The 55023-nt window shown below is 69.7% G+C and carries 57 protein-coding genes (2 of these 57 running past the window's edge); 29 read left to right on the top strand and 28 right to left on the bottom strand.

What is annotated here, in order from left to right; genetic code table 11:
* Positions 1 to 706, bottom strand: partial view of an OmpA family protein gene (locus tag FQ142_RS17290; RefSeq protein WP_149424320.1) — the 5' portion only. Its footprint begins 518 nt before the window's first position; 706 of the gene's 1224 nt are visible here — the first part of the coding sequence; its start codon is at positions 704 to 706; the stop codon falls past the left edge of the window.
* 101 nt (positions 707 to 807) lie between these two features.
* Positions 808 to 1584: an IclR family transcriptional regulator gene (locus FQ142_RS17285; RefSeq protein ID WP_262492195.1), complete on the bottom strand. Its 777-nt coding sequence runs from the start codon at positions 1582 to 1584 to the stop codon at positions 808 to 810.
* 52 nt (positions 1585 to 1636) lie between these two features.
* On the opposite strand from FQ142_RS17285, the gene hutH reads away from it, so the two are divergent.
* The 4 genes from hutH to FQ142_RS17265 are packed head-to-tail and all read left to right on the top strand — an operon-like array spanning position 1637 to position 6945.
* Positions 1637 to 3193 carry a histidine ammonia-lyase gene (gene hutH / locus FQ142_RS17280; RefSeq protein ID WP_149424319.1) on the top strand — a complete coding sequence of 519 codons (1557 nt, stop codon included), beginning with the start codon at positions 1637 to 1639 and terminating at the stop codon, positions 3191 to 3193.
* Entirely contained in the window at positions 3190 to 4842 is a 1653-nt protein-coding gene (gene hutU / locus FQ142_RS17275) for a urocanate hydratase (protein ID WP_149424318.1), read from the top strand. The genes hutH and hutU overlap by 4 nt, the downstream gene beginning before the upstream one ends.
* Positions 4839 to 6059: an imidazolonepropionase gene (hutI, locus tag FQ142_RS17270; RefSeq protein WP_149424317.1), complete on the top strand. Its 1221-nt coding sequence runs from the start codon at positions 4839 to 4841 to the stop codon at positions 6057 to 6059. Before hutU ends, hutI begins: the two co-directional genes overlap by 4 nt.
* Complete coding sequence (locus FQ142_RS17265) at positions 6040 to 6945, top strand: arginase family protein (RefSeq protein WP_149424316.1); 906 nt, start codon at positions 6040 to 6042, stop codon at positions 6943 to 6945. The genes hutI and FQ142_RS17265 overlap by 20 nt, the downstream gene beginning before the upstream one ends.
* A gap of 171 nt (positions 6946 to 7116) precedes the next feature.
* Here the strand turns inward: FQ142_RS17265 and FQ142_RS17260 are convergent, their stop codons facing one another.
* The 4 genes from FQ142_RS17260 to FQ142_RS17245 all read right to left on the bottom strand — a co-directional run bounded on the left by FQ142_RS17260 (position 7117) and on the right by FQ142_RS17245 (position 10124).
* Positions 7117 to 7521, bottom strand: a complete 405-nt coding sequence (locus tag FQ142_RS17260; RefSeq protein WP_149424315.1) for a hypothetical protein — start codon at positions 7519 to 7521, stop codon at positions 7117 to 7119.
* Complete coding sequence (locus tag FQ142_RS17255; protein ID WP_149424314.1) at positions 7518 to 8159, bottom strand: hypothetical protein; 642 nt, start codon at positions 8157 to 8159, stop codon at positions 7518 to 7520. The genes FQ142_RS17260 and FQ142_RS17255 overlap by 4 nt, the downstream gene beginning before the upstream one ends.
* Positions 8160 to 8309: 150 nt before the next feature.
* Complete coding sequence (locus tag FQ142_RS17250) at positions 8310 to 8843, bottom strand: AAA family ATPase (RefSeq protein ID WP_149424313.1); 534 nt, start codon at positions 8841 to 8843, stop codon at positions 8310 to 8312.
* 3 nt (positions 8844 to 8846) lie between these two features.
* Positions 8847 to 10124, bottom strand: coding sequence for a DUF445 domain-containing protein (locus tag FQ142_RS17245; RefSeq protein WP_149424312.1), 1278 nt, complete (start codon positions 10122 to 10124; stop codon positions 8847 to 8849).
* Between the two features lie 127 nt (positions 10125 to 10251).
* On the opposite strand from FQ142_RS17245, the gene FQ142_RS17240 reads away from it, so the two are divergent.
* Genes FQ142_RS17240 through FQ142_RS17230 form a run of 3 tightly spaced genes read left to right on the top strand, consistent with a single transcriptional unit; the run spans position 10252 to position 11243 of the window.
* On the top strand, positions 10252 to 10527 hold the full coding sequence (locus tag FQ142_RS17240) for a type II toxin-antitoxin system prevent-host-death family antitoxin (RefSeq protein ID WP_253386513.1): 276 nt from the start codon (positions 10252 to 10254) through the stop codon (positions 10525 to 10527).
* A gap of 3 nt (positions 10528 to 10530) precedes the next feature.
* Complete coding sequence (locus FQ142_RS17235) at positions 10531 to 10941, top strand: type II toxin-antitoxin system VapC family toxin (RefSeq protein WP_149424310.1); 411 nt, start codon at positions 10531 to 10533, stop codon at positions 10939 to 10941.
* A 29-nt stretch (positions 10942 to 10970) separates the two neighbouring features.
* The gene (locus tag FQ142_RS17230) at positions 10971 to 11243 is read left to right on the top strand and encodes a metal-sensitive transcriptional regulator (RefSeq protein WP_149424309.1); all 273 of its coding nucleotides are present in this window, start codon (positions 10971 to 10973) and stop codon (positions 11241 to 11243) included.
* 18 nt (positions 11244 to 11261) lie between these two features.
* Here FQ142_RS17230 and FQ142_RS17225 read toward each other — a convergent pair whose 3' ends face one another.
* Positions 11262 to 12809, bottom strand: a complete 1548-nt coding sequence (locus FQ142_RS17225; RefSeq protein ID WP_149424308.1) for an amino acid permease — start codon at positions 12807 to 12809, stop codon at positions 11262 to 11264.
* A 156-nt stretch (positions 12810 to 12965) separates the two neighbouring features.
* Here FQ142_RS17225 and FQ142_RS17220 point away from each other — a divergent pair, with 156 nt between their 5' ends.
* From FQ142_RS17220 to FQ142_RS17200, 5 genes are read left to right on the top strand one after another with little or no spacing between them, the layout of a single operon-like run.
* Positions 12966 to 14321 (top strand): glutamine synthetase family protein, encoded by a 1356-nt coding sequence (locus tag FQ142_RS17220; protein ID WP_149424307.1) that lies wholly within the window; start codon positions 12966 to 12968, stop codon positions 14319 to 14321.
* Entirely contained in the window at positions 14302 to 15054 is a 753-nt protein-coding gene (locus tag FQ142_RS17215) for a gamma-glutamyl-gamma-aminobutyrate hydrolase family protein (protein WP_149424306.1), read from the top strand. Before FQ142_RS17220 ends, FQ142_RS17215 begins: the two co-directional genes overlap by 20 nt.
* The gene (locus FQ142_RS17210; protein WP_149424305.1) at positions 15051 to 16409 is read left to right on the top strand and encodes an aldehyde dehydrogenase family protein; all 1359 of its coding nucleotides are present in this window, start codon (positions 15051 to 15053) and stop codon (positions 16407 to 16409) included. The genes FQ142_RS17215 and FQ142_RS17210 overlap by 4 nt, the downstream gene beginning before the upstream one ends.
* 48 nt (positions 16410 to 16457) lie before the next feature.
* A complete protein-coding gene (locus FQ142_RS17205) occupies positions 16458 to 17237 on the top strand; it encodes a 3-oxoacyl-ACP reductase (RefSeq protein ID WP_149424304.1) in 780 nt (259 codons plus the stop codon).
* 34 nt (positions 17238 to 17271) lie between these two features.
* On the top strand, positions 17272 to 18000 hold the full coding sequence (locus FQ142_RS17200; RefSeq protein ID WP_056420643.1) for a FadR/GntR family transcriptional regulator: 729 nt from the start codon (positions 17272 to 17274) through the stop codon (positions 17998 to 18000).
* Positions 18001 to 18021: 21 nt separating this feature from the next.
* Here the strand turns inward: FQ142_RS17200 and FQ142_RS17195 are convergent, their stop codons facing one another.
* Positions 18022 to 19410, bottom strand: a complete 1389-nt coding sequence (locus FQ142_RS17195; protein ID WP_149424303.1) for an aspartate aminotransferase family protein — start codon at positions 19408 to 19410, stop codon at positions 18022 to 18024.
* A gap of 25 nt (positions 19411 to 19435) precedes the next feature.
* Positions 19436 to 20920: a CoA-acylating methylmalonate-semialdehyde dehydrogenase gene (locus FQ142_RS17190; RefSeq protein WP_149424302.1), complete on the bottom strand. Its 1485-nt coding sequence runs from the start codon at positions 20918 to 20920 to the stop codon at positions 19436 to 19438.
* Positions 20921 to 21021: 101 nt separating this feature from the next.
* Between FQ142_RS17190 and FQ142_RS17185 the strand changes: the two genes are divergently transcribed.
* Positions 21022 to 22563, top strand: coding sequence for a PucR family transcriptional regulator (locus FQ142_RS17185; protein WP_149424301.1), 1542 nt, complete (start codon positions 21022 to 21024; stop codon positions 22561 to 22563).
* 115 nt (positions 22564 to 22678) lie between these two features.
* On the opposite strand, the gene FQ142_RS17180 is transcribed toward FQ142_RS17185, so the two are convergent.
* The 5 genes from FQ142_RS17180 to FQ142_RS17160 all read right to left on the bottom strand — a co-directional run bounded on the left by FQ142_RS17180 (position 22679) and on the right by FQ142_RS17160 (position 27735).
* Positions 22679 to 24073: an aspartate aminotransferase family protein gene (locus tag FQ142_RS17180; RefSeq protein WP_149424300.1), complete on the bottom strand. Its 1395-nt coding sequence runs from the start codon at positions 24071 to 24073 to the stop codon at positions 22679 to 22681.
* Positions 24070 to 24537, bottom strand: coding sequence for an Lrp/AsnC family transcriptional regulator (locus FQ142_RS17175; RefSeq protein WP_149424299.1), 468 nt, complete (start codon positions 24535 to 24537; stop codon positions 24070 to 24072). The genes FQ142_RS17180 and FQ142_RS17175 overlap by 4 nt, the downstream gene beginning before the upstream one ends.
* Before the next feature lie 80 nt (positions 24538 to 24617).
* Positions 24618 to 25778: an acyl-CoA dehydrogenase family protein gene (locus FQ142_RS17170; protein WP_149424298.1), complete on the bottom strand. Its 1161-nt coding sequence runs from the start codon at positions 25776 to 25778 to the stop codon at positions 24618 to 24620.
* Entirely contained in the window at positions 25775 to 26533 is a 759-nt protein-coding gene (locus tag FQ142_RS17165) for an alpha/beta fold hydrolase (RefSeq protein ID WP_149424297.1), read from the bottom strand. The genes FQ142_RS17170 and FQ142_RS17165 overlap by 4 nt, the downstream gene beginning before the upstream one ends.
* A gap of 38 nt (positions 26534 to 26571) precedes the next feature.
* Positions 26572 to 27735 (bottom strand): MFS transporter, encoded by a 1164-nt coding sequence (locus tag FQ142_RS17160; RefSeq protein ID WP_149424296.1) that lies wholly within the window; start codon positions 27733 to 27735, stop codon positions 26572 to 26574.
* Between the two features lie 434 nt (positions 27736 to 28169).
* On the opposite strand from FQ142_RS17160, the gene nrdH reads away from it, so the two are divergent.
* From nrdH to nrdF, 4 genes are read left to right on the top strand one after another with little or no spacing between them, the layout of a single operon-like run.
* Entirely contained in the window at positions 28170 to 28403 is a 234-nt protein-coding gene (nrdH, locus tag FQ142_RS17155; RefSeq protein WP_045253199.1) for a glutaredoxin-like protein NrdH, read from the top strand.
* 6 nt (positions 28404 to 28409) lie between these two features.
* Complete coding sequence (gene nrdI, locus FQ142_RS17150; protein WP_056420671.1) at positions 28410 to 28859, top strand: class Ib ribonucleoside-diphosphate reductase assembly flavoprotein NrdI; 450 nt, start codon at positions 28410 to 28412, stop codon at positions 28857 to 28859.
* A 20-nt stretch (positions 28860 to 28879) separates the two neighbouring features.
* Positions 28880 to 31000 carry a class 1b ribonucleoside-diphosphate reductase subunit alpha gene (gene nrdE / locus FQ142_RS17145; protein ID WP_045253250.1) on the top strand — a complete coding sequence of 707 codons (2121 nt, stop codon included), beginning with the start codon at positions 28880 to 28882 and terminating at the stop codon, positions 30998 to 31000.
* Positions 31001 to 31031: 31 nt separating this feature from the next.
* On the top strand, positions 31032 to 32012 hold the full coding sequence (gene nrdF, locus FQ142_RS17140; protein ID WP_045253201.1) for a class 1b ribonucleoside-diphosphate reductase subunit beta: 981 nt from the start codon (positions 31032 to 31034) through the stop codon (positions 32010 to 32012).
* A gap of 80 nt (positions 32013 to 32092) precedes the next feature.
* On the opposite strand, the gene pgi is transcribed toward nrdF, so the two are convergent.
* On the bottom strand, positions 32093 to 33772 hold the full coding sequence (gene pgi / locus FQ142_RS17135; RefSeq protein WP_149424295.1) for a glucose-6-phosphate isomerase: 1680 nt from the start codon (positions 33770 to 33772) through the stop codon (positions 32093 to 32095).
* 72 nt (positions 33773 to 33844) lie between these two features.
* On the opposite strand from pgi, the gene FQ142_RS17130 reads away from it, so the two are divergent.
* Positions 33845 to 34915: a hypothetical protein gene (locus FQ142_RS17130; RefSeq protein WP_149424294.1), complete on the top strand. Its 1071-nt coding sequence runs from the start codon at positions 33845 to 33847 to the stop codon at positions 34913 to 34915.
* 47 nt (positions 34916 to 34962) lie between these two features.
* Positions 34963 to 35295 carry a hypothetical protein gene (locus FQ142_RS17125; RefSeq protein WP_149424293.1) on the top strand — a complete coding sequence of 111 codons (333 nt, stop codon included), beginning with the start codon at positions 34963 to 34965 and terminating at the stop codon, positions 35293 to 35295.
* 32 nt (positions 35296 to 35327) lie between these two features.
* Here FQ142_RS17125 and FQ142_RS17120 read toward each other — a convergent pair whose 3' ends face one another.
* Positions 35328 to 35939, bottom strand: a complete 612-nt coding sequence (locus FQ142_RS17120; protein WP_149424292.1) for a flavodoxin family protein — start codon at positions 35937 to 35939, stop codon at positions 35328 to 35330.
* Positions 35940 to 36045: 106 nt separating this feature from the next.
* On the opposite strand from FQ142_RS17120, the gene FQ142_RS17115 reads away from it, so the two are divergent.
* The gene (locus tag FQ142_RS17115) at positions 36046 to 36249 is read left to right on the top strand and encodes a hypothetical protein (protein ID WP_045253213.1); all 204 of its coding nucleotides are present in this window, start codon (positions 36046 to 36048) and stop codon (positions 36247 to 36249) included.
* Between the two features lie 15 nt (positions 36250 to 36264).
* On the opposite strand, the gene FQ142_RS17110 is transcribed toward FQ142_RS17115, so the two are convergent.
* Genes FQ142_RS17110 through FQ142_RS17100 form a run of 3 tightly spaced genes read right to left on the bottom strand, consistent with a single transcriptional unit; the run spans position 36265 to position 37754 of the window.
* Positions 36265 to 36867: a GNAT family N-acetyltransferase gene (locus tag FQ142_RS17110; protein WP_149424291.1), complete on the bottom strand. Its 603-nt coding sequence runs from the start codon at positions 36865 to 36867 to the stop codon at positions 36265 to 36267.
* A gap of 35 nt (positions 36868 to 36902) precedes the next feature.
* Positions 36903 to 37343, bottom strand: coding sequence for an ImmA/IrrE family metallo-endopeptidase (locus FQ142_RS17105; RefSeq protein ID WP_149424290.1), 441 nt, complete (start codon positions 37341 to 37343; stop codon positions 36903 to 36905).
* A gap of 33 nt (positions 37344 to 37376) precedes the next feature.
* On the bottom strand, positions 37377 to 37754 hold the full coding sequence (locus FQ142_RS17100) for an XRE family transcriptional regulator (RefSeq protein ID WP_235564200.1): 378 nt from the start codon (positions 37752 to 37754) through the stop codon (positions 37377 to 37379).
* 130 nt (positions 37755 to 37884) lie between these two features.
* Here FQ142_RS17100 and FQ142_RS17095 point away from each other — a divergent pair, with 130 nt between their 5' ends.
* Genes FQ142_RS17095 through FQ142_RS17085 form a run of 3 tightly spaced genes read left to right on the top strand, consistent with a single transcriptional unit; the run spans position 37885 to position 39440 of the window.
* On the top strand, positions 37885 to 38067 hold the full coding sequence (locus FQ142_RS17095; RefSeq protein WP_149424289.1) for a hypothetical protein: 183 nt from the start codon (positions 37885 to 37887) through the stop codon (positions 38065 to 38067).
* A gap of 9 nt (positions 38068 to 38076) precedes the next feature.
* Positions 38077 to 39006, top strand: coding sequence for an aldo/keto reductase family oxidoreductase (locus FQ142_RS17090; RefSeq protein ID WP_149424288.1), 930 nt, complete (start codon positions 38077 to 38079; stop codon positions 39004 to 39006).
* A gap of 38 nt (positions 39007 to 39044) precedes the next feature.
* Positions 39045 to 39440, top strand: coding sequence for a PLDc N-terminal domain-containing protein (locus FQ142_RS17085; protein ID WP_149424287.1), 396 nt, complete (start codon positions 39045 to 39047; stop codon positions 39438 to 39440).
* Positions 39441 to 39450: 10 nt separating this feature from the next.
* On the opposite strand, the gene FQ142_RS17080 is transcribed toward FQ142_RS17085, so the two are convergent.
* From FQ142_RS17080 to FQ142_RS17050, 7 genes are read right to left on the bottom strand one after another with little or no spacing between them, the layout of a single operon-like run.
* Positions 39451 to 40440 carry an epimerase gene (locus tag FQ142_RS17080; RefSeq protein WP_262492194.1) on the bottom strand — a complete coding sequence of 330 codons (990 nt, stop codon included), beginning with the start codon at positions 40438 to 40440 and terminating at the stop codon, positions 39451 to 39453.
* Complete coding sequence (locus FQ142_RS17075) at positions 40437 to 41066, bottom strand: DUF4166 domain-containing protein (protein WP_056420700.1); 630 nt, start codon at positions 41064 to 41066, stop codon at positions 40437 to 40439. The genes FQ142_RS17080 and FQ142_RS17075 overlap by 4 nt, the downstream gene beginning before the upstream one ends.
* 9 nt (positions 41067 to 41075) lie before the next feature.
* The gene (locus FQ142_RS17070) at positions 41076 to 42140 is read right to left on the bottom strand and encodes an NYN domain-containing protein (RefSeq protein ID WP_149424286.1); all 1065 of its coding nucleotides are present in this window, start codon (positions 42138 to 42140) and stop codon (positions 41076 to 41078) included.
* On the bottom strand, positions 42133 to 43128 hold the full coding sequence (locus FQ142_RS17065) for a Gfo/Idh/MocA family protein (RefSeq protein ID WP_149424285.1): 996 nt from the start codon (positions 43126 to 43128) through the stop codon (positions 42133 to 42135). The genes FQ142_RS17070 and FQ142_RS17065 overlap by 8 nt, the downstream gene beginning before the upstream one ends.
* A 38-nt stretch (positions 43129 to 43166) precedes the next feature.
* Positions 43167 to 44222 (bottom strand): LLM class flavin-dependent oxidoreductase, encoded by a 1056-nt coding sequence (locus FQ142_RS17060; RefSeq protein WP_262492193.1) that lies wholly within the window; start codon positions 44220 to 44222, stop codon positions 43167 to 43169.
* 13 nt (positions 44223 to 44235) lie between these two features.
* Positions 44236 to 45528: an O-acetylhomoserine aminocarboxypropyltransferase/cysteine synthase family protein gene (locus FQ142_RS17055; RefSeq protein WP_149424284.1), complete on the bottom strand. Its 1293-nt coding sequence runs from the start codon at positions 45526 to 45528 to the stop codon at positions 44236 to 44238.
* Positions 45525 to 46217: an alpha/beta hydrolase gene (locus FQ142_RS17050; RefSeq protein WP_188042464.1), complete on the bottom strand. Its 693-nt coding sequence runs from the start codon at positions 46215 to 46217 to the stop codon at positions 45525 to 45527. The genes FQ142_RS17055 and FQ142_RS17050 overlap by 4 nt, the downstream gene beginning before the upstream one ends.
* A gap of 121 nt (positions 46218 to 46338) precedes the next feature.
* Between FQ142_RS17050 and FQ142_RS17045 the strand changes: the two genes are divergently transcribed.
* From FQ142_RS17045 to FQ142_RS17020, 6 genes are read left to right on the top strand one after another with little or no spacing between them, the layout of a single operon-like run.
* Positions 46339 to 47859 (top strand): ABC transporter substrate-binding protein, encoded by a 1521-nt coding sequence (locus FQ142_RS17045; protein WP_149424283.1) that lies wholly within the window; start codon positions 46339 to 46341, stop codon positions 47857 to 47859.
* Positions 47860 to 47866: 7 nt separating this feature from the next.
* On the top strand, positions 47867 to 48922 hold the full coding sequence (locus FQ142_RS17040; RefSeq protein ID WP_149424282.1) for an ABC transporter permease: 1056 nt from the start codon (positions 47867 to 47869) through the stop codon (positions 48920 to 48922).
* A complete protein-coding gene (locus FQ142_RS17035) occupies positions 48919 to 49770 on the top strand; it encodes an ABC transporter permease (protein ID WP_149424281.1) in 852 nt (283 codons plus the stop codon). Before FQ142_RS17040 ends, FQ142_RS17035 begins: the two co-directional genes overlap by 4 nt.
* On the top strand, positions 49763 to 50626 hold the full coding sequence (locus FQ142_RS17030; protein ID WP_149424280.1) for an ABC transporter ATP-binding protein: 864 nt from the start codon (positions 49763 to 49765) through the stop codon (positions 50624 to 50626). The genes FQ142_RS17035 and FQ142_RS17030 overlap by 8 nt, the downstream gene beginning before the upstream one ends.
* Positions 50623 to 51438, top strand: a complete 816-nt coding sequence (locus tag FQ142_RS17025; protein WP_149424279.1) for an ABC transporter ATP-binding protein — start codon at positions 50623 to 50625, stop codon at positions 51436 to 51438. Before FQ142_RS17030 ends, FQ142_RS17025 begins: the two co-directional genes overlap by 4 nt.
* Before the next feature lie 4 nt (positions 51439 to 51442).
* A complete protein-coding gene (locus FQ142_RS17020; RefSeq protein WP_149424278.1) occupies positions 51443 to 52588 on the top strand; it encodes an LLM class flavin-dependent oxidoreductase in 1146 nt (381 codons plus the stop codon).
* A 9-nt stretch (positions 52589 to 52597) separates the two neighbouring features.
* Here the strand turns inward: FQ142_RS17020 and FQ142_RS17015 are convergent, their stop codons facing one another.
* Together FQ142_RS17015 and hrpA are read right to left on the bottom strand one after the other, a co-directional pair.
* Complete coding sequence (locus tag FQ142_RS17015; RefSeq protein ID WP_149424277.1) at positions 52598 to 53542, bottom strand: zinc-binding alcohol dehydrogenase family protein; 945 nt, start codon at positions 53540 to 53542, stop codon at positions 52598 to 52600.
* 9 nt (positions 53543 to 53551) lie between these two features.
* Positions 53552 to 55023, bottom strand: the 3' end of a protein-coding gene (gene hrpA, locus FQ142_RS17010) for an ATP-dependent RNA helicase HrpA (RefSeq protein WP_149424276.1). The gene runs 2434 nt beyond the window's last position; 1472 of the gene's 3906 nt are visible here — the last part of the coding sequence; the start codon falls outside the window, past its right edge; it ends in the stop codon at positions 53552 to 53554.

Here is a 55023-nt window from a genome sequence, read left to right as displayed (position 1 = left end):
ATCCGTCACCGAAGTTCTGGATGGTGGTCTCGCCGTCGGTGTAATTCCCGGATCCGTCGCCGAAGTTCTGGATGGTGGTCTCGCCGTCGGTGTAGTTCCCCGAGCCGTCGCCGAAGATCTGCACGGTCTTCGATGCATCCGTGTAGTTTCCCGCACCGTCGCCGAAGTTCTGGATCGTGACGATGCCGTCGGTGTAGGTACCCGCGCCGTCGCCGAAGTTCTGGATCGTCACGCCGTTGATCGTGGAGGTGCCCGACCCGTCGCCGAAGTTCTGCACGGAGCCGTCGGGTCCCGTGAAGGTCCCGGAGCCGTCGCCGTAGAGATACGCGGTGCCGTTGCCCGAGATCACGGTGCCGTCGGCGTCGCAGTGGGCCGGCGTCGCGACGACGCCCGGGACGCCGGCGAGAGCCGCGTTGACCTCGATCGTGAAGGCCGACGCCGAGGAGTCGAGCAGCGACAGATCGGGGAGCACGAACAGGGGGACCGGCGGGAACTGCCCCACGTCGTACCCGGAGACGGTGAGCGCGGACGGGCCGGTGCTCGTGGGCGCCGGCGTGGATGCGGCGGGCGCGGCCGTCGACGGCGCCGGCGTGCCGGAGGGCTCCGCAGCGCATCCGGAGAGGATCAGAGCGGCCGCACTTCCGAGCGCGAGACCGAGGGCGAGGCCACGGCGGATGCGGTGCGGAGCGCAGGGTGTCGAGGTCATGCTTCGAGAGTAGTCAGCGGATGTCGCGGCCGTGTCGCGCCGATGTCGCAACTCTGCGACACGGAGAGGCTCTGCGACACGGGCGGACTCTGCCCCTGTGCTCATCGGGTCAGACGCCCTTCGAGGACGGATGCCGTCGCGCGCACCGCCGCGGCCAGCGTGCTCTCATCGAGGTCGCCGCCTGCCCAAGTGACCGCGACGGCGGCGACGGGCCATCCGGAGCGGTCGCCCACGACCGCTCCCACACTGCGGAGGCCGTCGGCGACCTCGCTGTCCTCCGTCGCATATCCGCGTGCGCGCACGGTGCGCAGCAGTTCCCGGAGTGCCCGGGGCGTGCGCGGTCCGAGGCCCGTCCGGTCGGGGAAGGCGGTGGCGCTCGGGTACAGTGCACGCACCTGCTCGCGGGGGAGGGCGGCGAGCATGGCGCGGCCCGACGCCGTGAGGTGGGCGGGAAGACGCACGCCGACGTCGGTGACGAGAGCCTGACGACGCGGTGCTCTCTCCTCCACGATGTAGAGGACGTCGCCGCCGCTCATGACCGCGAGGTGCGCGCTCTCGCCGAGACGGTCCGACAGGGCGGCGATGAGGGGACGGCCGAGGCGGGCGAGCGGCTGCTGACGGGCGAAGCCCCCCGCGAGCTCGAAGGCCGAGGTGCCCAGACACCAGCGCCGATCCTCCTTCAGGTGCAGGACGAAGCCGTGCGCGGCCAGGGTGGTGAGCAGGTGGTAGACGGTCGACCGGGGGAGCGCGAGTTCGCGGGCGATCGCCGAGGCGGCGACAGGGGCAGGACGTCCGGCCAGATGGCGCAGGATGCGCAGGGTGTTGTCCGCCGCCGGCACCTGGCGGGCGGCATCCGAGTTGTCTGGGATCACAGACAAAGGATGTCATGATCGGGTATCGCATGCACCGTCGCCGGTGTGGAATCGAGATATGAGTGAACTGACCCCTGCACGAGACGGCGATGCGATCCTCGTCGGCGATGCGCCCCTCAGCCGCGCCGACGTCGTCTCGGTCGCCCGGCACGGCGCGCCCGTCGCGCTCAGCCCCGCCGCCCTCGATCGGGTGGCCGACACCCGCGGTGTGATCGACGCGTTGGCCGCCGATCCGCATCCGCATTACGGCGTCTCGACCGGTTTCGGGGCGCTCGCGACCACGTTCATCGCTCCCGACCGGCGACTGCAGCTGCAGGCGAGCCTGATCCGCTCGCACGCCGCGGGCACAGGTGCAGAGGTGGAGCGCGAGGTCGTCCGCGGCCTGCAGCTGCTGCGCCTGCAGACGCTGGCCTCGGGGCGCACCGGCGTGCGACCGGTGGTCGTCGAGACCTACGCGGCACTCCTCAACGAGGGGATCACCCCCGTCGTGCGCGAGTACGGGTCGCTCGGATGCTCGGGCGATCTCGCCCCGCTCGCCCACATCGCGCTCGCGACGATGGGGGAGGGAGAGGTGCGGGACGCGGCGGGAGCGCTCGTCCCCGCGGCCGATGCGCTCGCCGCCGCCGGGATCACTCCTCTCACGCTCGTCGAGAAGGAGGGGCTGGCGCTCATCAACGGCACCGACGGCATGCTCGGGATGCTGGTGCTCGCGCTCCACGATCTCGAGACGCTGCTGCTGACCGCCGACATGGCGGCGGCGATGTCGGTGGAGTCGCAGCTGGGCACGGATGCGGTCTTCGCGGCCGACCTCATGGCACTGCGCCCGCAGCGGGGTCAGGCGGAATCGGCCGAGAACCTGCGGTCGTTCCTCGGCGACTCGCCCCTCGTGCACAGCCACAAGGGCCCGGAGGACGGACGCGTGCAGGACGCCTACTCGCTGCGCTGCTCACCGCAGGTGCACGGTACCGCCCGCGATACGGTGGGCTACGCCTCGATGATCGCCGACCGCGAGCTGTCGAGCGTGATCGACAATCCCGTGATCACCCTCGACGGTCGCATCGAGTCGAACGGCAACTTCCACGGTGCACCCGTGGCGGCCGTCCTCGACTTCCTCGCGATCTCCGTCGCCGACGTCGCCTCGGTCTCGGAGCGACGTACGGACCGCGCTCTCGATCCCGCCCGCAATCACGGTCTGCCGCCGTTCCTCGCCGATGAGGTCGGCGTGGACTCCGGTCTGATGATCGCGCAGTATGCGGCGGCCGGCATCGTCTCCGAGCTCAAGCGTCTCGCCGTCCCGGCATCCGTCGACTCCATCCCGTCGTCGGCGATGCAGGAGGATCACGTCTCGATGGGATGGGCGGCCGCCCGCAAACTGCGCCGTGCCGTCGACGGACTGGGTCGCGTGCTCGCGATCGAGATCCTCACCGGAGCGCGCGCTCTCGACCTCCGCGCGCCGCTGCAGGCGGGACCGGCGACCGGCGCCGTGCGCGACCTCGTGCGCACGGTCGCCGCAGGTCCCGGCCCCGATCGATACCTCTCACCCGACATGGAGTCCGTGACCGCGCTCGTGCAGTCCGGCGCCGTCGCCCGCATCGCGAAGGAGCACGCGAAATGACCACGACCCACAGGAACATCCGCGCCGCGCGCGGCAACCAGCGCACCGCCAAGAGCTGGGGTGCGGAAGCCGCCAAGCGCATGCTCATGAACAACCTCGACCCCGAGGTCGCCGAGCATCCCGACGAGCTCGTCGTGTACGGCGGGACGGGCAAGGCCGCGCGCAGCTGGGAGGCGTACGACGCGATCGTGCGCACGCTCGACGAGCTGGAGCCGGATGAGACCCTGCTCGTGCAGTCCGGCAAGCCCGTCGGCGTCTTCCGCACGCACGAGTGGGCGCCCCGGGTTCTCATCGCGAACTCCAATCTCGTCGGGGACTGGGCGACGTGGCCCGAGTTCCGCAAGCTCGAAGAGCTCGGTCTCATCATGTACGGCCAGATGACCGCGGGATCGTGGATCTACATCGGCACCCAGGGGATCCTGCAGGGGACCTATGAGACCTTCTCGGCGGTCGCCCGTTCCCTCGGCCGTGACTCGCTGAAGGGCACGTTGACCCTGACCGGGGGCGCCGGAGGCATGGGCGGTGCGCAGCCGCTCGCCGTCACCCTCAACGACGGCGTCGTCCTCATCGTCGATGTCGACGAGTCCCGCCTCGCGCGGCGTGTGGAGCACGGCTACCTCGACGAGTACACGACGGATCTCGACGCCGCGGTGGCTCGGGTCGTCGCCGCGAAGGACGCCGGGGAGGCGCTCTCCGTGGGTGTCGTGGGCAACGCGGCCGAGGTCTTCCCCGAGTTGCTGCATCGCGGGGTGCCGATCGACATCGTCACCGACCAGACGAGCGCGCACGACCCGCTCGCCTACCTGCCGGTGGGCACCTCGGTCGCGGACTGGAAGGCTGAGGCCGAGCGGGACGCGGAGGAGTTCACCCGCCGCTCGCGCCAGTCGATGGCCCAGCACGTCGCGGCGATGGTCGCGTTCCAGGATGCGGGGGCCGCGGTGTTCGACTACGGCAACTCGATCCGCGCCGAGGCGCAGCTCGGCGGGTTCGACCGCGCGTTCGACTTCCCCGGTTTCGTGCCGGCCTACATCCGTCCGCAGTTCGAGGAGGGGCGCGGGCCCTTCCGCTGGGCGGCGCTCTCGGGCGACCCCGAGGACATCTACAAGACCGACCGTGCCATCGCCGAGCTCTTCCCCGACGACACGGCGCTGCATCGGTGGCTGGAGAAGGCGGGCGAGAAGGTGCATTTCGAGGGCCTGCCCGCACGGATCTGCTGGCTCGGCTACAAGGAGCGCCACCTCGCCGGACTCAAGTTCAACGAGATGGTCGCCTCGGGGGAGCTCTCGGCGCCCATCGTGATCGGGCGCGATCATCTCGACTCCGGATCCGTCGCCTCGCCGTACCGTGAGACCGAGTCCATGAAGGACGGGTCCGATGCGATCGCCGACTGGCCGCTGCTGAACGCACTGCTCAACACCGCGTCCGGGGCCTCGTGGGTGTCGCTGCACCACGGCGGCGGTGTGGGGATCGGACGCTCGATCCACGCCGGCCAGGTGTCGGTGGCCGACGGGTCCGCGCTCGCCGCGGAGAAGCTGGAGCGGGTGCTGACCAACGACCCGGGAACCGGTGTCATGCGGCACGTCGACGCCGGCTACGAGCACGCACGTGATGTCGCCCGTGAGCGCGGGCTGAACGTGCCGATGCTGTGAGCACCTCGCTGATCACGAACATCGGCGAGCTGACGACCAACGTCGGCTCGCCGGACGGCGACCGCGTCGGCACGAGTCTCGATGCGGCCGTGCTGATCGACGGCGGACGGATCGCCTGGGTCGGATCGGCGGATGCCGCACCCGGGGCCGACGAGATCGTCGACGCCGGTGGCCGCGCGGTCATCCCCGGCTTCGTCGACAGTCACAGCCACCTCGTGTTCGGGGGCGATCGGGCCGCCGAGTTCGAGGCGCGGATGGCCGGGCAGAAGTATGCCGCGGGCGGCATCCGCTCCACGGTCGCCGCGACGAGAGCGGCGAGCGACGACGAGCTCCGCGCCCGTCTGCACGGTTTCGTCGACGAGCTTCTCGCGCAGGGCACGACGACCATCGAGGTCAAGAGCGGCTACGGGCTGAGCGTCGCGGACGAGGAGCGTCTCGTCCGGCTCGCCGCCGAGGTCACCCCCGAGGTCACTTTTCTCGGAGCGCACGTGGTGCCCGCGGAGTACGCCGACCGCGCCGACGAGTACGTCGATCTGGTGACGGGGTCGATGCTCGACGCCTGCGCGCCGCACTCGAGGTGGATCGACGTGTTCTGCGAGACCGGCGCGTTCTCGGTCGCGCAGTCGCGGCGCGTGCTCGAGGCGGGCATCGCGAAGGGCCTCATGCCACGAGTGCACGCCAGCCAGCTCGGCCCGGGCGACGGCGTGCGCCTCGCCGTCGAGCTCGGCGCGGCGTCGATCGATCACGGCACCTACCTGACCGACGACGACATCGCCGCGCTCGCCGCCTCCGACACGGTGCTCACGCTGCTGCCCGGGGTCGAGTTCTCGACGCGCCAGCCGTACCCGGACGCCCGTCGGCTGATCGATGCGGGTGTCACCGTGGCCCTCGCGTGCGACACGAACCCGGGCTCGAGCTTCACCTCGTCGATGCCTTTCTGCATCGCGATTGCAGTGCGCGACATGGGCATGACACCTGCCGAGGCGGTGTGGGCGGCGACAGTCGGGGGAGCGCGGGCTCTGCGTCGCGACGACGTCGGCGCGATCACGCCGGGCGCACGGGCAGACCTCGTGCTGCTGGGCGCGCCCACACGCATCCACCTGGCATACCGACCTGGCGTCCCGCTGGTCGATCGGGTGTGGAAGGACGGTGCTGCGGTCTACGCGGCATCCGGAATCGCACGAGGAACGGATACCCATGGCTCTCTCGCACGATGACCTGTGGCCGCGTGCCGGATCCTGGCCGGCCTTCTCGGCCGGTGCCTGCGCGGATGCCGTGCTCGTCGGTGTTCCCACCTGGCGCACCTCGCTCTCGCCGACCGGCGCGCACGCGACCCCCGCGGCGATCCGTGACGCGCTGACCCGGTACAGTGCCACGCTCATGGGGCCGCCCGTCGTCGACCTCGCTGGGGCGCTGCGCGTGCTCGACGCCGGTGATGTCGTCGAGCCGGACGGCGACGCGGGGATCGCTGCGAGCGTCGCGCGCGTGCACGAACTCGCGGACTCCGCCCGTCTCGTGATCGCTCTCGGCGGCGACAACGCTCTGACCTATCCGGTCGCACGGGGCGCACGGGCCACCGGGCTGATCACGATCGATGCCCATTACGACCTGCGCGACGGGGTGTCGAACGGGTCGCCGGTGCGGCGCCTGGTGGAGGACGCCCCGGACGGCGAGCGGATCGACCCGACGAGGATCGTCCAGATCGGGATCGCGGACTTCGCGAACTCCGCGGCCTACGCCGCACGAGCCGCCGAGTGGGGCATCCGCGTGATCACGCTCGACGAGGTGCGGCGCCGGGGCATCGACGATGTGGTCGCCGAAGCGACGAGCATCGCAGGAAGCGGCGCGGACGCCCGCATCCATCTCGATGTCGACGTCGACGCGGCCGACCGCGCCGCGGCACCGGGGTGCCCCGCGAGCGTGCCCGGGGGCTTCGCGGCGTGGGAGCTGCGCGCGCTGGTCCGCTCGATCGTCGCGGATCGGCGCGTCGTCAGTGCCGACATCGCCGAGGTCGACGCGACCGCCGACACCGACGACATGCGCACGGTCAGACTCGCGGCCCTCTGCGTGCTCGAGATGCTCGCGGGCCTCGCCGCGCGCTGACGGCCTCTCTCCGCTCAGCAGCAGGAGTCCGGCTCCCGCGCCGAGCAGACCGGCGAGAGCCACGAGCAGCCACAGCACCCGGCGCGTCCAGGAGCGCGGGGCGAACTGGTCTGCGTAGGGTGTCGAGGCCCATGGTGCCCGTCTGCGGACCATTCAGAAGGACGGCACGGCTCAGAAGAACAGCATGGCCTTGTACGCGATGATCGACGACACCACAGCGAGAACGATGATGAGCCCCGTCGCAGCCAGCGGCACCACCCAGACCTTCGGGCGTCGGCGCAGCAGGATGATGAGCACCATGCTCGCGAGCTGGATGAGCCCGGCCGCGATCATGAAACCTTGAAAGTTGTAGCCGAGGAGGTCCCAGTCGCAGTTCGGCGCGCAAGCCGGGGTCGAGATCCCGAGGAATCCCACCCAGAACACCGCTGCCATCGCGGCGAGGAGTTGAAGGCTCCACGCGACGAGGCTCGCCCAGTACTCGGGGGCCGGTCGAGGCCGGAGTCCGAGGCCGATGGCGGTTGCGATCCCGAGTGCCAGCAGGGCGATCAGCGCGGCCGCACCGAAGAGCGCGTTCATCGGCCGGTTCTCCCACGTGGCGTCCCAGGTCGTCGAGGCCGACGCAGCCCCGGACCCGCGGTGGTCTCGACGGCGATCGCGCGGATGGTCGCCGCGGCGAGCAGCCCCACAGCCGGGATGATGTTGAGGCTCAGCCCTGGCTGCAGAACAGCCGCGACGATCAGCAGAATCGTCGCCACGATCCCCAGAATCCACGAGAGCGGCCCCGTCGGCACAAGGCTCAACAGGCCCAAGGCGACGCCGAGCACGCTGACGAGCGCTGCAGGGCCGACCGCCTCCAGCCAGTACTCGGCGCCCGTCATGGGTGCGTATTGATCCTGAACATTCCTCGCCGACCCCAACCAGGTCAGCCCGAGGACCCACGCGGCGGACACGGCTGCGAGAATCACGAGCGCCGGACGCGCCTGTCGAGAGGGGCGGACGAGCAGAGCGATGAGGCAACCGGAGAGCACGACAGTGAGCCATCCGATGGCGAGGATGCCTGCGATGCCGAGGTACCCGATCCCGTCGCTGCAGGTCCAGATGCCCGCTCCCTCGGAGCCCGGGGGCTGCATCCCGCAGTTGTGGTGCAACCTGTCCCGCACGAGATCCAGGGCGGAGCCGGCGAGGACGAAGGCGATGATGCCGCTGGCCAGCACAGCGAGTCCTGCGACGACTCGCTGCCGAGTACCCCGACGCGCTCGCCGGCGATCTGGACGGGGGGATGCGACATCGGCGGCCATAGGTGAGGACCCTAGCAACGGCACCTGATGCGCGTCTGGCGCTGTGATCCTCGTGTTCGCCCGGTCTCAGAGGCCGGCGGCGTGCTCCAGCTGTGCGAGCCTCTCGTCCGGGGTCCCCGTGAGCGTCACGATCGGCGGCGCATCACCGGCGCGTTCGAGGTCGTCGAGCGCGTCGAGAAGCGCGCTCTCCATCGCCTCTCGGAGCTCCGGGTCCTCGTCATCGGGAACATCGATCGGGTGCCGCGCATCCAGTGGCAGGACGGCGATCAGATCGATGCGCGCCATCGAAGACTCGACCAGCTCCTGCGCTCGCGAGAGCAGGGCGCCGTCGCCGCGTCCCAGCATCTCGAGCGCGGTGAGGTAGGCGAGGAAGTCGACGGGCCCGCGTTCGGAGATGACAGAACCCTCGCGCGCCGACTCGCGCAGTCGTGAGATCGAGACGCGGAGCTGCGCGACGAAGCTGGCCGCACTGCTCGGTGCGTCCGACTCGATGTCGTCGAACGGGTCGCCGAGCACCGTGAACTCGGGATGCGCGGCGTGGAAGTCGGAGACCAGCGTGCTCTTGCCGCTCGCATGGGTGCCCGACACGACGATGTGCACGCCTCAGACCCCGGGGATCAGCAGATGTGCGATCGCGAAGATCGCGAGGCCCGCGAGGGCGCCGACGAAGGTGCCGTTCAGGCGGATGTACTGCAGGTCACGGCCGACCATGAGCTCGATCTTCTCGGTGGTCTCGACCGGGTCCCAGCGCTCGACGGTGTCGGTGATGATCGAGGCGATGTCGTGGCGGTAGCGGTCGACGAGGAACACCGCGGCGTCCGACACCCAGGTGTCGACACGGTGCTGCAGCGCGGCATCCGTCGTCAGCCTGTCGCCGACCTCCTGCAGAGCCTGCGCCGCACGCACGCGCAGGCCGCTCTCGGGGTCGGCGAGAGCGGTGAGCAGTCCGTTCTTCGCGGTGTTCCACGCCTCGGCGGCGAGGGCGCCGACTCGGGGACTGTCGAACAGCGACGACTTCGCGTTCTCGAGCTTCTCGCGCGTCGCCGGGTCGTTCTGCAGGCTGTCGGCGAGGCGCGCGAGGTACCCGTCGACGGCGATGCGCGCCGGATGCGTCGGGTCGGCCTGCACCGCGCGGACGAACTTGACCGCCTCGTTGTAGGCGGTGTCGTCGACGAATCGATGCGCGAGCTTCGGCACCCAGCCGGGCAGGCGGCGGGAGATGAGTCCCGAGAACGACTCTGCGTTGGCGTCCAGCCACCGGGCGATGCTGTCGGCCGCGAGATCGACGGCGCCGTGGTGGGCATCGGCCTCGACGATCTTCTCGAGCCAGGCGCCGGCCGGCGGACCCCACTCGGGTGAGACCAGGTGCTCGCGGGCGAGGTCGGTGATGAGGTCGCGCACGTCGTCGTCGCTGAGCGCGTTGAGCACGGCCGTCGCGATCGTCGCGCCCTCGGCCGCCACCCGCTCGGCGTGGGCGGGGTCGCGCAGCCACTCGCCTCCGCGTTTCGCGATCTCGGTGCTCGCGAGCTTGGTGCGCACCACGCTGCCCTCGAGGAAGTTGGTCTCGACGAACTCGCCGAGCGTGCGTCCGATCTCGTCCTTGCGGCTGGGGATGATCGCGGTGTGCGGAATCGGCAGGCCGAGCGGACGGCGGAACAGCGCGGTCACAGCGAACCAGTCGGCGAGGGCACCGACCATTCCGCCCTCCGCAGCGGCCCGCACATAGCCCAGCCACGGCTGCCGCTCCTGCAGCGCGAACGCGATCACGAACACGACCGCCATGAAGATCAGCGCGCCGAGGGCCACGGCCTTCATGCGGCGCAGGGCGCGCAGGCGTTCCTGATCTGCAGGCGACAGGAGGGCCATCGGGGTTCGCGGCATGACGTCATCCTTTCACGCGGGCAGTGGCGAGAGCCCGGGCTCTCGGAATCCGCGCTCCGTCATGCCGGACCTCGGGCGCTGTGTAGTACCATCACTACATTCCGAATCGAGGTGCATCGTGTTCACCATGACCGCTCGTGAGTTCAACCAGTCCGTGGCGCGGGCGCAGCGCGTCGCCGATGATCAGCCCGTGATGATCACGAAGCGCGGCGAGCCCGCGTACGTGCTGCTCTCGATCGACGAATACGACCGGCTCGCCCCGGCCCGGCCCCGGTCGATTCTCGAATTCCTCGCGATGCCGGCGGAAGACCTCGCAGGCGACGACGGCGAGTTCGATCGCATCATCGACGAGGTCGTCGCCGACAGGAAGAAGGACCTCGGTCGTCCTCCGATCGAGTTCTGACCGATGTACCTGATCGACACGAACACGTTCTCCGAGGCGAGGCGCGCAACAGGCCTCGGCGCCGCCGCGCGCTCCTGGATGGAGAGCGGTGTACCGGAGTCGATCCATATGAGCGCGATCACGGACTACGAGCTGGAGCTCGGCGTCCTCGCACTTCAGCGTCGCGATCCGCGTCAGGCGCTCGCTCTGCGACGGTGGCTGGACACGCTCCGCGTCGGGCTCGGCTCCCGCATCCTTCCCGTCTCGCCGGAGATCGCGCGCACGTGCGCCGCTCTCAACGTGCCGGATCGTCGTCCGTGGGCAGACGCGCTCATCGCCGCCACAGCTCTGCACCACGGGCTGACGCTCGTCACCCGCAATGAGAAGGACTTCGTCATCCCCGGCCTCGCCGTCGTCAATCCGTTCTCGGGCTGACGACGGTCGGGGCCGAGTACCCTCGAAGCGTGATCGAAGACATCAAGAAGCGCGCGCTGCATCGCACCAGCATCCTCGAGGGGCAGATGCGCGGAGTCGCGCGGATGATCGAGAGCGAGGAGTACTGCATGGACATCATCACGCAGTCCCGCGCGATCCAGCGGTCCCTCGAATCCCTGAATCGACTGCTGCTCGAGAATCACCTGCGCACGCACGTCACGCACATGTTCGAGGCGGGCGGGGAGGAGCGCGACAAGGCGGTCGACGAACTGCTCAAGGCGTTCGACTTCGACCGCAGGTAGCGGCCTCCCCGGCCCCGCTCACGTGCGGCCGTCGAACACCTCGCCCTCCATGGCGTCGTAGCCCTCGGACTGCGGGTCGCCGTGCGACCCGCCCGACAGGGCGTACTCCTCTTCCGGCGAGAGCACCAGGCGGTGCCGGAAGAACAGGCCGAACCCGAGCAGGATGATCGCGTAGACGATCGCGATCGCGATGATCGCGGGGCCGAAGGTGGGGTTCAGCAGGAAGCCGACGAAGATCAGAGCGGCGATCACGAGGGCGATGACCGCACCCGGGATCCCCCACGGGCTGATGTAGGGGCGGTCGACGTTCGGGAACTTCTTGCGCAGGATGATGAACGACACCAGCTGGAGTCCGTAGGCGACGACCGCGCCCCACACGGCGATGTTCAGCACGATCGCACCGGCCACCGTTCCGGCGCCCTCCGAGTCGACAGCGGTGAGCACGTCGAGCACGATCAGGGCGACGAAGCCGATCGCTGCGCCGACGGTGAGCGCGACCCACGGAGTCTGGCGCTTACCGGTGAGTGAGAGGAAGCGCGGGTAGTACCCGGCCCGGGACAGCGAGTACATGTTGCGCCCGTATGCGAACATGATGCCCTGCAGCGAGGCCAGCAGGCCGATCAGAGCGAAGAGTGCGAGCACGGCGGCGAGCTGATCGCCCACGATCGCGCGGAAGCCGTCGAGCAGGGGCTCGCCCGCCGTTCCGGTCGCCTCGGCGCCGATCACTCCGGTGTTGAGGAACAGCACCAGCAGTCCGGTGACGATGAGGGTGCCGCGGGCCCAGAAACCCGCCTTCGGGATGTCCCGGGTGGGGTTATGCGACTCCTCCGCGGCGAGCGGCAGCTCCTCGATGCCGAGGAAGAACCACATCGCGAACGGCAGCGCGAACAGGATCGGCAGGACGCCGTGCGGGAGGAACGCGGTCTGGCCCTCGTCGGGGACGATGTCCCACAGGGCATCCCACGAGAACGCCCCCGAGAACAGGGCCATGGCGGAGAAGACGAGGATGATGCCGATCGAGATCACCGAGACGACGATCGCGAACCGGAAGGAGATCGCGGCGCCCGCGGAGTTCAGCGCGATGAAGACCACGAAGAGGATGAGGTACCAGACCCAGCCGGGGAGTTCGAGTCCCAGCAGCTCGCTGGTGATGCCGTTCGCATACGACGCCGAGAAGTAGACGATCACCGCCGTGGTGGCGACGTACTCGATGGTCTCGGCCGCACCGGTGACGAGGCCGCCCCAGGGGCCCATGGCCGAGCGGGCGAACGAGTAGGCGCCGCCGGTGTGCGGCATCGCCGCCGCCATCTCGCCGATCGCGAAGATCATTCCGTAGTACATCGCGACGAGGATGGCGAAGGCGATGAGCATCCCGCCGAAGCCCGCGAAGTCGATGCCGAAGTTCCACCCGGAGAAGTCTCCCGAGATCACGGCGGCGACGGCGAGTCCCCATAGCCCCCAGACGCCGGCGGAGCGCTTCAGGGTGCGCTTCTCGAAATAGTCGCTCCCGGCCCGTGTATAGGTCGCTCCGGCAACCTTGCGAGATTCACTGCTGTGCTCAGACATCCGCTCTCCGTTCGCATGCATGCAGGCGCCGGGTGCACCTTGCGGACGATTGTGACAGTCAATGGTGGTTTCGTCTACCTTTAGACCGAGAGTTGATCTACTCTGAGGGCGAAGCCGGTCGGCCGACCGCTTCACCGCACGAGAACGGAGCGTCAGATGTCGGGCAACCTGAGCATCGAACAGCTGGATGCCGGCATCGCCGCCGGCGAGATCGACACGGTGATCGTGGCCTTCGCCGACGCCCAGGGGCGACTGGTCGGCAAGCGAGTGTCGGCGCGGCTGTTCCAGGACGACATCCTGTCGCACGGTGCGGAGGCCTGCGACTACCTGCTCTCGGTCGATGTCGACATGAACACGGTCGAGGGCTATGCGATGTCGGGCTGGGACCGCGGGTACGGCGACATGGTCCTCAAGCCCGACGTCGAGACGATGCGCGACATCCCGTGGCTGGCCGGCACGGCGCTCGTCATGGCCGACCTGGTCTGGCAGAACGGCGAGCCGGTCGGCCCTTCTCCCCGTGCGATCCTCGACCGCCAGCGCGACCGCCTCGCCGAGCGCGGCTGGACGGCGTACGCGGGCACCGAGCTGGAGTTCATCGTCTTCGACGACACCTATCGCGAGGCCTGGGCGCGCAGGTACGAGGGGCTGACTCCCGCGACCGACTACAACGTCGACTACAACCTGCTCGCCTCCACACGCATGGAGCCCCTGCTGCGTGACATCCGCAACAGCATGGACGCGGCGGGGCTGTACTGCGAGGGGGTCAAGGGCGAGTGCAACTTCGGACAACAGGAGATCGCGTTCCGCTACGCGGAGGTGCGCGAGACCGCCGACCAGCACGCGATCTACAAGAACGGTGCGAAGGAGATCGCCGAGCAGCACGGCAAGGCGCTCACCTTCATGGCGAAGTTCAACGAGCGCGAAGGCAACAGCTGCCACATCCATCTGTCGCTGCGCGACGAGTCGGGTGCCCCGGTGATGGCCGGCGACGGCGAGCACGGGTTCAGCCCGGTCATGGAGCACTGGATCGCCGGCATCCTGGCCACGCTCCGCGAGTTCACGCTGTTGTTCGCCCCGAACATCAACTCCTACAAGCGTTTCGCCAAGGGCAGCTTCGCCCCGACGGGCGTGGCATGGGGCATCGACAACCGCACCTGCGCGCTGCGCGTGGTCGGCTCCGGCTCGGGACTCCGGGTCGAGAACCGCGTGCCGGGCGGAGACGTGAACCCCTACCTCGCCATCTCGGCGATCATCGCAGGCGGGCTGCACGGCATCGAGAACGAGCTGCCCCTGCCGGAGCGGTTCACCGGCAACGCCTACGAGGATGCGGTCGATCACCTGCCCACGACGCTACGTGAAGCCGCGAGGCTTTTCAGCGAGTCGACGATCGCACGGCAGGCGTTCGGCGACGATGTCGTCGAGCACTACCTGAACCAGGCGCGCATCGAGGTCGAGGCCTACGACGCGGCCGTCACCGACTGGGAGCGCATCCGTGGCTTCGAGCGCCTCTGACCCCGGGCCGCTGATCGGCGTCACCACCTATCTGGAGAGGGCGCAGCAGGGGGTGTGGGATGTGCGTGCGGCGTTCCTCCCCGAGCAGTACCTCACGAGCGTGACCTCCTCCGGCGGCATCGCTCTCCTCCTCCCTCCGCAGGATCCGGATGCCGCGGACGCGGCGATCTCCGGCATGGACGGTCTCGTGCTCTCGGGCGGAGCGGACGTCGCCCCCGAGCTGTACGGGGAGGACCGGCATCCGCTCACCGACCACGCCCGCGTCGACCGCGACGCGTGGGAGCTCGCGCTGTTCCGCGCCGCCGAGCGGCGGGGCATCCCGGTGCTGGCGATCTGCCGCGGTCTGCAGCTCGTGAACGTCGCGCGAGGCGGCAGCCTCCAGCAGCACCTGCCCGAATCGCTCGGTACCGAGAAGTACCGCATCGGCGGCGGCGTCTTCGCCGAGAACGACGTGAGGGTCTCGAACGAGACGCCACTCGCAGAGATCATCGGCGAGACCGAGATGCGCGTGCACAGCTACCACCACCAGGGAGTGGACCGTCTCGGCGACGGGCTCGTGGCGGCCGCACACTCCGACGACGGACTCGTGCAGGCGTTCGTCGACACGTCGGCCGGACACATCGTCGGCGTCCAATGGCACCCGGAGGAGAACGCCGAGGACCGACGTCTCTTCACCGATCTCGTCTCACAGGCCCGTGCGTTCGCCGCGCGGCGGAAGGAGGACGCCCGATGAGCGCGTTCACAGTCATCAACCCCTCGACCGGAACGGCGATCCGCGACGTCGCGCGCGCCGACATCGGCGAGACGGATGCCGCGATCGCCCGAGCCGTCGCGGCGCAGCGCCGGTGGGCCGCCCTCGCCCCCGTCGCCCGCGCCGATGCGCTGCGCGCATTCGCACGCACGGTCGAGGGGGCAGTCGAGGAGCTCGCACAGCTCGAGGTGCTGAACTCCGGGCATCCGATCGGCTCCGCGCGCTGGGAGGCGGGTCACGTCGCCCAGGTGCTCAACTACTATTCCGCCGACCCCGAGCGTCTCTCGGGGCGGCAGATCCCGGTGGCCGGCGGGCTCGACGTCACCTTCCACGACCCGTACGGCGTGGTGGGGGTCATCGTCCCGTGGAACTTCCCCATGACGATCGCCGCGTGGGCGTTCGCGCCCGCGCTCGCCGCGGGCAACGCCGTGGTGCTCAAGCCCGCAGAGCTCACGCCGCTGACTGCGATCCGACTCGGAGAGCTCGCCCTCGAAGCGGGCCTGCCCGAGGGGCTGTTCGAGGTCGTCACCGGTTCGGGGTCGGTCGTCGGACAGCGGCTCGTCGAGCACCCCCATGTCCGCAAGATCGTGTTCACCGGGTCGACCGAGGTCGGCATCGAGGTCGCCGCCGGGTGCGCGCGGGCGCTCAAGCCGGTGACTCTCGAGCTCGGCGGCAAGAGCGCGAACATCGTGTTCGACGACGCCGACCTCGAGAAGGCGGCCGCGGCCGTGCCGGGTTCGGTGTTCGACAACGCGGGCCAGGACTGCTGCGCCCGCAGCCGGTTGCTCGTGCAGCGTTCGGTGTACGACCGGTTCCTCGAGCTGCTCGAACCGGCGGTCGCCGCCTGGCGGGTCGGCGACCCGTCACGCAGCGACACCGACATGGGTCCGCTCATCTCGGCTGCGCATCGCGACACCGTGGCGGGGTTCCTCGACGGCGCGGACATCGCCTTCCGCGGCAGCGCACCTGAGGGCGACGGCTTCTGGTTCGCCCCGGCCGTGGTGCTCGCCGATCCGGACGACCGGATCGCCCAGCAGGAGGTCTTCGGGCCTGTGGTCGCCGTGATGCCGTTCGACGACGAGGCCGACGCGATCCGGCTCGCCAACGACACCGTCTACGGTCTCGCGGGCTCACTCTGGACCGAGAACCTGGGCCGCGGGGTGCGGGTGTCTCGCGCGGTGCAGAGCGGCGTGCTCTCGGTCAATTCGCACTCCTCGGTGCGGTACGCGACGCCGTTCGGCGGCATGAAGGCCTCGGGCCTCGGGCGAGAGCTCGGACCGGATGCCGCCGAGCACTTCACCGAGACCAAGAACGTCTTCTTCGCGACCGACGACTGATCACGCACACAGATTCCCGCATCCCCACCCTGCAACGGAGAAACACACATGAGCATCGATCTGACCCAGCGACTCAAGGACCGCGTCGCCATCATCACGGGAGGGGCGAGCGGGATCGGCTTCGCCACCGCCCAGCGCTTCGCGGCCGAGGGGGCGTTCGTCGTCATCGCCGACGTCGATCCCGCCACGGGAGAAGCGGCCGCAGCCGACGTGGGCGGCGTGTTCCGCCCGGTCGACGTCGCCGACGAGGAGAAGGTCAACACGCTGTTCGACGGCGTGGCCGCCGAGTTCGGTCGCATCGACATCGCGTTCAACAACGCGGGGATCTCGCCGGCGGACGACGACTCGATCGAGACGACCGAGCTGCCGGCCTGGGACCGGGTGCAGGACGTCAACCTCAAGAGCGTGTACCTCTGCAGTCGGGCGGCACTCCGCCACATGGTGCCCGCGGGCCGAGGGTCGATCATCAACACCGCCTCGTTCGTCGCCCTGCTCGGATCGGCCACCTCGCAGATCAGCTACACGGCGTCGAAGGGCGGCGTGCTCGCGATGTCGCGCGAGCTCGGCGTGCAGTTCGCCCGTCAGGGAGTGCGCGTGAACGCCCTGTGCCCCGGGCCCGTGAACACCCCGCTGCTGCAGGAGCTCTTCGCGAAGGACCCCGAGCGCGCGCAGCGACGCCTCGTGCATGTGCCGATGGGACGCTTCGCGGAGCCGTCCGAGCTCGCGGCGGCCGTGGCCTTCCTCGCCTCGGACGACTCGTCGTTCATCACCGCCAGCGCCTTCGTCGTCGACGGCGGCATCACCAACGCCTACGTCACCCCGCTGTGAAGCGGGATCATGTCGCTGTGACAGGGTGAAGGACATGAGCGAGCACCTTCCCGACGGCGATCTCGTCGAGGTGCGCCGCGCCGTCTACCGGCCGCTGCGACGGGGCAATGCGCTCGAGGACGCGGTCGCTCGCCTCGTCCAGACGATCCGCCTCGGCGTGGTCGCGCCGGGGGAGTCGCTGCCGCCGGAGCGCGAGCTCGCGGCATCCTTCGGCGTCAGCCGCGACACCGTCCGTGAAGCGATCCGCGAACTCGCCGACACCGGGTACCTGGTGCCCAAGAGGGGGCGGTACGGCGGCACGTTCGTCGCCGACCCGCTGCCCCATCCCTCGGATGCCGGCGCCGTGACCGCCACCGAGGTCGACGACGTGCTGGGCCTTCGACGTGTCCTCGAGACCGGCGCAGCCCGTGCGGCTGCCGGACGGTCATTGGATGCCGCGACCCGCGCCGACCTGTGGGCGCGCCATGAGGCGGCCCTGCCGGCCGGTCCCGAGGAGTACCGGCGCCTCGACACCCTGCTGCACCTCGCGATCGCCGAGGCCGCCGGCATCCCCTCCCTCGTCGCGCTGGTCGCCGAGAACCGGGCCGACGTCAACGCCTGGCTCGACACCTTCCCTCTGATGCCCCGCAACATCCAGCACTCGGGAGAGCAGCACGAGCAGATCGTCTCGGCCATCCTCGCCGGACGGCCCGACGCCGCGGAGGCGGCGATGCGCGATCACCTCGCCGGCTCCGAGTCGCTGCTGCGCGGCTTCCTGGTCTGAACCCGCGCCGCCGAGCTCGGATCAGCTGCGGGCGTGCTCGTCGGCGACCGACAGCGCCTCGTCGAGAACCGCCAGACCGCGCACCAGGTCGTCCTCCTCGATCACGAGGGGAGGCGCCACATGCATGCGGTTGAAGTGCGTGAACGGCCAGACGCCGGCCTTCTTCGCCGCCGCGGCAAAGGCGCCCATGGGAGCCGCATCCGCTCCGCTCGCGTTGAACGGCACGAGCGGCTCGCGGGTCTCCTTGTCGCGCACCAGCTCCACCGCCCAGAACAGCCCGCGGCCGCGCACCTCGCCGACGCTCGGATGGGTGTCGACCCAGTGGCGCAGGGTCGGCTCGACGATGCGTGTGCCGAGGTCGCGTACCCGCTCGAGGATGCCGTCGCGGCGGAACACCTCGAACGTCGCGACACCCGCGGCGCACGCGAGCGGGTGGCCCGAGTAGGTCAGCCCGCCGGCGAAGGGCGTGGTGTCGAACGCCTTGGCGATGCGCTCCGAGATCACGACGCCGCCGAGCGGCACGTAGCCCGAGTTCACGCCCTTGGCGAAGGTGATCAGGTCGGGGCGGCCGCCGTAGGCGTCGATGCCGAACCACTCGCCGAGCCGACCGAAGCCGACCATGACCTCGTCCGCGATGTAGACGATGCCGTAGCGATCGCACAGCTCGCGCACGCCTTGCAGGTAACCGGGCGGCGGCACCAGCACACCGTTCGTGCCGACGACGGTCTCGATGATGATCGCGGCGATCGTCGCGGGGCCTTCGAGCTGGATCGTCTGCTCGAGGTGGGCGAGTGCGCGCTCGGACTCCTGCTCGGGCGTCTCGGCGTGGAACGGCGAGCGGTAGAGGTACGGCCCGAAGAAGCGCACGGCTCCCGAGTCGGGCGTGCCGTTGGCCCACCGGCGGGGGTCGCCCGTGAGCGAGATCGCCGTCGACGTGGAGCCGTGATAGCTGCGGTACATCGACAGCACCTTGTGGCGACCGGTCGACTGACGCGCCATGCGCACCGCGTACTCGTTGGCCTCGGCGCCGCCGTTCGTGAAGAAGACCTTTTCGAAGCCCTCGGGGGCGACCTCGACGATGAGCCGGGCGAGCTCGCCCCGCACGTCGTTCGCCATCGCCGGCTGGATGGTCGACAGGCGACCGGCCTGCTGCTGGATCGCTGCGACCAGATCGGGATGCTGGTGCCCGAGGTTCAGGTTCACCAGCTGGCTCGAGAAGTCGAGGTAGGCGTTGCCGGCGTAGTCCCAGAACGTCGAGCCCTCGCCCGCCGCGACGGGCAGCGGATCGATCAGGCCCTGGGCGCTCCAGGAGTGGAAGACGTGGCCGCGGTCATCCGCTCTCACCTGCGCCTCGGCCTCGGATGCCGGCAGGGGGTGCGATGCGCCGTGGCGATCGGTGTAGTTCGTCATGTCTCGTGTCTCAGCTCTCAGAGTCTCAGTGGTTGCTCGGGAAGCCCAGGTCGATCTGCGAGGGCGTGTGGTCGGGCCAGCGGGTGGTGACCACCTTCGACCGAGTGTAGAAGTGCACCGACTCGGGACCGTAGATGTGCGAGTCGCCGAACAGCGAGTCCTTCCAGCCGCCGAACGAGTAGGCGCCGATCGGCACGGGGATCGGTACGTTGACGCCGACCATACCGACCTCGATGTCGAACTCGTACTGACGGGCGGTGCCGCCGTCTCGCGTGAAGATCGCCGTGCCGTTTCCGTAGGCGTTCGCGTTGACGAGCTCGACGGCCTCGGCGTAGGTCTCGACGCGGACCACCGAGAGCACCGGACCGAAGATCTCGTCGTCGTAGACCTTCATTCCCGGAGCGACCTGGTCGATCAGGCTGACTCCGATGAAGAAGCCCTCCGAGTCGAACTGCGTCGTCGTGCCGTCGACCACGACCGTCGCGCCCTCGGCCTCGGCACCCGTCACGTACGACGCGACGCGGTCGCGGTGCTCGCGCGTGATGAGCGGACCCATCTCGCTCGCGGCATCCGTGCCCGCGCCGATCGTCAGACCCTCGATGCGCGAGGCGATCGCGGTGACCAGATCGTCGGCGATGTCGCCGACCGCGACGAGCACCGAGACGGCCATGCAGCGCTCGCCGGCCGAGCCGTAGGCGGCCGAGATCGCGGCATCCGCTGCGGCGTCGATGTCGGCATCCGGCATCACGACCATGTGGTTCTTCGCGCCGCCGAGTGCCTGCACGCGCTTGCCCGCAGTCGAGGCCCGCTGGTAGATCGAGCGGGCGATGGGGGTCGAGCCCACGAAGCTGATCGCATTCACGCGCGGCGACTCGATCAGCGCGTCGACGGCCTCCTTGTCGCCGTGCACCACGTTCAGCACGCCGTCGGGAAGACCCGCCTCCTGGAAGAGCTTCGCGAGCCAGACCGAGGCCGACGGATCCTTCTCGCTGGGCTTGAGCACCACCGTGTTGCCGCATGCGATGGCCGAGGCGACCATCCACAGGGGCACCATCACGGGGAAGTTGAACGGCGTGATCGCGGCGACGACGCCGACCGGCTGCTTGACCGAGTGCACGTCGACCCCACGCGAGACCTGCTCGCTGCGCTCGCCCTTCAGCAGATGCACGAGACCGGCGGCGAACTCGACGTTCTCGATGCCGCGTGAGACCTCGCCCGCGGCATCCGAGAGCACCTTGCCGTGCTCTGAGGTGACGATCGCCGCGAGCTCGGGGGTGCGCTCCTTGAGCAGCTGGCGCAGACGGAAGAACACATCGGCGCGCTTGATGAGGCTGGTCTCGCGCCACGCGGGTGCCGCGGCTGCGGCGGCGGCGATCGCGGAGTCGACCTCGGCGGTCGACGCGAAGGCGACCTGCTTCGACACCTGACCGGTGGCGGGATCGAAGACCTGGCCGGTGCGAGCCGCCTCGGCGGTCTCCACTCCGTTGATGACGTGACGGACGATATCCACGATGTTCCTCCGAGGGCTGATGAAGACGGTGTCGAACACTCTGACCGGGGTTCGATAGGCTTGTTCTTCTCCATGATCACAGAGCGAGCAAGGGGATCGCGATGTCAGACCGTCAGGACTTTCGCTCCATTCGTACAGATCGTCCGACGCGCGACGACGCGCTGCTCACCGTGGCGGATGTGCTCGCCGAGCCCGTGCTGCAGGCCGGCGCTCCCGAGGTGATCGTCGGCGGCGCAGCTCTCGATGCCGCCGTGCGCTGGGTGCACGTGTCCGACAGTGTCGGCGTCGCCCGCCTGCTCGACGGCGGGGAGCTGCTGCTCAGCACCGGGGCGGGCTGGCCGACCGCTCCCGAGGAGCTGCGGGACTTCGCCATCGGGCTGTGTCAGGCCGGGATCGCGGGAGTCGTGGTCGAACTCGGCTCCGGACAGGCACGCATCCCGGAGGCCGTCGTCGAGGTGTGCGCGGAGCGGGGGCTCGCTCTGATCGCGCTGACCAGCGAGGTCAAGTTCGTCGCCGTCACGGAGACCGTGCACCGGGCGCTGATCGCCGCGCAGACCATGGCGCTGCGCGAACGCCAGCGCCTGCACGAGCTCTTCACGGCGCTGAGCCTGCGGGGAGCCCCGGCCGACGTCGTGGTCGCCGAGACGGCGCGCGCGCTCGGAGCTCCGGTCGTTCTCGAGAACCTGGCGCGCGAGGTGATCGCCCACGAGACCCTGCGGACGCCGGTCGCCGAAGCGCTGACGCAGCTCCGCGTCGCGGATCGCGTGCCGGTGCAGGCGCGCGGCGTGCGGTGGGGGACCCTGCTCGCGCTGCCAGGACCCGCGCATCCGGCCGGGCGTCTCACCGTGCTCGAGCAGGGAGCCACGGCCCTCGCCTTCGGATGCCTCGCGGACGGTGGCGATTCCGAGTGGTCGCTGCTCGCCCAGCGCGGCCTCATCGACGATCTGCTCGGCGCGCGCTTCGCGAGTCCGGATGACATCGAGGCCCGCCTCGCGACCAGCGGGATCATGCTCACGGAGCGGCACTGCCACGGGATCGTGGCGCGCGGTACAGAACCTGCGGTGCAGCTCGCGTATCGCGCAGCGCAGGCCGGGGTCGCGGTGGTCGCCGCACCGGTGGATGGCGACGATGTCGCACTGCTGTCGCTGCCGGCATCCGTTCCGCTGACGGATGCGCTCGTCGCCGGCCTCGTCGGTCCCGACCGCACGGTCTTCGTCGGTCCCGCGGCGGATGACGTCGTGGGGCTGCTCGCGTCGGTGCGGGCTGCGCGTGATCTCGCCGCGAGCGACCGTTCGGATGCCGGCCCGCGCGTGCGGCGGGTGGACGACCGCCCGCTGGAGCGTTTCGTCGCGTCGCTCCGCGACGACCACCGCTTGCTGGCGCACAGCGAGCGGATGCTGGCGCCTGTCGTGGCGTACGATCGCGAGCGCCGCGGCGATCTGCTCGACGTGCTGGCCGCCCTCGTCGCCCACCCCGGCAACCGTTCCGCGGCGGCTGCGGCGAGTCACCTGTCGCGATCGGTCTTCTACCAGCGGCTCACTCTGATCGGTGATCTGCTGGGCGCCGACCTCGACGACGGCGAGACGATCGCGGCGCTCCACCTGGCTCTTCTGGCGCGCCGCCGCACCTCACGGCCAGCCTGACACCCCCGGCCCCGTCCGTTCCGGGGGCCGACACGCCAGATGTCGATCCGATCCGGCAGGTTCGGCCGCTATGTGGCGTGTCGGCCCCCGGACTGTAGGGCCGACGCCACCAGGTCTAGAGAACCGACTGGGCCTCCGAGAGCACGCCGCGCAGGATCTGCGCGATCTCACGGAATTCGGCCGGGCCGATCGTCAGCGGTGGAGCCAGCTGGATCACGGGATCTCCGCGGTCGTCGGCACGGCAGTAGAGCCCGGCCTCGAACAGGGCGGGGGAGAGGAAGCCTCGCAGCAGCCGCTCGGACTCGTCGTCGTCGAACGTCTCCCTGGTGCCCTTGTCCTTCACCAGCTCGATGCCGAAGAAGTACCCGTCGCCGCGCACGTCGCCGACGATGGGCAGGTCGAGCAGGGTCTCGAGCTCGGCACGGAAGAGCGGGGAGTTCTCACGTACATGCGCGTTCAGGCCCTCCTCGTCGAAGATCGCGAGGTTCTCCAGAGCCACGGCGGCAGAGACGGGGTGGCCTCCGAAGGTGTAGCCGTGCGGGAACGACACATCGCCCGTCGAGAACGGCTCGTAGATCCGGTCGCTGATCACCGTGGCGCCGATGGGGGAGTATCCGCTCGTCATGCCCTTGGCGCACGTGATCATGTCGGGCACATAGCCCAGGCCCGTGCACGCGAAGGTGTGGCCGAGGCGTCCGAACGCGCAGATGACCTCGTCGGAGACCAGGAGCACGTCGTGCCGGTCACAGATCTCGCGCACCCTGGCGAAGTAGCCGGGAGGGGGCGGGAAGCATCCGCCCGAGTTCTGCACCGGCTCGAGGAAGACGGCGGCGACGGTGTCGGCACCCTCGAACAGGATCATCTCCTCGATGCGATCGGCGGCCCAGCGGCCGAAGGCCTCGAGATCGTCGCTCGGGCCGCCCATCTCGGCCGCCCGGTAGAAGTTGGTGTTCGGCACGCGGAAACCGCCGGGGGTCACGGGTTCGAACATCGACTTCATCGCCGGGATGCCGGTGATCGCGAGGGCGCCCTGCGGGGTGCCGTGGTACGCGACCGATCGCGAGATCACCTTGTGCTTGGTGGGCTTGCCCATCAGCTTCCAGTAGTGCTTCGCGAGCTTGAACGCCGTCTCGACCGCCTCGCCGCCGCCGGTCGAGAAGAACACGCGGTTGAGGTCGCCCGGCGCCTCGTCGGCCAGTCGGTCGGCGAGTTCGATGGCCGCGGGGTGCGCGTACGACCAGAGCGGGAAGAAGGACAGCTCGGATGCCTGCGCCGCCGCGGCCTCCGCCAGACGGCGTCGCCCGTGGCCCGCGTTCACCACGAACAGGCCCGCGAGCCCGTCGAAGTACTCCTTGCCCTTCGAGTCCCAGATGCGGTGCCCGTCGCCCTTGACGATGATCGGCACTCCGCTCTTCTCCATCGTCGACTGACGGGTGAAGTGCATCCAGAGATGATCCTTGGCCATGGCCTGGAGTTCGGCCTCGGACGGAGTCGTGCGGTGCGTGCTCACCTGGTCCCCCAGTTGTAGAGCTGCTTCTGCAGCTTGGCGTAGATGAAGGTCTCGGTCGACAGCACTCCGTCGATCGGGCGGATGTGGTCGTTGATCATCGCGAGGAGGTCCTCGTCGTCCTCGCACACGACCTCGGCGAGGATGTCGAAGGAGCCGACCGTGATGACGACGTAGTCGATGGCCGCGATCTCGGCGATCTGCTCCGCGACGACGCGGGTGTCGCCGGAGACGCGGATGCCGATCATGGCCTGACGCGGGAAGCCCAGCTGCATCGGGTCGGTGACGGCCACGATCTGCATCACCCCGGACTCGGTCAGGCGCTGCACGCGCTGGCGCACCGCCGCCTCGCTCAGGCCGACCTCGCGGCCGATGTCGGAGTACGAGCGCCGCCCGTCCTCCTGGAGCAGCTCGATGATCGTCTTCGCGACGCCATCCAGCGGAGGGTGCTTCTTCGAGTGCGGCATGATGCGATCTTCGCACTCGAGGCCGCGCTCTTCAACTGATTCCGCAGAGCAAATGGCTTCTCGGTCGTGAAATCGGAAGCTCAGCTCTCCAGCGGACCCAGCCAGGCGCTCGCGGCGGTCGCGTGCGCGGATTCGGGGTCGGAGGGGTGGAAGGCTCCCGCCAGGACGTCGCGGTAGAGCCGCGAGAGCTCGTTCGCGGAGAAGTACGACCCGCCGCCCGCGACGAGCATGGCCTGGTCGACGACGTGCTTCGCCATGGTGATCGCGCGATGCTTGACCCCGGACAGCAGGACGAACCAGCGGGCGCCGTTGTCGACGCGCTCGTCGACGTCGCGGGCGAGCGCGGCGATCTGAGGGGGGAGCGCGTCGTAGGCGAGTCCCATGTCGGCGATGCGCCAGCGGATGTCGGGGTCCTGACTGTATGCCGCGCCCGTCTTCTTGGACCGGCGCGACGAGGCGGTGCGCACGGCGAGATCGAGCGCGCGACGCGCGATGCCGGTGTACACCGAGGCGAGCAGGATCTCGAACACCGAGAAGATGCCGAACACGATCGGGTCGGGTGAGGGTCCGACATCGATGCGGCGGACGACGTGCGCGGCATCCGCGACGGCACCGCTCAGGCGGGTCGTCCGGCTCTGCGTCGCGCGCATGCCGAGGGTGTCCCAGTCGTCGCTCGTCGTGATCGCGTCGGTGCGCTCGACGAACGCGAACACCAGCTTCGGGGCATCGGGACTCGTCGTGTCGAGGCCGTGCAGTCCGAGCTTCGTCCAGACCGGCGCGAGCGAGGTGAAGATCTTCGTGCCGGTGAAGGCGTAGCCGCCGTCGCTCGTCGGCACCGCCTCGGTGTCGCTGCCGAAGAGCACGAGGTCGTTGCCCGCTTCGCTGATGCCGAAGGCGAACACCTCGCCGGCGACGGCGCCGTCCTGCACGAACTCCAAACCGGGGACGCCCCGGTCGGAGAACACCTTGGCGACCCCGGTCCAGACCAGGTGCATGTTGATCGCGAGCGCCGTCGCCGGCGCCGCCGTGGCGAGGCGCTGCTGCAGTATCGCCGCCTGAGCCAGGCTCAGCCCCGCGCCGCCGCGCTCGGCGGGAACGAGGATCGACAGGTATCCCGCGGCGCGCAGCTCCTCGAGATCCTGCTCGGGGAAGGTGTTGTCGCGGTCATGGATCGGCGCCCGCTCGCGGATCCGCTCGAGCAGGTCGTCCGGCAGGTGCAGGGTCGGGTCGAACGGGTTCACGAGAGAGCCTCCTCGAGCTGGCGGAGCGTCTCCTCCGGTCTGTCGCGGTGCAGGGAGTGCCCTGCACCGGCGACCACCGACATGGTGATGAGCGGATTGGCGTCGAGCACGGCGACCGCGACGTCTCCGGTGAAGATGCTGTAGACGGCGGGGTCCGCGCCGATCACGTGCGTGGGCACCGTGAGTCGCGCGGCGTCGGCCGTGACATCCCAGGGCGTGTTCTGCACGCTCGTCTGCTCGACGGCCCACGCGCTCGCTCGACGCACCGCGTCGACCTTGAGCTCGGCGTCCTGCGGATGCCACTGCGGATGCTCCTGCCGCACCAGCTCGACCCTGTTGTCGGCGAAGGCGCGCTCCTGGCTCCGGCGCACGATGGCGGCATCCCGTCCGTCGATGAGGATCGCCGGATCCCACAGCACGAGTCTGCGGGTCCAGGCGGGGGCGGATGCCGCGGCGACCGTGCTCGCGGCACCGCCGAGGGAGTGGCCGACCACCGCATCCCAGGAGCCGCCGTCGTCGGGGAGGGTCGCGGCGAGGTCAGCCGCGTACGCCGCGACGGAGTAGTCGAGAGCTCGCGGTGCATCGCCGTGGCCGCGCAGGTCGATCGCCGTCGCATGCCATCCGCTCTCGGCGAGCGCGGCGCCCACCCGCCACATGAGAGCGCCGGACGAGCCCAGTCCGTGCACGAGGAGGATGCGGCGATCCGATGCGGGATCGCCCCAGCTGATGCGGGGGAGGGTGAGCGGTGCGGCCATGCCCTCAGCCTACGACCGGGATACCGCGCGGCGGCGGGTCAGGACGGCGTGACCTCGACCGGCTCGGTGTCGGGGTGCGGGCTCGCGTCCCGACCGCGCAGATCGGGGAAGGACCTGACGAACACGATGGAGACGGCCAGCCCTGCCGCGGCGAACAGCGTGGCCGCGAGATACGCGCCACGGGGGTCCGTCGCGTCGACGAGGAACCCGGCCACGGCCGAGCCCGCCGCGGCGCCGATGAGCTGCCCGGTGCCCGCCCAGCCGAACGCCTCGGCGGTCTCGCTGAACTTCACGCTCGCAGTGGTGATCGCGAACAGCACGGCGAGCGCCGGGGCGATGCCGATGCCGGCGAGCACCAGGGTGCCGCCCAGCCAGAACACGTCGAGCGAGACCATCGTCAGTGCGAGGCCGACCGTGACGATCGCGAGGCGGCGTGCCATCGCCCACGGCCCGATCGGGATGTGCCCGAACGAGAGTCCGCCGGCGAGGCTGCCGACCGAGAAGACGGCGAGCACGAGCCCCGCGGCGAGGCTGCCGTGCTCGAAGGTCGCGACGACCCCGACCTCGACCGCCGAGCAGGCGCCGATCAGGAGGAAGCCGATCACCGTCGCGAGGAGCACCGGCGGCTTCAGCACGACCTTGCCGAAGGCGTTGCGACTGCGCGGGATGCGCACGCGGCCGACTTCGGGGGAGAGGATGAACCAGGCTCCGCCGCCCACGAGCACGACCACGACGAGGAGCAGTCCCTCCGAGGTGCCGACCTGCGTCGAGACCAGGGTGATCACGACCGGGGCGAGGACCCAGATGATCTCCTGCAGCGAGGCGTCGAGGGAGAACAGCGGGGTGAGCTGCTTGGCGTTCACGAGCTTCGGGTAGATGGTGCGCACCGCAGACTGCACCGGTGGCGTCGAGAGACCGGCGATCATGCCGAGCACCATGTAGCCGGGGACGTTCAGAGGGAGGAGCGCGAGGCCCAGCACCGCGATCGCACAGACGGTGAGGGTGAGGGTGAGCACGCGGCGCATCCCCCACACGCCCATCCACCTGCTGGTGATGGGCCCGGCGACGGCCTGTCCCACGCTGGTGGCGGCGAGCACGAGGCCGGCGGATCCGTAGGAGCCCGTCTGCTGCTCGACGTGCAGGAGGATCGCGAGCGATGTCATGCCGTTCGGGAACCGCGCGGTCAGCTGTGCAGCGATCATGCGCGCCACTCCGGGCGTGCGAAGAAGGTCCCGATATCCCGCCACGGGTCAACGTTACCGGGCGCGACGGACGGTCGGCGAAGCGGCTCCTCGCCGACACGCCGCGACACGCCGAGACGACGATTCCACAGAAACTCGGATGTCCGAGGCCCCTCGTAACCTGCCCCCTGTGGATAGATCTCTCACAGGTGCTTCCCAGCCGCGATTTCATGCGGTTCGGCGACGTCGTCGGAGGGGCCGCGCCTGTGGAAGAAACGGTGGAGAACCTGTGTTGTATCAGTGGAGAGCGGTGGAAAACTACACGGATGTAACTACTACCCCTAGTGGTCACTCTGAATGTCCGTACCTATATGTAGTATTGAGATCCCGGTGAGGGTCTGCCGGAAAAACACCCGATGAACAACCGGGCCAGAGATTTGAGGGGAAGCGAAAAGATGTCGATCACGGTCTACACGAAGCCGTCCTGCGTTCAGTGCAACGCCACCTACCGGGCGCTCGACGCCAAGGGCATCGAGTACGAGATCCTCGACCTGTCGGAGGATCCGGCAGCTCTCGAGCAGGTCAAGTCGCTCGGCTACATGCAGGCACCCGTCGTCGTCACCGACGAGGGTCACTGGTCGGGCTTCCGCCCCGACAAGATCGACGAGCTCGCCTCGCGTCTGGCCTGATCCGCCATGAGCGCCGTCGCGACCGCTGCGCCGCTCCTGGTCTACTTCTCGAGCGCGTCGGGCAACACCGCCCGCTTCGTCGAGAAGCTCGGGCTCCCGGCCCGCCGCATCCCCCTTCTCCGGCAGCAGGAAGATCTTGTCGTCGACGAGCCCTTCGTGCTGATCACTCCCACCTACGGCGGGGGTGAGGGACGCGGCGTCGAGCGAGGTGCCGTGCCCAAACAGGTGATCCGGTTCCTCAACGACGAGCGCAACCGGCGCCACATCCGCGGAGTGATCTCTGCGGGCAACACCAACTTCGGCGAGTCGTTCTGTCTCGCCGGGGACATCATCAGCCGCAAGTGCCACGTGCCTCACTTGTATCGGCTGGAGATCTTCGGCACACAAGATGACGTGGATCGCGTGAGCGACGGATTGGAACATCAGTGGACAGCACAGTTGACGAGCAGGCAGTGACCGAGACGGTCGCCTTCAAGATGAACCCCAGCTACGAGGGGCTCGACTATCACGCGCTCAACGCGATGCTGAACCTGTACGACGCGAACGGCAAGATCCAGTTCGACGCCGACAAGCGGGCTGCGCGCGAGTACTTCCTGCAGCACGTCAATCAGAACACCGTGTTCTTCCACTCCCTCAAGGAGCGTCTCGACTACCTGGTCGAGAAGGAGTACTACGAGCCGGCCGTCATCGAGCAGTACTCGATGGAGTTCATCCAGAAGCTCAACGATCTCGCCTACGGCAAGAAGTTCCGCTTCGAGACCTTCCTCGGCGCCTTCAAGTACTACACGAGCTACACGCTCAAGACGTTCGACGGCAAGCGCTACCTCGAGCGCTTCGAGGATCGCGTCGTGATGACGGCCCTCGGTCTCGCCGGCGGCGACGAGAAGCTCGCGGTCGACCTCGTCGAGGAGATCATCTCCGGCCGCTTCCAGCCCGCGACCCCGACCTTCCTCAACTCGGGCAAGGCGCAGCGCGGCGAGCTCGTCAGCTGCTTCCTGCTGCGCATCGAAGACAACATGGAGTCGATCGCCCGCGGCATCAACTCCGCCCTCCAGCTCTCGAAGCGCGGCGGCGGCGTGGCACTGCTGCTCTCGAACATCCGCGAGGCCGGCGCGCCGATCAAGCAGATCGAGAACCAGTCCTCGGGCATCATCCCCGTGATGAAGCTGCTCGAAGACAGCTTCAGCTACGCCAACCAGCTCGGTGCCCGTCAGGGCGCCGGTGCGGTGTACCTCAACGCGCACCACCCCGACATCATGCGCTTCCTCGACACGAAGCGCGAGAACGCCGACGAGAAGATCCGCATCAAGACGCTGTCGCTCGGCGTCGTCGTCCCCGACATCACGTTCGAGCTCGCCAAGAACGGCGAGGACATGTACCTCTTCTCGCCGTACGACGTCGAGAAGGTCTACGGCGTTCCCTTCGGCGACATCTCGGTGACCGAGAAGTACCGCGAGATGGTCGACGACCCTCGTATCAAGAAGACGAAGATCAACGCGCGCGAGTTCTTCCAGACGATCGCCGAGATCCAGTTCGAGTCGGGCTACCCGTACATCATGTTCGAGGACACGGTGAACAAGGCGAACCCGATCAAGGGCCGCATCAACATGTCCAACCTCTGCAGCGAGATCCTGCAGGTGAACACGCCGACCACGTACAACGACGACCTGTCGTACGACCAGATCGGCAAGGACATCTCCTGCAACCTGGGCTCGATGAACATCGCGCTGTCGATGGATGCCGACGACCTCGGCCAGACCGTCGAGACCGCGATCCGTGCGCTGAGCGCGGTCAGCGACCAGAGCCACATCCGCTCGGTCCGCTCGATCGAAGACGGCAACGACCGCTCGCACGCGATCGGTCTGGGGCAGATGAACCTGCACGGCTACCTCGCTCGCGAGCACGTCTACTACGGCTCCGAAGAGGGCATCGACTTCACGAACATCTACTTCTACACGGTGCTGTTCCACGCGCTGCGCGCCTCGAACAACCTCGCCATCGAGCGCAAGCAGGCCTTCGACGGCTTCGAGGACTCGACCTACGCGTCGGGGGAGTTCTTCGACAAGTACATCGATCGCGCCTGGGTTCCCGAGACCGACAAGGTCAAGGAGCTCTTCGCCGGCAAGCACATCCCGACGCAGGCCGACTGGGTGGCGCTGAAGTCGTCGATCCAGGAGCACGGCATCTACAACCAGAACCTGCAGGCGGTGCCGCCGACCGGCTCGATCTCGTACATCAACAACTCCACGTCGTCGATCCACCCGATCGCGTCGAAGATCGAGATCCGCAAGGAAGGCAAGCTCGGTCGCGTCTACTACCCGGCCGCGTTCATGACGAACGACAACCTGGAGTACTACCAGGACGCGTACGAGATCGGCTACGAGAAGGTCATCGACACGTACGCCGCGGCCACGCAGCACGTCGACCAGGGCCTGTCGCTGACGCTGTTCTTCAAGGACACCGCCACGACGCGTGACATCAACAAGGCGCAGATCTACGCATGGCGCAAGGGCATCAAGACGATCTACTACATCCGTCTGCGTCAGATGGCGCTCGAGGGCACCGACATGACCGAGTGCGTCTCGTGCATGCTCTGATCGCCCCCTGAACACGAGAAACGACGAGGACATGACCCCCCACCCCCCGATCAAGCTGGTCGACAGCGTGCAGGCGATCAACTGGAACCGCATCATCGACGACAAGGACCTCGAGGTCTGGAACCGTCTGGTGAACAACTTCTGGCTGCCCGAGAAGGTGCCGCTGTCGAACGACATCCAGTCGTGGAACACGCTGACCCCCGACGAGCAGCTGCTCACGATGCGCGTGTTCACCGGCCTCACGCTGCTCGACACGATCCAGGGAACCGTCGGTGCCGTCTCGCTGATCCCCGATGCGATCACCCCGCATGAGGAGGCCGTGTACACGAACATCGCCTTCATGGAGTCGGTGCACGCGAAGAGCTACTCCTCGATCTTCTCGACGCTCGCGTCGACCAAGGAGATCGATGAGGCGTTCCGCTGGTCGACCGAGAATCCGAACCTTCAGAAGAAGGCTCAGATCATCATGGACTACTACCAGGGCGACGACCCGCTCAAGCGCAAGATCGCCTCGACGCTGCTCGAGTCGTTCCTGTTCTACTCGGGCTTCTACCTGCCGATCTACTGGTCGTCGAAGGCGAAGCTGACGAACACGGCCGACCTGATCCGTCTCATCATCCGCGATGAGGCCGTGCACGGGTACTACATCGGGTACAAGTTCCAGAAGGGCCTCGAGAACGAGACCGAGGAGCGCCGTCAGGAGCTGAAGGACTACACCTTCAACCTGCTGTTCGAGCTCTACGACAACGAGGTGCAGTACACGCAAGACCTCTACGACGGCGTCGGTCTGACCGAAGACGTCAAGAAGTTCCTGCACTACAACGCCAACAAGGCGCTGATGAACCTCGGCTATGAGGCGATGTTCCCCTCGACCGTGACGAACGTGAACCCGGCGATCCTGTCGGCGCTCTCGCCGAACGCCGACGAGAACCACGACTTCTTCAGCGGTTCGGGCTCGTCCTACGTCATCGGCAAGGCCGAGGCCACGGAAGACGACGACTGGGACTTCTGAGTCCCGTCGAACCGAGACGCCGAGAGTACGACGAAGGGGCGGATGCTGCGGCATCCGCCCCTTCGTCGTTGCTGCGCCCCCTACGTCCGGTTCGCGCGGTAGTACTCCAGCAGCGCCCTGGTCGACGCGTCCTGGGCGTCGATCGCCGCGGCGTCGCCGCCGATCGCGGGCGCGATCTGCATGGCGAGCTGCTTGCCGAGTTCGACACCCCACTGGTCGAACGAGTTGATGCCCCAGATCGTGCCCTGCGTGAACGTGATGTGCTCGTAGAGGGCGATCAGCTGGCCGAGCACCTGGGGCGTCAGCGCCGGCGCGAAGATCGACGTCGTCGGGCGGTTGCCGGCGAAGGTGCGTGCGGCGACCAGCGCACCGGTGGTGCCCTCCGCCTCGACCTCCTCCGCCGTCTTGCCGAAAGCGAGCGCCTTGGTCTGGGCGAGGAAGTTCGCGAGGAACAGCTCGTGCACATCCTGGTCGCCGTCGCTCGAGGGATACGCCGGGTTCACGAACGCGATGAAGTCGGCGGGGATGAGCCGGGTGCCCTGGTGGATCAGCTGGTAGAACGCGTGCTGTCCGTTGGTGCCGGGCTCGCCCCAGAAGACCTCGCCCGTGTCGGTCGTCACCGGGGTGCCGTCCCAGCGCACGGACTTTCCGTTGGACTCCATCGTGAGCTGCTGCAGGTACGCGGGGAAGCGGTTCAGCTGCTGCGCATAGGGGAGCACCGCGTGCGACTGTGCCCCGTGGAAGTTCACATACCAGACGTTCAGCAGGCCCATCAGGATCGGGACGTTGCGCTCGAGCGGCGTGGTGCGCACATGCTCGTCGACCGCATGGAATCCGGCGAGCAGGTCGCGGAAGACATCGGGCCCCAGCGCGACGGCGAGCGACAGGCCGATCGCCGAGTCGACGGAGTAGCGGCCGCCGACCCAGTCCCAGAACCCGAAGGCGTTGGTGGGGTCGATGCCGAACTCGGCCACCTTGTCGAGGGCGGTCGACACGGCGACGAAGTGATGCGCGACGGCGTCGGCGCGGGCCTCGTCGTCATCGGCGATGGACGCGGATGCCGTGAGCCCCGCCCACAGCCAGTCGCGCGCGAGCCGGGCGTTGGTCAGCGTCTCCAGGGTGGTGAACGTCTTCGACGCGACGATGAAGAGCGTCGTCTCGGGGTCGAGATCGGCGGTCTTCTGGGCGAGGTCCGTGGGGTCGATGTTCGACACGAACCTGGCCTCGATCCCGGCATCCGCATAGGGCTTCAACGCCTCGTAGACCATGACGGGTCCGAGGTCCGAACCGCCGATGCCGATGTTCACGACGTGGGTGACCCGCTTGCCGGTGATCCCGAGCCACTCGCCCTCGCGCACCCGTGTGGCGAACGCGCTCAGCGCCTCGAGCACGGACTGCACGTCGGCATCCACATCCTGGCCGTCGACGGTGAGCTCCGGGGAGGCTCCGGCCGGTCGCCGGAGCGCGGTGTGCAGCACCGCGCGGTCCTCGGAGGTGTTGAGGTGCGCACCCGCGAGCATCGCGGCGAACCGTTCGGCGACGCCCGTCTGCTCGGCCAGACGGAGCAGGGCCGCGAGGACGTCGTCATCCACGAGGTTCTTCGACAGGTCGACGTGGAGATCGGCGAGCGGGAACGAGAGGCGCTCGGCGCGGGCCGCATCGGCGGCGAACCAGCCGCGCAGGTCGGGGCTGACCGACTCGCGCAGCGCGGCGAGGTCGGACCAGGCGGGAGTGTGTGTCGGATCAACGGGAGCGGTCATGGATCAACGGTACTGCCGTGCGGAGGGTTGCGCGCCCGTCGTGACGACCGCCCTCGTTCTAGGATGACTGCGATGACCGATACGGCCCCCGAGACCGCAGCCGACCGGCGGATCAGAGCCACTGTCACCCGCCGGTTCGTGCGCGACCCCTTCGTGATCGGCGTCGTCCTGCTCGTCGCTGCGATCGCCTGGACCCTCGCCGGCGGCGACCTCGACTTCTTCCCCTTCTTGCTGATGCTGCTGGGGGGCTTCGGCATCGCGTTCTCGTTCGTGAACGCCACGATGGAGATGCGCCCCGCGCGCATCGGCGTCATCCTGCACGTCATCGTCGCCGCGGTGCTCACCGCGACGATGCTCGTCGTGATCGAGTTCGACGGGGCCGAGCTCCTCGCCGATCTGCCGGAGCCCGCGCGCGCGATCGCCCTCGTGCTGCAGATCGCCGCGGGCCCCGCGACGGGATGGATCTGGCTCGGACTGCTCTCGCGCGTGACCGACCTGTTCCGGCATCGCGACACGGCGAAGCGGCCGGCCCCCACCCCGCCGGCCTGGCAGCGGGAGGACACCGCCGACGGATCTCGCGTCGAGTTCCCGGCCGTGCCGCTGCGGATGCGAGCGCTGACGATCTCCATCGTCCTCATCGTCGTGGTCGTGGGGCTCGCGGGGGCCGCTCTGCTGATCGCCCTCGACGGCGCCGGCATGCTCCTCGGCCCGAGGATCGCGATCATCGTGGTGGGGGCGGGCCTGGCGCTTCCGGTGTACCTCGTCCTGCTGGCGGTCATCCGGCGCCGCACTCTCCCGTGCTCCGTCGCGTTCGGTGACGACGAGCTGCGGATCCGAGTGGGCGCCGCGACGCACCGCATCCCGTTCGATGAGCTCGAGACGCTCGTCTGGCGGACGCGCAGCGACTACGCGAGGGTCGAAGTGCGGGGGACCGGAACGAAGGGGGCCGGAACCGAGGGGACCGGGGCGGAGGGAGCCGCCGTGGATCTCTCGCTGATCGCCGGCCTCGCGAAAGCCCCCGCCGGGCGTACCTCTGAGCTCCCCGCGGTGCCGCGACGCGTCTTCCGCAGGCTCGAGCTCGCGGGCATGACCGTGCAGCGCACGCGTCGTGACGAGGTCGTTACCTTCCGGCGGGGTGTCTGAGCGATGTCATGTCCGCGCCGAGGCGCGCGTGGAGGTACGGTTTTCACATGGGAAGACTGCGGTACGACGGCATCTCAGAGCCGATCCTCATCGACGATGGGACGCTCGCGCATCTGAAGGTCATCGTGGGGACCAAGCTGCGTCGTCAAGAGAGCTTCATGATGAGCTGGCGCCCGCGCGAGGGCGGTGACCCAGGACGGGTGACCGTGTGGGTCCACCCCGCGATCCCGCTGCAGTTCCTCTATACCAGCGCCGAGCCCCAGCACGTCGAGAAGCAGCGCATCGAAGCCATGATGCGCTCTCTCAACGCGACCGGCGAGCTCGTCATCGACGACTTCATCGAGTTCGGCAAGAACGAGGGCAGCCTCGTCGAGGAATGAGCTCGGCGGTGTGAGCTACTCCTCGACGTGAGCTACTCGGCGGGGTAGCCCTCGCCCGCCAGCAGTCGCGCGAGATGCGCGGCGTTGCGGGCTGCGGTGGCCGTCGTCTGGGCGACCTTCTCGGGGGTCTCCTCGAGATCCTTGTAGTCGACGGTGTGCATGGCCTCGCCGTTCCAGTACACCGACCCCTGCGCCGGCACGGAGTATCCGATGTCGTTCAGGGACTGGAATAGGATGGCGGCGATGTGGTGCGCGCCGTCCTCGTTGCCGACGATGCCGGCGATCGCGACCTTGTCGAAGAGGATCGGGCGTCCCGCGTCGTCGGTCTCGCTCAGCTCCGCATCCAGTCGCTCGAGCACACGCTGGGCGACGCTGGAGTGCTGTCCCATCCAGGTGGGGGTGAGGAAGACGAGGATGTCGGCGGCGTGGACCTTCTCGCGCAGCTGCGGCCACCCGTCGCCCGCACCCATGTCCGCCTCCACTCCGGGGCTGATCGTGTGGTCGACGGCGCGGACGAGCTCGCCCGAGACGCCGTGCTCGCCGAGGGCCGCGAGGATCTGCTCGCCGAGCAGGTCGCTGCTCGACTCGGCAGGGGAGGGCTTGAGAGTGCAGGAGATGGCCAGGGCTGTCAGTGGAGTGCTCATACCCCGCACGAAACCACCATCGTCGCGCCGGGCACAGGGGGTTCCGTGCCCGGGGTGTGTGCGCTAGACGGTATCGTGGAACACGGCCGCTACGACAGGAGATCCCGTGATCCTCAGCTTCATCTTCTTCATGATCCTCTTCCTCGGAGGCATCTGGCTCATGGGGCTCGCTCAGTCGCTCGAGGACTTCCAGGCGATCGTGTTCATCGGCGGCCTGCTCATCACCAGCCTGTCGCTGGCGTTCATGATGCGCGCGGGAGGGTCCGCCACCCGCCGCAAGGACAACTGGTCGGGCAACGCCACCGAGTAGTGGGTCGCGGCGCACTCAGCCGCGCTTCGCGAGTCTCGCCTCGAGGTTGGCCCTCACCGCCGGCCATTCCGGCTCGATGATCGAGAATTCCACGCTGTCGCGCAGCGCGCCGTTGCGGTAGCGGCTCATCGCCCGCATCACGCCGTCTTGCTTCGCGCCCAGACGCTCGATCGCGGCGCGGGACTGAAAGTTCACCCACTGGGTCGTCAGCCCGACACGGAACACGCCGAGCTCCTCGAACGCGTGCCGCAGCAGCAGCAGCTTGGATTCCGCATTCGTGCCGGTTCCGTGCGCGGACGGCCGGTTCCACGTGTAGCCGATGTGCAGCCGGGGCGCGTCATCGTCGAGGTCGTAGTACGAGGTGAGCCCCAGCACTCGTCCGTCGGCGTCGAACGCCGTGAACGGGATCATCCCGCCGCTCTCGATCAGGCCGATGCGGCGCTCGATCTCGGCGGCGAGGCCCTCGGGCGACGGCACAGAGGTGTACCAGGCGTTCTTCCACAGATCGCCCTCGAGCAGCGCCTCGAGCAGGCCGTCATGGTGCGACGGCTCGAGTGGACGCAGCTCGACGAGGCGTCCGGTGAGGGTGACCGGGGCGGGGGAGGTACGAAAAGTCATGGGGCCATTCAATCAGCGCCGCGGGTGACGCGCGGTCACGCGCTCAGAGCCCGTTCGTCCCACTGCCCGTTGCCCATCCTCGCGCCGACGTAGGTGGTGTCGCCGATGCGCAGGAGGAGGCGCCGGTACGCGGCCACGATCTCGACGGTCACTCCCAGCTCGAAGGCCATGCTCGCCAGGTGCGTGCCGCGCAGTCGCTCGGCCTCTGCATACGCGGGAGCGGTGATGAGCAGTCGAGCTGCCCATTCGTCGGCGCGACGCTCCTGACGCGCGCGCAGCTCGGCGTCCGCCGTCGGCGTATGCCCGAGCACGGCGTGTGCCAGCTCATGCGCGAGCACGCTGCACGTCGCTCGCGCGGTGAGCCCCGGTGCCACGCGGATCGTCGCGGTCGTCGGCTCGTAGCCGCCGTAGGAGCGGCCCGGGCCCTCGACGAAGTGCAGTCCGTTGTCCTCGAGCAGGCGGAGGAGGTGCTCCATGGGTCCTCCTCGTCGCCGGTCGCCGGTCGCGGGTCAGTCGTACAGGTCGTCGGTGTCGTCGTCGTGGGTCACGGGGGAGTCGAACGCGACTTCGGAGTCATCTTCTCGTCGACCGCGGACATCGGTGCGCGGGCGCAGAGGCGTGATGGTGGCACCCCTGCGTGCGGCCTCGGCGCGCAGCCGCTCCTCGGCGCGGCGGAGGATGAGATGGGGCTCGAGGTCGACGGCCGCGCAGACCGCGTAGACGATCGGAACCGGGATCGCGCGCTTGCCGGTGACGTAGTTGTCGAGCGCGCTGCGGGCGATGCCGATCTCCCGCGACATCGCGGCGATGCTGCTGCCGGCAGCGGCGATCTCGCCCCGGAGCTGTCGGCCGACTGCTGCGTTGAACTGCTCGCCCGGTGTCTTCACGTGAGTCACGATAGCACTGCGACGAAGCCAGTATGCTGTCATACCGGTGCGAGCATGGCTTGCTCGGCGTCATGTGCGGCGATAGTGTCTACGGGTGACGACAGATGTGAGACGAATGGTCGCATCCAGGGTGAGCGATGAACTGGTCGCGTCCGGCAGGACACCGCAGTGGCTCGCAGAGCAGGCAGGGATCAGCGCGAAGGCTCTTCGGAGCAAGCTCGCGATGCGGGCCGACTTCACGGTCGTCGACCTCGCCGACATCGCGCATGCGCTGGGCATCCCGGTGAGTGAACTCGTGCCACCGGAGCGCTAGCGTGGGCGTATGAAGACCATCCCCTTCGGATCCACCACCGCCCCCGCCGTCGTCGCCGGAATGATGCGGATCGACGACAAGGACCACGCGCACATCCGCGAACTGTACGACAGTGCTCGCACAGCCGGCATCGACTTCTTCGACCACGCCGACATCTACGGCGGCGCGATGCACGTCTGCGAGGGGCGCTTCGCCGACGCGCTCGGCCTCTCCGCGAGCGAGCGCGACGAGATCGTGCTGCAGACCAAGTGCGGCATCAACCCGGCCGAGGGATCGTTCGACTTCTCGTACGAGCACATCATCCGGCAGGTGGAGGGATCGCTCGCGGCGCTGCGCACCGATCGTCTCGATGTGCTGCTCCTGCACCGTCCTGACGCGTTGGTCGAGCCCGAAGAGGTCGCCAGGGCGTTCGACGAGCTCGAGGCCGCGGGCAAGGTCAGGGCGTTCGGCGTCTCGAATCACACCCCGCGTCAGATCGACCTGCTGCGCACGGCGGTGACCCAGCCGCTGATCGCGAATCAGCTGCAGCTCTCGATCACGCACGCGCCGATCATCGCCCAGCCGATCGCTGCGAACATGTCGGGAGAGGATCAGAGCATCGTCCGCGACGGCGGAGGGATCGTCGAGTACTGCCGCATCAACGGCATCACGATCCAGGCATGGTCGCCGTTCCAGGGCGGGTTCTTCACGGGCGTGTTCCTCGGCGACCCGAACTACGCGGAGCTGAACGCCGTGATCGATCGTCTCGCCGCGTCGTACCGCGTCGAGCCGATCGCGATCGCGACGGCCTGGATCACGCGGCACCCCGCGAAGATGCAGGTGGTCCTCGGCACCACGACGCCCGACCGTGTGCGAGATGCCGCGGCCGGCGCCGACATCGACCTCACTCGCGCCGAATGGTACGAGCTGTTCCGTGCGGCCGGGCACCTGCTGCCCTAGTCCGAGCGCCGCACGCGCGCGTCGTCTACCCTGAACTCATGCCGTTCCTGTTCACGATCCTCGTCATCGCCCTGATGGTCGGCGCGCTCGTCGACATCATCAAGCGCGACGACTCGCAGGTCAGGTATCTGCCGAAGATGGCGTGGATCATCATCGTGATCCTGCTGCCGCTGATCGGGAGCCTGCTGTGGTTCGCGATCGGGCGGGAGTACTCGGAGGCAGGTCTGCGCATCCCCCGAGTGCGTCCGGCGGCCCGGCCGGCGAGCAGGCGGCCGGATCCGGCTCCCGCGATGCCGGTGGACACGCGGAGCACGGAGCAGCAGATCGCGGACCTGGATCGTGAGATCGAGGAATGGCGCCTGCGGCGGGAGATCGAGAGGCGCCGTCGAGAGGACGGCGACCCCGCTGCAGGGTCTGGCGCCGCGCAGAGCTAGGTCGGAACGGTCAGGCGGCGGGCTGCGCGAGGTCGAACGATTCCCGGACGGCGTCGTCCAGCGACGGGTACGCGAACTCGAAACCCGCGAGCGTGAGCGTCTCGGGGATCACCCACCGGCTCTTCAGGATCAGCTCGGTCTCGGTGCGGATGCCGATCGCGCCGAGTTCCAGCATCCAGCGCCGCAGGGGAGGACCGAACCGGACGCCGAGCACGCGACGAACGGTCGCCATGAACTCGGCGTCGTCCGACGGGTTCGGAGAGGCCGCGTTGACCGGCCCCTCGAGGGAGGGCGTGACCTCGAGGAAGTCGATGATGCGTGCGACGTCCTCGACGTGCACCCAGCTGAACCGCTGCTCGCCACGACGCGCGCCGGGGCGGTGCCCGGTGCCGGCCGCCCGCCGCGCGGGGCCGATCGGCCAGGGGCCGTCGTGATGTGCGCCGCCCAGGCCGAGGCGGGCGAGGGTCCGGAGCGGACCGAGCACCCCTCCGTGGCCGAGCACGATCGCGCTGCGCAGTGCGACCCTCCGGGTCTGCGGGAGGTCCTCGGCGAACAGCGCGCGCTCCCAGGCCTTGGCGACCTCGACAGAGAACCCGGCGCCGAGGTCGCCCGACGACTCCGTCATCGGACGATCCTCCGCATGGCGGTAGATCGTCGCGGTCGAGGAGTTCACCCACAGCGGCGGCGGATTCGACGCCCTCGCGATGGCGGAGCCGAGCGACGACGTGGTGTCGAGGCGCGAGCGGAAGATCGCGGCGCGGTTCGCGGGCGTGTAGCGGCAGTTCACGCTCTTGCCCGCGAGACCGATCACGAGGGAGGAGCCGTCGACGGCACGGTCGATCGCGTGCTGGTCGCCCCACGCGATGTCGGCGCCCGATCGCGAGATCGTGATCACCTCGCGCCCGGCGGCGCGCAGACGGGGGATCAGATAGCTCCCCATGAAGCCCGTGGAGCCGCCGACCACGACGGGCCCGGCGGGCAGGGGAGCGGCATCGGTCACGGAGTCTCGCTCTCGATCGTGTAGGTGAAGAAACCGGTGTACTCGTAGACGCGACCGAGCAGCGGGGCGTCGATCGTCATGTTCACGTGGTGGCGCTCGCGCTCGGCGTCCCAGCGCTCCACCAGCCGGATCCGCGGGCGGAGGAACCGGGGTGCCGCGAGGCGCAGACGACCGAGGCGCAGTCCGACGCGCCGGATCGTGAGCACGACCGCCTCGTCGCGCACATCGATGTCGAACGTCGTGACGACGGTCCGATGCGGACCGATCTCGTTGCGCAGGATGCGGTTCGCGCCGAGGACGACGACGTCGGGCATGACCCAGGTGCGCCCTGGGAGCTCGAAGTGCCGGACGGCGACGGCCGTGCCGTCGACCGTGCGGTTCTCGATGCGGAAGGGGACGTCGCGCTCCCAGCCCGCGAACGCGACACCGAGGGCCTCGGCGATGCGGAAGACGGGCCACAGCCAGCGGTGGCGGGAGCCCGCGCTGGTGAACACACCCGTGCCGACTCCGACCTGACCGTCGGGGATGGTGCGGAAGTACCACGCCGTCTTCGGATGCAGTTCCGAGATGCGCGCGCCCAGTGCGCGCTCGTACGGCGAGAGGGTGGTCGTGTCCGCAGCCGTCATCGTCTCACCTCACGACGAGGAGTCGCGGAGTCTGACCAGACGCTCGTGGCCGGTCTCCTCGAGCTCGGCGATGTCCTCGCGCGACTTCACGAAGTCCGAGAAGGAGCGGTACCCCAGGGCCTTCTCGCTGAAGGACGGGTCCATCCGGCGCATGTGCGTCTTCACCGCGGAGCTGTGCAGCCACTCGTCGGCATCCGTCTTGTCGTGGCCGAGACGCAGCGCGCGCTGCAGCAGCTCGGTCGCCTCGCTCTGCTCGGTGGACTCGCCCGTGTCGACGACCGCGGACTTCGCCGAGGCTGCGGCCGCGGACTGCGTCTGCGCGGGTGCGGACTGCGTCTGGGCGGGAGCCTGCGTCTGCGCGGGCGCCTGGGCCTGTGCCTTGGCCTTGGACGTCTTGGTCTGGGTGCGGGACTTCGCCTTCGCCGCCGGCTCGGGCTCTGCCACCGGCTCCGCGACGGTCTCGACGACCTCGGCGACCGGCGCGGGTGCGGCGGCGCTCTTGCTCGGGCGCACGACGCCGGGCAGAGAGTCGTACGCCTCGAACTCGTCGCAGGCCGCGGCGAGCGACTTCGCGGTCGACCCGGCCACGCCCACGCCGATCACGTAGCGGCCGAGTCGCTTGCAGCGCTGGGCGAGGGGGACGTAGTCGCTGTCGCCGGCGACGATCACCACGTGGGTCAGGTCCGGCAGCCGGAACATGTCTTCGACGGCGTCGACGGCGAGACGGATGTCGGCGCCGTTCTTCGCGTAGGCGGCGGCGGGGAACAGCTGCACGAGGTCGACGGCGCGGGCGACGAGCTGCGACCGGTACACGGCGTTCACCGGCGACGACCAGTCCGCGTACGCCCGGGTGAGCACGAGGGTGCCGAACGAGGCGGCGTAGTCGATGATCGCGCCCACCTCGATCATCGCGCGGGACAGCCGCTCGGTGACATCGGGGTCGGACGGGTTCTCGGTGATCCTCTGGCGGTCCTTGCCGTAGGCGTTCCGCCCGTGGACACGGTCGTACCAGGAGATGACGATGTTGTCGAAGTCCAGGTAGACGGCGACGCGGGCGTCGGGAGCCTCAGCCACGGTCTGCCTCCTCGCCGGGGTAGCGCACCCCGATCTGGGAGCGGATCTCGTCGAGGGTGCCCATGATCGCGACACTCTCGGCGATGGGCAGCAGGTCGCCCTCGAGCACGCCGTCGCGGACGAGGCGCTCCGCGGCGTGGGCCTGGTACTGCATCCCCCGACCCGCGACCTCGGAGTCGTACTCCTCGATGACCGTGCCGTCGGGCAGGACGACCCGGAACGTGGTCGGCACGTACCAGACGCGGTCGATGTCGATGCGCGCCGCCGTGCCGACGACGGTCGCGGCGTTCGCGCCCGCGGCCCTGGACGACGAGAGCGTGGTGGAGATCGCTCCGCCCGCGTGCGTCATGACGGTGGCGACCTCGGCGTCGGCGCCCGTCTCGATGAGACGGCCGACGGCACGGATGTCGGTCGGGGCACCCAGGATGTCCCACACGAAGGAGATCGGGTAGATGCCGAGGTCGAGCAGTGCGCCGCCGCCGAGCTCGAGCGCGTTGAGACGGTGTGCGGGATCGCTCGGCAGCAGCTGCGTGTGGTCGGCGGTCACGGCTCGGATCTCGCCCAGCGTGCCCGCGGCGATGATCTCGCGGATGCGGACCATGTGCGGCAGATAGCGCGTCCACATCGCCTCCATCACGAGCAGGCCCCGCTCGGCGGCGAGCCGCTGCAGGTCTTCCGCCTCGGCATGGTTGAGCGTGAACGGCTTCTCGACGAGCACGTGCTTTCCCGCCTCGAGTGCGAGCCTGGCGTTCTCGTGGTGCATCGGATGCGGCGTCGAGACATAGATGATGTCGACGTCGGGATCCGCGACGAGAGCCTCGTACGAGGGGTGCGCCCTGGCGATGTCGAAGCGTGCGGCGAAGGCGTCGGCCGACTCCTGCGACCGAGAGCCGACCGCGACGAGATCGAGCCCCGCGGTGCGCAGATCGGATGCGAACGCGCCGGCGATGCCGCCGGTCGCGAGGATTCCCCAACGAAGACCAGTCATCCTCTCAGCGTAGGGGGTGCGACCGACGCGCGGGGTGTTCAGGTCAGGGCGGCGGCGGTTCGCGGCGAGACGAGCGGGAGCACCTGGGCGGCGATCCGCTCGAGTTCCTCGTCGAGGGGCGACGCCTGGATCAGGAGCAGCGTGATGCCGGCATCCGCGTACGCGTCGATGCGCTCGGCCACCTGCTCCGGCGTGCCGACGAGGTTCGGACGCAGGCCGCGCGTGCCGACCGAGTACTCACGACGGGTGAGCTCGAGCGACAGCTGGGAATTGCGCTGGAATTCCTCGAACGAGGCGTAGCCGGGCGAGTCGGGGTCGACGGTCGTGATCCGATCGAGCTCGCGCTGCGCCTCGGCCTCGGTGTCGCGCACGATCACGTACGCCGGCATCCCGAACTCGGCGATCGGGTGGCCGTGCAGCCGCTCGGAGCGGGCGTTCATGTCGGTCACGTTCGCGCGGACCTCGTCGAGCGTGCCGCCGTGCATCACGTAGGCGTCGGCGAAGCCGGCGATCGACTCGCGCCCCGCCTCGCTCTCGCCACCCGCGAAGACGACCGGATGACTCGACGGCTTGGGCTCGACGATCGTGCCGTCCAGCGTGTAGTGCGCCCCGTCGAAGGAGAAGGGCGTCTGCCCCCAGAGCCCGTTCAGCACGGCGACGAACTCCTCGGCCTGCACGTAGCGCTCGTCGTGGGTCGTGAACCGCCCGCCGAACTGGCGGGCCTCCTCGGCCCACCAGGCCGCGACGACGTTGAGGGAGACCCGACCTGGCGCGATCCGGTCGAGCGTGCCGACGGTCTTCGCGAGCACCGCGGGGAGGTGGAACCCGGGACGCACGGCGGTCATCACGCGCAGGTGCTCGGTGACCGCGAGGATCGCCGCCGACAGCGACCAGGCCTCGAGGCTCGGCGCATCGATGCCCTTGCGGTCGTTGAGGTACAGCTCGGGGACGAGGGTGGTGTGGAACCCGAGACGATCCGCCCTCACCGACACGTCGCGGATGTAGTCCCACGTGGCGGCCATGCGCCCCTCATCGGCGACGTTGCGCAGGAACCCTCCGTACACGGGGGTCCAGTATCCGAGATCGATGGCCATGGTGGTCCTTCCGTCAGGTCAGGGCGAGCGCCCGGTCGAGGTCGGCGATGAGGTCGGCCGCGTCCTCGAGTCCCGCCGACAACCGGATGGTGGTGGGCGAGATGCCCGCCGCATCACGCTGCGCCGCGGTGAGGTGGGAGTGGGTCATGGACGCCGGGTGGTTCACGAGACTGCGGGCATCGCCGATGTTCGCCACGAGACGGATCACGCGCAGCGCATCGATCACCCTGGCGACGCTCGCGTGCGTGTCGGCACCGCGGGGGACATCGAGGTCGAACGAGAACACCGACGGGCCGCCGCGGGGCAGGTAGCGCTCGGCGAGCACATGCCAGGGGGTGCCGTCGAGGCCGGGGTGGTGCACCCGGGCGACGGCCGGATGCTGCTGCAGGTGCCGCGCGAGCGCGAGCGCGGTGGCGCTCTGCCGGGACACGCGCAGGTCGAGGGTCTCGATGCCCTGCAGGATCTGCCAGGCGTTGAACGGCGAGAGCGACGGGCCCAGATCGTGCACGTACTTCGACTTCACGAGCGCCGCGAACGCCTGCCCGATGCCGAACCGCTCCCACAGCGTGAAGTCGCCGACGCGGGCGTACGGCTCGGTGAAGTGCGGCCAGCGGGCAGGCTCCCGCCCGGCGTCGAACGTGCCCAGATCCACGACGACGCCGCCCAGGGATGTTCCGTGCCCGCTCAGGAACTTGGTCGCGGAGTGCACCACGAAGTCGGCGCCGTGCTCGCCCGGTCGCACCAGATACGGGGTGCCCACGGTGTTGTCGATCACCAGCGGCACTCCCGCGGCGTGGGCGATGTCGGCGACCGCACGGATGTCGAGGACCTGCGCGATCGGATTCGCGATCGACTCGGCGAAGAGCACTCGCGTCTCCGGGCGGATCGCCGCCCGCCACGCCTCGGTGTCGTCCTGATCGACGAAGGTCACCGGGATGCCGAAGTCGTCGAAGGTCTCCTGCAGCAGGTCGACCGTGCCGCCGTAGAGCTGGGTGGCGGCGACGATGTGCCCGCCGCGACCGACGAGCGCGAGCAGCGTCACCGCGACCGCCGCCTGCCCGGAGGCGACCGCCACCGCGGACACGCCGCCCTCGAGCGCCGCGACGCGCTCCTCGAGCACCTGCTGGGTCGGGCTCGCGTTGCGGCTGTAGAGGTTGCCCGCCGCGCGCAGCGCGAACAGGTCGGCGGCTTCGGCGAGCGATCCGAACTCGTAGGCCGCGGTCTGGTAGATCGGCGGGACCGCGCTGTTCTGCGGAGTGCCGGGGACGTATCCGGCCTGGATCTGGCGCGTGGAGAACCCGGTCATGCGGTCGCCACCGCGGCCGTCCGGTACGCGCGGACGAGCGGTGTGCGGACGTCTCCGCCGCGCAGCCGCTCGAGCCACTGCACGAGCGCGGCCGCGACGCTGCGGTGCGTCTGGTCGTTCAGAGCGTCGTGCAGACCGTCGACGGTCTCGAGGATCTCGAGGTCGGGCACGCTGCGGAGGGCGGTCGACACGGCGGCGATCGGCGACACCGGGTCGGCTCCGCCATGGATCGCGAGCACCGGAACCTCCACGGCCGCGAGATCGGCAGGGGCGGGCAGCGGTTCGGCGGAGGCGACGTCGACCGACGTCGCCTCCGCCGCGAGGACGCCCAGATGCAGAGGGCACGCGGTGCGCTCCTCGGCGGAAGGCAGGTCGAGCTCGGCATCCACCAGGGTGCCGGCGACGACGGCCGCGTCGACGGAGGCACCCTGCGCGACGAGGCGCAGGACGGCGGATGCTCCGGCATCCGCGCCGACGAGCACCCTCGGGGCGTCCGTCGTCGCGCCGAGCCAGGCGCTCGCCGCATCCGCATCCTCTTCGAAGACGGCGACGGTGTAGCCGTCCGCGCTCAGTCGGCGTCCGAAGCGCTCGTACACGCCGGCGCGCTCGCCGCGTCCGGTGACGACGGCGAGGCTGCCGCGAACGCGCGCGGACGGCGTCCACAGCGTGGGGGAGGAGGTCGAAGTCATACCGCCCATCCTGTGCGGGGAGGGCGGGGCCGCGTTCCGATGTGTCGCCGTGTTGCGGTCCGTGTCGCTCGACTGCCGTGCGGATTGTGGGCCCTGTCGTCGCGCTCCTAGCTTCGCTTGCATGACCCGACGACCTCGCGCCGCACTGTTCGCCGCCGCCTCCCTCGCCACCCTCGCCCTGGCCGGATGCGCCGGTGCCACTGCCGCGCCCTCCGACTCCGCTGAGCCCACCTCGCTCACCTGGGGGTGGGCGCTGCCCACCAGCTGGGACCCGGTGACCTCGACGGCCGGATGGGACACGCACGCGCTCGCCCTCGTCTACGACGGGCTCACGCAGCTGGACACCGAGGGGCAGGTCGTCCCCGGCCTCGCCGAGAGCTGGGAGTACAGCGACGACGGCACCGCGATCACCTTCCATCTGAGGGAGGGTGCCGAGTTCACGGACGGGACGCCCGTGACCGCCGATGCCGTGAAGCAGAGCCTGGAACGGGGCCGCGATCAGGAGAATTCGACGCTCGCGGGGCAGCTGCGCATCGTGGTGGGCATCGACGTCGTCGACGAGCAGACCGTGACCGTGCATCTCGACCAGGCGGACTACCAGGTGCCCTACCTGTTCGCCGGCAAGACGGGCTTCATCGTGAATCCCGCGGCCTTCGACGACGTCGGAGCCCTCGCGACGCAGCCGGAGGGCTCGGGGCCGTTCGCGCTCACCGAGTTCGTGCCGAACGCGCACGCCGATCTGGAGAAGAACGACGACTACTGGAACGCCGACCACATCTTCATCGACGACTTCTCGATCGTCCCCGTCACCGACCCCGCGACGGTCGTCGCCGGGGTCTCGTCCGGCCAGTGGGACGTCGCCATCGTCCCGCCGGCGCAGGTCCAGGGCGCCGAGGCCGCGAACCTCGAGGTCGAGACCATCAAGGCGCTGACCGTGCGGGCGCTCGACGTGAACAGCACGGTCGCTCCGTTCGACGACCAGAGGGTGCTGCAGGCGATCAGTCACGCCACGGACCGGCAGGCGCTGGTTGACGCGGCGTACTTCGGTCAGGGGACGCCGAACTGGCAGCCCTTCCCCGACGGCTACGTCGCGCACAGCCCCGAGCTCGACGATCTGTACCCGTACGACCTCGACGCCGCGGAGGAGCTGTTGACCGAGGCGGGATATCCGGACGGACTCACGATCACCCTCTCGCTCACCGAGGACGACACCGCGCTCGCCGAGGTGCTGCAGGCCCAGTGGGCGAAGGCCGGCATCGACGTCACGCTCGACGTCCTGCCCGCGGCGGCCGTGGCGCAGAACTACGTGCAGCGCACGCTGCCCTTCGTGCTCGACAGCTACTCGGGACGCCAGTCTCCGCTGCAGGGGCTCGAGGTGCTGTACGGCGCCGAGGGACTGATGAACCTCGGACGTCAGACGCCGCCGGAGCTCACCGCGGCCATCGACGCGGCCAGGGCGACGCCCACCGACGCCGACGACTATGCGGAGAAGGTCCAGGACGCCGTCGAGGTGGGCGTGAGGCTGCAGCCGAACACCTTCCTGTTCAGCTGGCCGCGCATCCTCGTGCACCCCGAGAAGGTGACCGGCATTCGGCACTGGCTCGACGTGCAGCGCTGGGAAGACGTGAAGGTCGACGGCTGAGCCGATCATGACCGCCGTGACCACCACCGCCGTGACCACCACCACCGCCGTGACCGCCGAGGCGCCCCGCGCGCCCGACATCGACGAGGCCGCCGCGCCTCGCGCACCGTGGCCGGTGCTCCGCTCCGTCGTCGCGACACTGCTCACGGCGGTCACGGTCTTCGTCCTCGCCACGTTCGCGACCTTCGCGCTCGGGGCGGCGAGCGGATCGGACCCCGCGGCCGTCGCCCTCGGCGAGGTCGCGACGCAGGCCGACGTCGATCGGCTGAATCACCAGTTCGGTCTCGACCGACCGTTCCTGGTGCGCTACGTCGACTGGATCGGCGGCGCGATCGGCGGCGACCTCGGGAACTCGTGGTTCACGACCATCCCGGTGGGGGACAGCATCGCGCAGGCGTTCCCGGTGAGCCTGTCGATCGCGGCGGGCGCCACCCTGTTCGCCCTCGTCTTCGGATTCCTCGGCGGCGTGCTCGCAGCGGTGACCCGCGGCGGTGCGATCGACCGGGTGATCACCCTGCTCAGCACCGTGGCCGCGACGGTTCCCGCGTTCGTGGCCGCGATCGGCCTCATCCTGCTGTTCTCCTACGCGATCCCCGTGTTCCCCGTGGCCGGGTACACGCCGCCGGAGAGGAGCATCGCGGCCTGGCTGACGTGCCTGGTCCTGCCGTCGGTGGCGCTCAGCCTCGACGCCGGTGCCGACATCGCCCGACAGCTGCGCACCTCGCTCGTCGGCACCCTCGGTGAGAACTTCATCGTCGGCGCCCGCGTGCACGGTCTCGGCCCGGGGCGGATCGTGTTCCGGCACGCGCTGCCGATCGCCTCGGGCCCGGCACTCTCGGCGCTGGGCGTGCATGCGCCGCGGTTGGTCGGCGGCGCGGTGATCACCGAGGTGATCTTCGGGATGCCCGGACTCGGCCAGCTCGCGAACCGGGCGGCGCTGCAGGGCGACGTCCCCGTCGTGCAGGGGGTCCTCCTCGTCACGATCGCGGTCATCGTCGTGGTGGGCGCGATCCTCAACATCGTGATCTCCCGCACGGCCGGAACCGAGAGGAGTGCCGCATGACCGACCTCGCCGCACGCACCGGACGGGTCGCATCGTTCGCCGGACTCCGGGGGACGGGATGGGCGACCAAGGCGGCGCTGCTCGTGCTGCTCGCCGTCGCCGTCCTCGCGGTGGCCGGCCCCGCGCTCGCCCCTCAGGACCCGCTCGCGCAGAATCCCGCCGCGGCGCTGCAGGAGCCGAGCCTGACGCACCTTCTGGGCACCGACTACCTCGGCCGGGACGTGCTCTCGAGACTGTTCGCCGGCGCGCCCGCCTCTCTGCTGAGCGCCGTGTCCGCCGCGCTGATCGGCCTGGTCCTCGGAGCGGTGCCCGGAGCGCTCAGCGCGTTCGTGCCGCGCGCGGCCGAGTGGCTGTCGCTGCGGGCGGTCGACGCCCTGCTGGCGCTGCCCTTCATCCTCTTCGCGATCGTGTTCGCCGCTCTGCTGGGCAACGGCCTCGTGCAGGCGACGCTGGCCATCGGCATCCTCGTCGCGCCCGGCTTCTTCCGCATCGCGCGCGCCGCGACCCTGCGGGTGCGGGATTCGCAGTACATCGATGCGGCCGGCTATCTCGGGGCGTCCTCGTGGTGGATCCTGAGCCGTCACGTCTGGCGCCAGGTGGCCCCGACCCTCGTGGTCGCGTCGGTCTCGGCCCTCGGCGGGGCGCTGCTGGCCGTCGCCTCGCTGACCTTCCTCGGAATCGGGGTGCAGCCACCGGCACCCACCTGGGGCGGGATGCTGTCGAGCGACCTCGGCTACCTCGGCCAGCGGCCGTGGGGGCCCGTGGCCCCGGCGCTCGCGATCATCCTCACGGTCGGCGCGCTCAACCTCGTGGCGGATGCCGCCAGGGATGGTCTGGCGCATGTCTGATCTCCGTTCCCTCGAGCGCCCGTCGCTGCCGCCCTCCTTCGACGAGGCATCGCTCGCGCGACCGGCGATCGCCGCAGCCACCGACCTGGTCGTCAGCGCTCCCGACGGCACCGAGCTGGTGCAGGGCGTCTCCGTGTCGGTGCGCCCCGGCGACGCTCTCGGAATCGTCGGCGAATCGGGCAGCGGCAAGACCCTCACCTGCCGCGCCCTGCTGGGCATCCTCCCCGCAGGGCTGTCCGTCACCGGGGGCTCGGTGCAGATCGACGGCCTCGATCTCACGCAGGCCGGCGAGCGGGAGTGGCGTCAGGTGCGCGGCACGCGGATCGGCGCGGTCTTCCAGGACCCCGCCTCGTACCTGAACCCGGCCATCCCGGTCGGGGCGCAGCTCGAGGAGACGCTGCGCGTGACCGCCCGTGTGCCGCGACGACTGGCCGGGGCACGGGCGCGCGAGCTGCTCGACGACCTCGGCATCCGCCGCGTCGACCTGGTCCTGCGCCAGCGCGTCGCGCAGCTCTCGGGCGGCATGCTGCAGCGCGTGCTGATCGCGATGGCGCTCGCCGCCGACCCCGCCGTGCTGATCGCCGACGAGGCGACGACCGCTCTCGACGTCACGGTGCAGGCCGAGCTTCTGGAGCTGCTGCGACGGCTCCGCCGGGAGCGCGACCTCGCGCTCATCCTGGTCTCCCACGACCTCGCCGTCGTCGCGCAGGTCTGCGAGCGCGTGCAGGTGTTCCGCGACGGCCGGGTGGTCGAGGCCGGCGCGACATCGCGCGTGCTCCGGGCGCCCGCCCACCCCTACACCCGTGAACTGCTCAGCGCGCACGCCGCGTACGGACTCGAGAGGTTCCTCGCATGACGCGCACCCCGCTCCTCCGACTCGACGATCTGTCGGTCGACTACGGCGCCGTCCGGGTGCTCGACCGCATCTCGCTCTCGGTGCACCCCGGCGAGGTCGTCGGCGTCGTCGGCGAGTCGGGCTCGGGCAAGACGACGCTCGCCAAGGCGGTGCTGCGCGCGGTCGACAGCGCCGCCGGCTCCCGGATCCTCGTCGACGACCGCGACGTGACGCGCCTGCGTGGCCGCGGCCTGCGGCTCTGGCGCCGGGCCGGCGTCGTGCAGTGCGTCTTCCAGGATCCGCTCCGCTCGCTCGACCCCGGGGTGCGCGTCGCCGACTCGATCGTCGAGGGCCTCCGCATCGCGAAGGTCTCGGCGCAGGAGTCGCGCCGTCGTCGCGCGGCGGCGCTGGAAGCCGTGGGGCTGGACGAGGACCTCCTGATACGGGTGCCCGCCGGCCTCTCCGGCGGGCAGCGCCAGCGGGCCGCGATCGCCAGGGCCCTCGTCGTCGAACCTCGCCTGCTGCTGCTCGACGAGCCCGTGAGCGCACTGGACGCCGCGAGCCGCGACCGCGTGGTCAAGGCACTGATCGCCCTGCGCGACGCGCGTGGCGGTGACCTGGCGATGCTCGTCATCTCGCACGACATCGGCTCGCTCGCCGCCATGAGCGACCGGCTGGTGGTGCTCGACCGCGGGCGCATCGTCGAGGACGGCCCCACGCGGCGCGTGATCTCGCGCCCGGAGCACCCCTACACCCGTCTGCTGATCGACTCCGTCCCCCTCATCCACACACCCACCGCGAACCGACCTTCGCCCGTCCCCGCCAGGAGCTGACGCCATGCCCATCGAGATCCTCGGAATGATCGCCACCACTGCAGGCTCGGAGTCGAAGGCGGTCGACGGCCCCGTCGTCGACGCCGCGTACGTGCGGGAGTTCTCGCGCGCGCACGAGGAATCCGGCTTCGACCGGGTGCTGATCGGCTACAGCGCCAGCTCTCCCGACGGGTTCGCCGTGGCGGCCGCGGCGCTGCACGCCACCGAACGGCTGAAGGTGCTCATCGCCCATCGACCGGGTTTCGTCGCGCCGACCGTCGTCGCGCGCAAGCTCGCCACCCTCGACCACCTCACCGGCGGCGGACGGGTGGCGATCCACCACATCACCGGAGGCAGCGAGGCCGATCAGCGTCGTGACGGGGATTTCAGTGCGAAGTCCGATCGCTACCGTCGCACCGGCGAGTTCATCGACGTGCTCCGACGCACGCTCACCTCCGACGAGCCCTTCGACTACGAGGGCGACTTCTATCGCGTGCAGGGGGCCTTCTCGGCCGTGAAGCCCGCGACCGAGGCCGGCATCCCGATCTTCTTCGGCGGGCTCTCCGACGGTGCGGTCGACGTCGGCGCGGGCGGGGCCGACGTGTACATGCTCTTCGGAGAGCCGCTGGCCGAGGTGGCCGAGAACATCCGGGTGATCCGCGCGGCGGCGGCCGCGCGAGGTCGCACCGTCGAGTTCAGCCTCTCGACCCGCCCGATCATCGGCGCCACCGAAGCTGAGGCCTGGGAGAGGGCCGACCGGATCCATGCCGAGACCGCGGCGCTGATCCGTGACAGGGAGTCCGGCGACACCCTGTCGTTCGCGCGCCCCCTGCAGCGCGAGCAGAACGCCGTGTCGGCCGACCGCCTGCAGCAGGCGGCCCAGCGCGGTGATGTGCACGACGAGCGCTTGTGGCTGGGCATCACGAAGCTCACGGGCCCGTCGGGCAACTCCACGGCTCCGGTGGGCACACCCGCTCAGGTCGCCGAGGCGCTGCTGAAGTACTACGACCTGGGCGTGACGCGGTTCCTCATCCGCGGTTTCGATCCGCTCGGCGACGTGCGCGAGTGGGGAGACGAGCTCGTTCCCGCGCTCCGCGAGGGCGCGCGGCTCCGGGACGAGGCGCGCACAGCACGAGAGACCGGCGCAGCCGACGAGGCGCGCGTCGCCTGACCACGCTCCCTACGGAACGAGCACGATCTTGCCCGAGGCGGCGCCGGACTCCACGAGCTCGTGGGCCCGTGCCGCCTCGGCGAGGGGGAGCGCGGGGCCGAGTTCGATCGTGAAGTCGCCGGCGGCCAGCAGCTCGACGGTTGCCGCGAGCGCCTCCGCCCGCCACTCGAGTTCCTGCGCCGACAGGGGCTCGGGCGACCCGCCGGAGAAGGCGCGGATGCCGAACGACGCCGCGTCGGGGCCGCGCACGATCGTCGCGATGCGGTCGCGGTCGGCGACGAGCTCGAGGGAGACCTCGATGGCCTCGTCGGTGCCCGCGCAGTCCAGTGCCACCGTCACCCCGTCCGGGGCGGCGTCGCGCACGCGGTCGAGCAGTCCGTCACCGTAGGCGACGGGGACCGCCCCGAGCTCGCGTAGCTGCTCGTGCCGTGCGGGGCTGGCGGTCGCGATGACGGTCGCGCCCCAGGCGACGGCGAACTGCACGGCCGCTTGCCCGACCGACCCGGAGCCGCCGTGCACGAGCAGCACATCGCCCTGCGCGACGCCGAGCGAGCGGAGGGCCTGGAACGCGGTCCCTGCGGGGATGCCGATGCCGGCGCCCTCTGCGGCGGTGACGGAATCGGGGAGGGCGACGAGCTTCTCGACCGCCACGGAGAGGTGGCTCGCGTACGTGCCGACCGTGTCGCGGATCGCCACGCGGTCGCCCACGGCGAATCCCGCGACGCCGTCGCCGACGGATTCGATCACACCCGCCCCGTCGAAGCCCACGCCCCGCGGCTCGGTGATCGGCGGTGACGGACGCTTCGCGCTGCGCAGCTTGGCGTCGATCGGGTTCACCCCGGCGGCCTCGATGCGCACCACCGCCTCGCCGCTGAGCGCGATCGGGTCGGGGACCTCGATCAGGTGCAGCACATCAGGGGAACCGAACTCCGTGTAGACGATCGCGCGAGCCATGCGTCCAGGCTACCCCCGCGCCGACAGCGCCTTCATGATGCGCTGGGGAGAGACGGGCTGGGCGGTGCCGAGGCGCTGCGCGAACACGCTCACGCGATACTCCTCCAGCAGCCACCGCGTCTCGACCAGCGGGGGCGGCGCATCGGCGGGGAGCGGGATCGCGCCCCCGGCATCCTCGAACGCCCCGGCCATCCGTTCGTACTCGCTCATCCGCGTGCGGTCCTTGCCCGGCTCGCTCGACAGGGTCTTCAGCCGGTCGAGCATTCCGTCGAGGTAGCGCGGGAAGTGCGCGAGGCGGTCGACGCCCGCGGCGGAGACGAACCCCGGGTGCAGCAGCCCCGAGAGCTGGGTGCGGATGTCGTTCAGCGGGCCGAGCAGCGCGAGGGAGTTCTGCGAGCGGATGCCGCGTTCGACGTCGCGCGTCTTCGTCAGGATGCGCGCGACGAGCGACACGCAGGCGAAGAGCGCGTCGACGAGTGCCGCCGACACCGCCTCCCGCACGCGGACGAACTCGGCCTCCGTGCGGATGATGCCGCCCGGCACGGTGCGATCGATCACGTTCTGCACCACCGCGGCCCGGCAGTCCTCGATGAGCGCCGCGGCCGACTGATAGGGCGATGCGGCGAGGGCGAGCTTCTCCTGGCTGGTGAGGTGCTCCTGCACGTACGACGACGGCGAGGGCACGCCGAGCAGCACGAGGCGCAGCACACCGCGGCGCGTGGCGGCCGCCGCGGCATCCGCCGTCGACTCCACCCGTACCGAGACGGTCTTGCCCTGGTCGACCAGGGCGGGGTAGCCCCGCACCACACCGCCGGCGACGCGGGTGTCGAGGACCTCGGGCAGGTCGCCGAACGTCCAGCCGGTGAGGCCGTCCTTCTCGATCGAGGTGGCGACGGCGGGCGGCTGCGGTCCCTTTGAGGGACCGGGGCGACGGGGAGGGGCCGCGATGGAGCGGGCGACGCTGGTGCGCGCCCGATCGGCGAGCTGCGCCTGCAGTGCGCTCAGGTCGCGACTCGATCCGACCACTCGGCCGCGTTCGTCGACGGCGCGGAAGTTCATCCGCAGGTGGGCGGGCACCCGGTCGTCCTCGAACTCGGACGCCGAGACGAGCTGGTTCGCCAGCGGTTGGATCAGTCGCGCGAGCGCGTCCTTGAGCGTGCGTGTCGGCAGACCCCCGTGCGACTCGGGGCCGTGACCGACCAGTTCCGCCCCGAACCTGTCGGCCCAGTCGGCCGCGGGGACCACGTGCCGGCGGATCGCCTTCGGCAGCGCGCGCAGCAGACCCGTGACGAGCTCCGCTCGGAGCCCCGGCACCTGCCAGTCGAAGCCACGATCCTCGATCTGCGCGAGCAGGGGGAGCGGGATGACGACGCTCACGCCGTCGTCGGCCGCGCCGGGCTCGAAGCGGTAGGCGAGTCCGAGGACCTGATCTCCCTGCGTCCACCTGGTGGGGAACTCGTTCTGATCGGCGCGGCCGTCGT

It is taken from the genome of Microbacterium sp. ANT_H45B (assembly GCF_008369345.1).
Taxonomy (GTDB): Bacteria; Actinomycetota; Actinomycetes; order Actinomycetales; family Microbacteriaceae; genus Microbacterium.
Note: the sequence above shows the minus strand (reverse complement) of the source record. Positions and strands in the feature narration are given on the sequence as shown.

What these genes read in the sequence shown, in the direction of transcription:
- hutH (WP_149424319.1), top strand. Translation starts at nt 1,637, where the DNA reads ATGAGTGAACTGACCCCTGCACGAGACGGCGATGCGATCCTCGTCGGC.
- hutU (WP_149424318.1), top strand. Translation starts at nt 3,190, where the DNA reads ATGACCACGACCCACAGGAACATCCGCGCCGCGCGCGGCAACCAGCGC.
- FQ142_RS17265 (WP_149424316.1), top strand. Translation starts at nt 6,040, where the DNA reads ATGGCTCTCTCGCACGATGACCTGTGGCCGCGTGCCGGATCCTGGCCG.
- FQ142_RS17260 (WP_149424315.1), bottom strand. Translation starts at nt 7,521, where the DNA reads ATGAACGCGCTCTTCGGTGCGGCCGCGCTGATCGCCCTGCTGGCACTC.
- FQ142_RS17245 (WP_149424312.1), bottom strand. Translation starts at nt 10,124, where the DNA reads ATGCCGCGAACCCCGATGGCCCTCCTGTCGCCTGCAGATCAGGAACGC.
- FQ142_RS17240 (WP_253386513.1), top strand. Translation starts at nt 10,252, where the DNA reads ATGACCGCTCGTGAGTTCAACCAGTCCGTGGCGCGGGCGCAGCGCGTC.
- FQ142_RS17235 (WP_149424310.1), top strand. Translation starts at nt 10,531, where the DNA reads ATGTACCTGATCGACACGAACACGTTCTCCGAGGCGAGGCGCGCAACA.
- FQ142_RS17225 (WP_149424308.1), bottom strand. Translation starts at nt 12,809, where the DNA reads ATGTCTGAGCACAGCAGTGAATCTCGCAAGGTTGCCGGAGCGACCTAT.
- FQ142_RS17220 (WP_149424307.1), top strand. Translation starts at nt 12,966, where the DNA reads ATGTCGGGCAACCTGAGCATCGAACAGCTGGATGCCGGCATCGCCGCC.
- FQ142_RS17210 (WP_149424305.1), top strand. Translation starts at nt 15,051, where the DNA reads ATGAGCGCGTTCACAGTCATCAACCCCTCGACCGGAACGGCGATCCGC.
- FQ142_RS17205 (WP_149424304.1), top strand. Translation starts at nt 16,458, where the DNA reads ATGAGCATCGATCTGACCCAGCGACTCAAGGACCGCGTCGCCATCATC.
- FQ142_RS17200 (WP_056420643.1), top strand. Translation starts at nt 17,272, where the DNA reads ATGAGCGAGCACCTTCCCGACGGCGATCTCGTCGAGGTGCGCCGCGCC.
- FQ142_RS17195 (WP_149424303.1), bottom strand. Translation starts at nt 19,410, where the DNA reads ATGACGAACTACACCGATCGCCACGGCGCATCGCACCCCCTGCCGGCA.
- FQ142_RS17185 (WP_149424301.1), top strand. Translation starts at nt 21,022, where the DNA reads ATGTCAGACCGTCAGGACTTTCGCTCCATTCGTACAGATCGTCCGACG.
- FQ142_RS17175 (WP_149424299.1), bottom strand. Translation starts at nt 24,537, where the DNA reads ATGCCGCACTCGAAGAAGCACCCTCCGCTGGATGGCGTCGCGAAGACG.
- FQ142_RS17165 (WP_149424297.1), bottom strand. Translation starts at nt 26,533, where the DNA reads ATGGCCGCACCGCTCACCCTCCCCCGCATCAGCTGGGGCGATCCCGCA.
- FQ142_RS17160 (WP_149424296.1), bottom strand. Translation starts at nt 27,735, where the DNA reads ATGATCGCTGCACAGCTGACCGCGCGGTTCCCGAACGGCATGACATCG.
- nrdH (WP_045253199.1), top strand. Translation starts at nt 28,170, where the DNA reads ATGTCGATCACGGTCTACACGAAGCCGTCCTGCGTTCAGTGCAACGCC.
- nrdI (WP_056420671.1), top strand. Translation starts at nt 28,410, where the DNA reads ATGAGCGCCGTCGCGACCGCTGCGCCGCTCCTGGTCTACTTCTCGAGC.
- nrdE (WP_045253250.1), top strand. Translation starts at nt 28,880, where the DNA reads ATGAACCCCAGCTACGAGGGGCTCGACTATCACGCGCTCAACGCGATG.
- nrdF (WP_045253201.1), top strand. Translation starts at nt 31,032, where the DNA reads ATGACCCCCCACCCCCCGATCAAGCTGGTCGACAGCGTGCAGGCGATC.
- pgi (WP_149424295.1), bottom strand. Translation starts at nt 33,772, where the DNA reads ATGACCGCTCCCGTTGATCCGACACACACTCCCGCCTGGTCCGACCTC.
- FQ142_RS17130 (WP_149424294.1), top strand. Translation starts at nt 33,845, where the DNA reads ATGACCGATACGGCCCCCGAGACCGCAGCCGACCGGCGGATCAGAGCC.
- FQ142_RS17125 (WP_149424293.1), top strand. Translation starts at nt 34,963, where the DNA reads ATGGGAAGACTGCGGTACGACGGCATCTCAGAGCCGATCCTCATCGAC.
- FQ142_RS17120 (WP_149424292.1), bottom strand. Translation starts at nt 35,939, where the DNA reads ATGAGCACTCCACTGACAGCCCTGGCCATCTCCTGCACTCTCAAGCCC.
- FQ142_RS17110 (WP_149424291.1), bottom strand. Translation starts at nt 36,867, where the DNA reads ATGACTTTTCGTACCTCCCCCGCCCCGGTCACCCTCACCGGACGCCTC.
- FQ142_RS17105 (WP_149424290.1), bottom strand. Translation starts at nt 37,343, where the DNA reads ATGGAGCACCTCCTCCGCCTGCTCGAGGACAACGGACTGCACTTCGTC.
- FQ142_RS17090 (WP_149424288.1), top strand. Translation starts at nt 38,077, where the DNA reads ATGAAGACCATCCCCTTCGGATCCACCACCGCCCCCGCCGTCGTCGCC.
- FQ142_RS17085 (WP_149424287.1), top strand. Translation starts at nt 39,045, where the DNA reads ATGCCGTTCCTGTTCACGATCCTCGTCATCGCCCTGATGGTCGGCGCG.
- FQ142_RS17075 (WP_056420700.1), bottom strand. Translation starts at nt 41,066, where the DNA reads ATGACGGCTGCGGACACGACCACCCTCTCGCCGTACGAGCGCGCACTG.
- FQ142_RS17065 (WP_149424285.1), bottom strand. Translation starts at nt 43,128, where the DNA reads ATGACTGGTCTTCGTTGGGGAATCCTCGCGACCGGCGGCATCGCCGGC.
- FQ142_RS17060 (WP_262492193.1), bottom strand. Translation starts at nt 44,222, where the DNA reads ATGGCCATCGATCTCGGATACTGGACCCCCGTGTACGGAGGGTTCCTG.
- FQ142_RS17055 (WP_149424284.1), bottom strand. Translation starts at nt 45,528, where the DNA reads ATGACCGGGTTCTCCACGCGCCAGATCCAGGCCGGATACGTCCCCGGC.
- FQ142_RS17050 (WP_188042464.1), bottom strand. Translation starts at nt 46,217, where the DNA reads ATGACTTCGACCTCCTCCCCCACGCTGTGGACGCCGTCCGCGCGCGTT.
- FQ142_RS17045 (WP_149424283.1), top strand. Translation starts at nt 46,339, where the DNA reads ATGACCCGACGACCTCGCGCCGCACTGTTCGCCGCCGCCTCCCTCGCC.
- FQ142_RS17040 (WP_149424282.1), top strand. Translation starts at nt 47,867, where the DNA reads ATGACCGCCGTGACCACCACCGCCGTGACCACCACCACCGCCGTGACC.
- FQ142_RS17035 (WP_149424281.1), top strand. Translation starts at nt 48,919, where the DNA reads ATGACCGACCTCGCCGCACGCACCGGACGGGTCGCATCGTTCGCCGGA.
- FQ142_RS17030 (WP_149424280.1), top strand. Translation starts at nt 49,763, where the DNA reads ATGTCTGATCTCCGTTCCCTCGAGCGCCCGTCGCTGCCGCCCTCCTTC.
- FQ142_RS17025 (WP_149424279.1), top strand. Translation starts at nt 50,623, where the DNA reads ATGACGCGCACCCCGCTCCTCCGACTCGACGATCTGTCGGTCGACTAC.
- FQ142_RS17020 (WP_149424278.1), top strand. Translation starts at nt 51,443, where the DNA reads ATGCCCATCGAGATCCTCGGAATGATCGCCACCACTGCAGGCTCGGAG.
- FQ142_RS17015 (WP_149424277.1), bottom strand. Translation starts at nt 53,542, where the DNA reads ATGGCTCGCGCGATCGTCTACACGGAGTTCGGTTCCCCTGATGTGCTG.